The organism is Arthrobacter sp. DMZ02-1R (assembly GCF_057747935.1).
On sequence record NZ_CM173230.1, the window covers coordinates 2,089,839 to 2,146,781 of the forward strand.

50 protein-coding genes and 3 pseudogenes (2 of these 53 running past the window's edge) are annotated in these 56,943 nt (G+C 62.6%); 26 read left to right on the forward strand and 27 right to left on the reverse strand.

Annotated elements, in window-relative coordinates; genetic code table 11:
* Positions 1–1,426 carry the 3' portion of a 5-methyltetrahydropteroyltriglutamate--homocysteine S-methyltransferase gene (gene metE, locus AC3ANQ_RS10245; protein ID WP_488304957.1) on the forward strand. It extends 908 nt beyond the left edge of the window, so only the last 1,426 of its 2,334 coding nucleotides appear in the window; its start codon lies off the left edge, out of view; its stop codon occupies positions 1,424–1,426.
* 194 nt (positions 1,427–1,620) lie between these two features.
* Here metE and AC3ANQ_RS10250 read toward each other — a convergent pair whose 3' ends face one another.
* Together AC3ANQ_RS10250 and AC3ANQ_RS10255 are read right to left on the reverse strand one after the other, a co-directional pair.
* Positions 1,621–2,127 carry a DUF2004 domain-containing protein gene (locus AC3ANQ_RS10250; protein ID WP_488304958.1) on the reverse strand — a complete coding sequence of 169 codons (507 nt, stop codon included), beginning with the start codon at positions 2,125–2,127 and terminating at the stop codon, positions 1,621–1,623.
* A gap of 51 nt (positions 2,128–2,178) precedes the next feature.
* A complete protein-coding gene (locus tag AC3ANQ_RS10255) occupies positions 2,179–3,153 on the reverse strand; it encodes a LysR family transcriptional regulator (RefSeq protein WP_488304959.1) in 975 nt (324 codons plus the stop codon).
* Between the two features lie 498 nt (positions 3,154–3,651).
* Between AC3ANQ_RS10255 and nrdH the strand changes: the two genes are divergently transcribed.
* The 4 genes from nrdH to nrdF all read left to right on the forward strand — a co-directional run bounded on the left by nrdH (position 3,652) and on the right by nrdF (position 7,673).
* The gene (gene nrdH / locus AC3ANQ_RS10260; RefSeq protein WP_488304960.1) at positions 3,652–3,894 is read left to right on the forward strand and encodes a glutaredoxin-like protein NrdH; all 243 of its coding nucleotides are present in this window, start codon (positions 3,652–3,654) and stop codon (positions 3,892–3,894) included.
* 56 nt (positions 3,895–3,950) lie between these two features.
* Positions 3,951–4,421 (forward strand): class Ib ribonucleoside-diphosphate reductase assembly flavoprotein NrdI, encoded by a 471-nt coding sequence (nrdI, locus tag AC3ANQ_RS10265; protein WP_284984555.1) that lies wholly within the window; start codon positions 3,951–3,953, stop codon positions 4,419–4,421.
* 11 nt (positions 4,422–4,432) lie between these two features.
* The gene (gene nrdE, locus AC3ANQ_RS10270; RefSeq protein ID WP_488305299.1) at positions 4,433–6,580 is read left to right on the forward strand and encodes a class 1b ribonucleoside-diphosphate reductase subunit alpha; all 2,148 of its coding nucleotides are present in this window, start codon (positions 4,433–4,435) and stop codon (positions 6,578–6,580) included.
* A 118-nt stretch (positions 6,581–6,698) separates the two neighbouring features.
* Complete coding sequence (nrdF, locus tag AC3ANQ_RS10275; RefSeq protein WP_345040995.1) at positions 6,699–7,673, forward strand: class 1b ribonucleoside-diphosphate reductase subunit beta; 975 nt, start codon at positions 6,699–6,701, stop codon at positions 7,671–7,673.
* Positions 7,674–8,654: 981 nt separating this feature from the next.
* On the opposite strand, the gene AC3ANQ_RS10280 is transcribed toward nrdF, so the two are convergent.
* Positions 8,655–9,074, reverse strand: a complete 420-nt coding sequence (locus AC3ANQ_RS10280) for a hypothetical protein (RefSeq protein ID WP_488304961.1) — start codon at positions 9,072–9,074, stop codon at positions 8,655–8,657.
* A gap of 168 nt (positions 9,075–9,242) precedes the next feature.
* Between AC3ANQ_RS10280 and AC3ANQ_RS10285 the strand changes: the two genes are divergently transcribed.
* Positions 9,243–9,926: a hypothetical protein gene (locus AC3ANQ_RS10285; protein ID WP_488304962.1), complete on the forward strand. Its 684-nt coding sequence runs from the start codon at positions 9,243–9,245 to the stop codon at positions 9,924–9,926.
* A gap of 100 nt (positions 9,927–10,026) precedes the next feature.
* Here AC3ANQ_RS10285 and AC3ANQ_RS10290 read toward each other — a convergent pair whose 3' ends face one another.
* Both AC3ANQ_RS10290 and AC3ANQ_RS10295 read right to left on the reverse strand, forming a co-directional pair.
* A complete protein-coding gene (locus AC3ANQ_RS10290) occupies positions 10,027–10,407 on the reverse strand; it encodes a hypothetical protein (RefSeq protein ID WP_488304963.1) in 381 nt (126 codons plus the stop codon).
* Between the two features lie 123 nt (positions 10,408–10,530).
* Positions 10,531–11,724 (reverse strand): IS30 family transposase, encoded by a 1,194-nt coding sequence (locus AC3ANQ_RS10295; protein WP_488304964.1) that lies wholly within the window; start codon positions 11,722–11,724, stop codon positions 10,531–10,533.
* 358 nt (positions 11,725–12,082) lie between these two features.
* Between AC3ANQ_RS10295 and AC3ANQ_RS10300 the strand changes: the two genes are divergently transcribed.
* The 3 genes from AC3ANQ_RS10300 to AC3ANQ_RS10310 all read left to right on the forward strand — a co-directional run bounded on the left by AC3ANQ_RS10300 (position 12,083) and on the right by AC3ANQ_RS10310 (position 16,454).
* A complete protein-coding gene (locus AC3ANQ_RS10300; protein WP_488304965.1) occupies positions 12,083–12,481 on the forward strand; it encodes a hypothetical protein in 399 nt (132 codons plus the stop codon).
* A gap of 926 nt (positions 12,482–13,407) precedes the next feature.
* On the forward strand, positions 13,408–14,697 hold the full coding sequence (locus AC3ANQ_RS10305) for an ATP-binding protein (protein WP_488305300.1): 1,290 nt from the start codon (positions 13,408–13,410) through the stop codon (positions 14,695–14,697).
* A gap of 296 nt (positions 14,698–14,993) precedes the next feature.
* On the forward strand, positions 14,994–16,454 hold the full coding sequence (locus AC3ANQ_RS10310) for an amino acid permease (RefSeq protein WP_488304966.1): 1,461 nt from the start codon (positions 14,994–14,996) through the stop codon (positions 16,452–16,454).
* 345 nt (positions 16,455–16,799) lie between these two features.
* Here the strand turns inward: AC3ANQ_RS10310 and AC3ANQ_RS10315 are convergent, their stop codons facing one another.
* Positions 16,800–18,998 carry a glycoside hydrolase family 5 protein gene (locus tag AC3ANQ_RS10315; protein WP_488304967.1) on the reverse strand — a complete coding sequence of 733 codons (2,199 nt, stop codon included), beginning with the start codon at positions 18,996–18,998 and terminating at the stop codon, positions 16,800–16,802.
* A gap of 339 nt (positions 18,999–19,337) precedes the next feature.
* Positions 19,338–19,964 carry an SGNH/GDSL hydrolase family protein gene (locus AC3ANQ_RS10320; RefSeq protein WP_488304968.1) on the reverse strand — a complete coding sequence of 209 codons (627 nt, stop codon included), beginning with the start codon at positions 19,962–19,964 and terminating at the stop codon, positions 19,338–19,340.
* A gap of 177 nt (positions 19,965–20,141) precedes the next feature.
* Here AC3ANQ_RS10320 and AC3ANQ_RS10325 point away from each other — a divergent pair, with 177 nt between their 5' ends.
* The 6 genes from AC3ANQ_RS10325 to AC3ANQ_RS10350 all read left to right on the forward strand — a co-directional run bounded on the left by AC3ANQ_RS10325 (position 20,142) and on the right by AC3ANQ_RS10350 (position 28,920).
* A complete protein-coding gene (locus AC3ANQ_RS10325; protein ID WP_488304969.1) occupies positions 20,142–21,215 on the forward strand; it encodes a LacI family DNA-binding transcriptional regulator in 1,074 nt (357 codons plus the stop codon).
* Positions 21,216–21,328: 113 nt separating this feature from the next.
* On the forward strand, positions 21,329–22,858 hold the full coding sequence (locus AC3ANQ_RS10330; RefSeq protein ID WP_488304970.1) for an ABC transporter substrate-binding protein: 1,530 nt from the start codon (positions 21,329–21,331) through the stop codon (positions 22,856–22,858).
* On the forward strand, positions 22,855–23,853 hold the full coding sequence (locus AC3ANQ_RS10335; protein WP_488304971.1) for a carbohydrate ABC transporter permease: 999 nt from the start codon (positions 22,855–22,857) through the stop codon (positions 23,851–23,853). Before AC3ANQ_RS10330 ends, AC3ANQ_RS10335 begins: the two co-directional genes overlap by 4 nt.
* Positions 23,854–24,137: 284 nt before the next feature.
* On the forward strand, positions 24,138–24,737 hold the full coding sequence (locus AC3ANQ_RS10340; protein ID WP_488304972.1) for a carbohydrate ABC transporter permease: 600 nt from the start codon (positions 24,138–24,140) through the stop codon (positions 24,735–24,737).
* Between the two features lie 31 nt (positions 24,738–24,768).
* Positions 24,769–25,605, forward strand: coding sequence for an NAD-dependent epimerase/dehydratase family protein (locus AC3ANQ_RS10345; protein ID WP_488304973.1), 837 nt, complete (start codon positions 24,769–24,771; stop codon positions 25,603–25,605).
* Between the two features lie 102 nt (positions 25,606–25,707).
* The gene (locus tag AC3ANQ_RS10350) at positions 25,708–28,920 is read left to right on the forward strand and encodes a glycoside hydrolase family 2 TIM barrel-domain containing protein (protein WP_488304974.1); all 3,213 of its coding nucleotides are present in this window, start codon (positions 25,708–25,710) and stop codon (positions 28,918–28,920) included.
* Positions 28,921–29,578: 658 nt separating this feature from the next.
* Here AC3ANQ_RS10350 and AC3ANQ_RS10355 read toward each other — a convergent pair.
* From AC3ANQ_RS10355 to AC3ANQ_RS10365, 3 genes and pseudogenes are all read right to left on the reverse strand, one after another.
* A pseudogene (locus AC3ANQ_RS10355) lies at positions 29,579–29,829 on the reverse strand (transposase); the annotation flags it as partial.
* Positions 29,830–29,930: 101 nt separating this feature from the next.
* Entirely contained in the window at positions 29,931–30,884 is a 954-nt protein-coding gene (locus tag AC3ANQ_RS10360) for a hypothetical protein (RefSeq protein ID WP_488304975.1), read from the reverse strand.
* Positions 30,881–31,588: a cytochrome b N-terminal domain-containing protein gene (locus AC3ANQ_RS10365; RefSeq protein WP_488304976.1), complete on the reverse strand. Its 708-nt coding sequence runs from the start codon at positions 31,586–31,588 to the stop codon at positions 30,881–30,883. The genes AC3ANQ_RS10360 and AC3ANQ_RS10365 overlap by 4 nt, the downstream gene beginning before the upstream one ends.
* A 327-nt stretch (positions 31,589–31,915) precedes the next feature.
* On the opposite strand from AC3ANQ_RS10365, the gene AC3ANQ_RS10370 reads away from it, so the two are divergent.
* Complete coding sequence (locus tag AC3ANQ_RS10370; RefSeq protein ID WP_488304977.1) at positions 31,916–32,359, forward strand: pyridoxamine 5'-phosphate oxidase family protein; 444 nt, start codon at positions 31,916–31,918, stop codon at positions 32,357–32,359.
* 12 nt (positions 32,360–32,371) lie between these two features.
* Here AC3ANQ_RS10370 and AC3ANQ_RS10375 read toward each other — a convergent pair whose 3' ends face one another.
* The 5 genes from AC3ANQ_RS10375 to AC3ANQ_RS10395 all read right to left on the reverse strand — a co-directional run bounded on the left by AC3ANQ_RS10375 (position 32,372) and on the right by AC3ANQ_RS10395 (position 38,029).
* Complete coding sequence (locus AC3ANQ_RS10375; protein ID WP_488304978.1) at positions 32,372–33,250, reverse strand: universal stress protein; 879 nt, start codon at positions 33,248–33,250, stop codon at positions 32,372–32,374.
* 46 nt (positions 33,251–33,296) lie between these two features.
* Positions 33,297–33,740, reverse strand: a complete 444-nt coding sequence (locus tag AC3ANQ_RS10380; RefSeq protein ID WP_488304979.1) for a pyridoxamine 5'-phosphate oxidase family protein — start codon at positions 33,738–33,740, stop codon at positions 33,297–33,299.
* Between the two features lie 387 nt (positions 33,741–34,127).
* Positions 34,128–34,286 (reverse strand): SHOCT domain-containing protein, encoded by a 159-nt coding sequence (locus AC3ANQ_RS10385; RefSeq protein ID WP_488304980.1) that lies wholly within the window; start codon positions 34,284–34,286, stop codon positions 34,128–34,130.
* Positions 34,225–36,735: a phosphoketolase family protein gene (locus AC3ANQ_RS10390; protein ID WP_488304981.1), complete on the reverse strand. Its 2,511-nt coding sequence runs from the start codon at positions 36,733–36,735 to the stop codon at positions 34,225–34,227. The genes AC3ANQ_RS10385 and AC3ANQ_RS10390 overlap by 62 nt, the downstream gene beginning before the upstream one ends.
* Before the next feature lie 112 nt (positions 36,736–36,847).
* Positions 36,848–38,029 (reverse strand): acetate/propionate family kinase, encoded by a 1,182-nt coding sequence (locus tag AC3ANQ_RS10395; RefSeq protein WP_488304982.1) that lies wholly within the window; start codon positions 38,027–38,029, stop codon positions 36,848–36,850.
* A gap of 176 nt (positions 38,030–38,205) precedes the next feature.
* Between AC3ANQ_RS10395 and AC3ANQ_RS10400 the strand changes: the two genes are divergently transcribed.
* Positions 38,206–39,153 (forward strand): universal stress protein, encoded by a 948-nt coding sequence (locus tag AC3ANQ_RS10400; protein WP_488304983.1) that lies wholly within the window; start codon positions 38,206–38,208, stop codon positions 39,151–39,153.
* Between the two features lie 24 nt (positions 39,154–39,177).
* On the opposite strand, the gene AC3ANQ_RS10405 is transcribed toward AC3ANQ_RS10400, so the two are convergent.
* From AC3ANQ_RS10405 to AC3ANQ_RS10430, 6 genes are all read right to left on the reverse strand, one after another.
* Complete coding sequence (locus AC3ANQ_RS10405) at positions 39,178–39,639, reverse strand: universal stress protein (protein WP_488304984.1); 462 nt, start codon at positions 39,637–39,639, stop codon at positions 39,178–39,180.
* 33 nt (positions 39,640–39,672) lie between these two features.
* On the reverse strand, positions 39,673–41,616 hold the full coding sequence (locus tag AC3ANQ_RS10410) for a heavy metal translocating P-type ATPase (protein WP_488304985.1): 1,944 nt from the start codon (positions 41,614–41,616) through the stop codon (positions 39,673–39,675).
* Positions 41,617–41,641: 25 nt separating this feature from the next.
* The gene (locus AC3ANQ_RS10415) at positions 41,642–42,283 is read right to left on the reverse strand and encodes an NADPH-dependent F420 reductase (protein WP_488304986.1); all 642 of its coding nucleotides are present in this window, start codon (positions 42,281–42,283) and stop codon (positions 41,642–41,644) included.
* Between the two features lie 22 nt (positions 42,284–42,305).
* Positions 42,306–42,470: a hypothetical protein gene (locus AC3ANQ_RS10420; protein ID WP_488304987.1), complete on the reverse strand. Its 165-nt coding sequence runs from the start codon at positions 42,468–42,470 to the stop codon at positions 42,306–42,308.
* The gene (locus AC3ANQ_RS10425) at positions 42,445–42,909 is read right to left on the reverse strand and encodes a pyridoxamine 5'-phosphate oxidase family protein (protein WP_488304988.1); all 465 of its coding nucleotides are present in this window, start codon (positions 42,907–42,909) and stop codon (positions 42,445–42,447) included. The genes AC3ANQ_RS10420 and AC3ANQ_RS10425 overlap by 26 nt, the downstream gene beginning before the upstream one ends.
* A 63-nt stretch (positions 42,910–42,972) precedes the next feature.
* Positions 42,973–43,443, reverse strand: coding sequence for a pyridoxamine 5'-phosphate oxidase family protein (locus AC3ANQ_RS10430; protein ID WP_488304989.1), 471 nt, complete (start codon positions 43,441–43,443; stop codon positions 42,973–42,975).
* A gap of 167 nt (positions 43,444–43,610) precedes the next feature.
* Here AC3ANQ_RS10430 and AC3ANQ_RS10435 point away from each other — a divergent pair, with 167 nt between their 5' ends.
* Positions 43,611–45,329, forward strand: coding sequence for a sensor histidine kinase (locus AC3ANQ_RS10435; RefSeq protein ID WP_488304990.1), 1,719 nt, complete (start codon positions 43,611–43,613; stop codon positions 45,327–45,329).
* Between the two features lie 20 nt (positions 45,330–45,349).
* Here AC3ANQ_RS10435 and AC3ANQ_RS10440 read toward each other — a convergent pair whose 3' ends face one another.
* Positions 45,350–46,048 carry a response regulator gene (locus AC3ANQ_RS10440; RefSeq protein ID WP_488304991.1) on the reverse strand — a complete coding sequence of 233 codons (699 nt, stop codon included), beginning with the start codon at positions 46,046–46,048 and terminating at the stop codon, positions 45,350–45,352.
* 194 nt (positions 46,049–46,242) lie between these two features.
* On the opposite strand from AC3ANQ_RS10440, the gene AC3ANQ_RS10445 reads away from it, so the two are divergent.
* The 7 genes and pseudogenes from AC3ANQ_RS10445 (at position 46,243) to AC3ANQ_RS10475 (ending at position 50,665) form a co-directional block, all read left to right on the forward strand.
* Positions 46,243–46,746: a universal stress protein gene (locus AC3ANQ_RS10445; RefSeq protein ID WP_488304992.1), complete on the forward strand. Its 504-nt coding sequence runs from the start codon at positions 46,243–46,245 to the stop codon at positions 46,744–46,746.
* 270 nt (positions 46,747–47,016) lie between these two features.
* Complete coding sequence (locus AC3ANQ_RS10450; RefSeq protein WP_488304993.1) at positions 47,017–47,694, forward strand: MBL fold metallo-hydrolase; 678 nt, start codon at positions 47,017–47,019, stop codon at positions 47,692–47,694.
* On the forward strand, positions 47,691–48,095 hold the full coding sequence (locus AC3ANQ_RS10455) for an MBL fold metallo-hydrolase RNA specificity domain-containing protein (RefSeq protein WP_488304994.1): 405 nt from the start codon (positions 47,691–47,693) through the stop codon (positions 48,093–48,095). The genes AC3ANQ_RS10450 and AC3ANQ_RS10455 overlap by 4 nt, the downstream gene beginning before the upstream one ends.
* Before the next feature lie 37 nt (positions 48,096–48,132).
* The gene (locus tag AC3ANQ_RS10460; protein ID WP_488304995.1) at positions 48,133–48,456 is read left to right on the forward strand and encodes a DUF3040 domain-containing protein; all 324 of its coding nucleotides are present in this window, start codon (positions 48,133–48,135) and stop codon (positions 48,454–48,456) included.
* Positions 48,457–48,461: 5 nt separating this feature from the next.
* A pseudogene (locus AC3ANQ_RS10465) lies at positions 48,462–49,143 on the forward strand (ATP-binding cassette domain-containing protein).
* Positions 49,140–50,129, forward strand: coding sequence for a universal stress protein (locus AC3ANQ_RS10470; protein WP_488304996.1), 990 nt, complete (start codon positions 49,140–49,142; stop codon positions 50,127–50,129). The pseudogene AC3ANQ_RS10465 and the gene AC3ANQ_RS10470 overlap by 4 nt, the downstream one beginning before the upstream one ends.
* A 156-nt stretch (positions 50,130–50,285) precedes the next feature.
* Positions 50,286–50,665 (forward strand): annotated as a pseudogene (locus AC3ANQ_RS10475) (SulP family inorganic anion transporter).
* Positions 50,666–50,771: 106 nt separating this feature from the next.
* Here the strand turns inward: AC3ANQ_RS10475 and AC3ANQ_RS10480 are convergent.
* The 4 genes from AC3ANQ_RS10480 to AC3ANQ_RS10495 form a co-directional block, all read right to left on the reverse strand.
* Positions 50,772–51,215, reverse strand: a complete 444-nt coding sequence (locus tag AC3ANQ_RS10480; protein ID WP_488304997.1) for a universal stress protein — start codon at positions 51,213–51,215, stop codon at positions 50,772–50,774.
* 181 nt (positions 51,216–51,396) lie between these two features.
* The gene (locus AC3ANQ_RS10485; protein WP_488304998.1) at positions 51,397–51,819 is read right to left on the reverse strand and encodes an Hsp20/alpha crystallin family protein; all 423 of its coding nucleotides are present in this window, start codon (positions 51,817–51,819) and stop codon (positions 51,397–51,399) included.
* A 243-nt stretch (positions 51,820–52,062) separates the two neighbouring features.
* The gene (locus AC3ANQ_RS10490; protein ID WP_488304999.1) at positions 52,063–52,512 is read right to left on the reverse strand and encodes a pyridoxamine 5'-phosphate oxidase family protein; all 450 of its coding nucleotides are present in this window, start codon (positions 52,510–52,512) and stop codon (positions 52,063–52,065) included.
* A 90-nt stretch (positions 52,513–52,602) separates the two neighbouring features.
* A complete protein-coding gene (locus tag AC3ANQ_RS10495) occupies positions 52,603–52,815 on the reverse strand; it encodes a hypothetical protein (protein ID WP_488305000.1) in 213 nt (70 codons plus the stop codon).
* 388 nt (positions 52,816–53,203) lie between these two features.
* Here AC3ANQ_RS10495 and AC3ANQ_RS10500 point away from each other — a divergent pair.
* Positions 53,204–54,642, forward strand: a protein-coding gene (locus AC3ANQ_RS10500) for an IS3 family transposase (protein ID WP_488301593.1) whose coding sequence is annotated in 2 segments (ribosomal slippage) — positions 53,204–53,585 and positions 53,585–54,642 — 1,440 coding nt in all. Because the reading frame shifts where the segments join, the coding sequence is not laid out codon by codon here.
* A gap of 951 nt (positions 54,643–55,593) precedes the next feature.
* Here the strand turns inward: AC3ANQ_RS10500 and AC3ANQ_RS10505 are convergent.
* Positions 55,594–56,943: the 3' portion of an HNH endonuclease signature motif containing protein gene (locus AC3ANQ_RS10505; protein WP_488305001.1), read on the reverse strand. Its footprint extends 318 nt past the window's final position; 1,350 of the gene's 1,668 nt are visible here — the last part of the coding sequence; its start codon lies beyond the right edge, outside the window; its stop codon occupies positions 55,594–55,596.

The window sequence follows — 56,943 nt, forward strand, 5'->3', positions numbered from 1 at the left end:
TGCCGGCGTCGTCGACGGCCACAACATCTGGCGCAACGACCTCGCCGTCTCGGCCGCAAAGCTGGACGAACTGAAGTCCGCAGCCGGCAAGCTTGCCGTCAGCACCTCCACCTCCACCCAGCACGTTCCGCACGACACCGCCGAGGAGACCCAGCTCTCCGAGCAGCTGCGCAGCTGGCTTGCGTTCGCTGACCAGAAGGCCGTCGAGGTCAAGACCCTTGCGGACTACCTGGCCAACCCGGCTTCCGCGAAGGCAGCCATCGACGAAGCTTCCGCCGTGATCGCCTCCCGCGCCACCGCCGAAGGCGTCCAGCGCGCCGACGTCCGTGCCCGCACCGCAGCCCTCACCGAGGCCGACTTCAACCGCTCCGAGTACTCGGTCCGCGAAGCCGCCCAGGAAGCAGCGCTGCACCTGCCGCCGCTGCCCACCACCACCATCGGATCGTTCCCGCAGACCTCGGAAATCCGCTCGGCCCGCGCCCGCAACAACAAGGGCGAGCTGAGCAACGAGCAGTACGAGCAGCTGATGAAGGACGAGATCAAGCGCGTCGTTGACCTGCAGGAAGAGCTCGGCTACGACGTCCTGGTGCACGGCGAGCCCGAGCGCAACGACATGGTCCAGTACTTCGCAGAGAACCTCGAAGGCTTCGACGTGACGGTCCACGGCTGGGTCCAGTCCTACGGCTCCCGCTGCACCCGTCCGTCCATCCTTTGGGGCGATGTCACGCGCGCGGCTCCCATCACGGTTGCCTGGGCCGAATACGCCCAGTCCCTCACCAGCAAGCCGATGAAGGGCATGCTCACCGGTCCGGTCACCATCCTGGCCTGGTCCTTCGTCCGCGACGACCAGCCGCTGGGCGAGACCGCCAACCAAGTAGGCCTGGCACTGCGTGACGAAATCGCCGACCTCGAAGCTGCCGGTATCAAGGTCATCCAGGTGGACGAGCCCGCCCTGCGCGAACTCCTGCCGTTGCGCAAGGCCGACCACGTCGCCTACCTGAAGTGGTCGGTTGATTCCTTCCGCCTGGCCACCGCCGGTGCAGCCGATGCAACCCAGATCCACACCCACCTCTGCTACTCGGAGTTCGGCGTGATCATCGACGCGATCGACGGCCTTGACGCCGACGTCACCTCCATCGAGGCAGCCCGCTCCCGCATGGAGGTTGTCCACGACCTCGAGGCACACCACTTCGGCCGTGGCGTTGGTCCGGGCGTCTACGACATCCACTCGCCGCGCGTCCCGGGTGAGGCCGAGGTCACCGAGCTCCTGGCAACCGCCGTCAAGCACGTTCCGTCCCGCCAGCTCTGGGTCAACCCGGACTGCGGCCTGAAGACCCGTGGCTACGCCGAGACCGAGGAGTCCCTGCGCAACCTGGTCAAGGCCACCAAGACGGTCCGCGCCGGACTGCTGGAAGCAGCCAAGTAACGCCCAAGTAGGACAAACGACTGCGGCCGGTCACCTCGAAAGGTGACCGGCCGCCGTCGTCCCCACCGGCCCCCTCGCCTCACAAGTTCGGCCAGGGAACCTCCCCGCTACCTCCCCGAACTCGCACGCTCGCTTGGGGCCCCGGTAGCGTGGGCCCAGCCGGCGTGGGCCCAGCGTTGGTTGGAACTGACTTGTCAGGACTCCCAGAGGATTTCGTCGTCCACCACGCCGTCCTCATCCGCCGCGACCACCAGGAGCTCGTCGGTGAAGTGCGAGCCCAGGGTGAAATCGAGGACGAAGTAGCGCTCCGGCTGGCCCGGGTAGATCGCCACATGGCCAAGCTTGAGGGCCTTGAGGAAGACGTCTTTGGTGAGCTGCGCCTTGTCTCGGACGCCAAACACCGCCTCCAGCTGATCTTCCTTGAGCTGCGTGGAGTGGAAGTGGAGGAACTGCTGGGAGTTGGTGCCGTCCTGGTCCAGCTCCTCGGCAATCATGTCCCGGACCTGGTCCACCAACTCGGGGAGGTAGCCCAGGCGGTAGTCCACCTTGTGGAGTGCCCTCTCGTCGAAGTGGTCATGTGCCGTGACGTTCAGGTCCAGTTCGAGGGGATTTCCGGCGAGCTCGTGCGAAGCCACGTAACAGTGCTCCCGCCCGTGGTTGAGCTCGATTTCCCCAAAATGTTTGCTCGCTACCTTGCTCATGTCTTCAAGATAGTCCCAAACAAGCGGCGTGTTCCAGCATCTTGGAAGATTTCAGGCGCGTGGTTTGGGCGTTGACTTTTGGGTCACTTTGGGCGTGGTCGCGGTGGCGCCGGCCCGGACTGCCGCAGCGCTCCCGCGAAGCGTGTCCGCCAGCAGTTCCGTGAAGAGCTGCACTTGCGCGGTGCGCTTTTCGTTGATGAGCAGGGCGAACACGTTGCGGGCCAGCCGGATGTCCGGGACGTCCAGAACCACGACGCCGGGAGGCCGGTGCCGCAGGGCCAGTTCCGGTACCAGCGCGGCGCCGAGCCCCGAGGCAGCCATCTCGAGGCTGGCGTGGAAGTCGTCGCTGTAGGCGACGACGCGCGGGTGCAGATTGCAGCTGGCAAACAACCGTTCGATCACGACGGCGTCGCTGGTGCCCGGGTGGTGGATGATCCATGGCATGTCGGAGAGTTGCGATGCCTGCATTTCGGCGTCTTCCCGGATACCCCAGGACGCGGGGAGCACTACCCGGAAATCGTCGTCGCCGATCCACTGCCGTTCCAACGTGTGTGGCCACGCGAGCCCGGACTGCCCCACCTGGTACACAAGCGCCAGATCCAGTTCGCCGCCGCTGCGCAGGCCTTGGATGGTCTGGGCAGGTTCGGCCACCCATACGCGCAGTTCAATCCCCAATTTGTTCCAGCGCGGGTTCCGCAGGATGTCCGGCAGTACGTAGGTGGCCAGGCTCGGGAAGATGCCAAGCCGCAGCTCCTGCGCGGGGTCCGTGCTCCGCGATGCGGCTGCCAACAAGGTTTCGACGTCGGTGAGCACCTTGGACGCATGCCGCACCATGGTGAGGGCGGCTTCGGTGGGAACCACACTGCGTGCGGAACGGTGGAAGAGTTCGACGCCGGTATCCCGTTCCAGGGCTGCCATCTGTTGGGATACGGCCGACGCGGTATAGCCGAGCCGCGTGGCGGCCGCCGCGAAGGAGCCAAACCGGGTGACCTCAAGCAGCGTCCGCAGGTGGAGAAGGTTGACCATCAGTGATCCTTAGGCTCGATGCCGGTCGAAAGACCGTGGAAGCCAGCATAACTGTGTGAATTCCGTCTCCGCGCCTGATGTTGCTGTGCCTGCCCGGCCCGTTGGAGTGTGATGGGCGACTCGCGAAACGGGGTGTGCCAGGATGCCGCGACACGCCGGGATCCACGCGACACGCTGACGATTAAATGTGGCTAAGTAGTCCACAGGGTGTGGATTACGTCTCCGGATTTGGCGGATTCACGGACATTTTTACCCCCTTTGCCTGTGGACTACCGGTGCGTAAAATGACATACTTGTAATACATCATCTTGGGGTTCCGCTGAGGCGCTTGCACTACATGTAGTATCGATTTACGGATTGAGCGGGAAACCAGCACAAGACATGAATAGAGCGTTTGGCTGCCTTGGCGGCCAGCGGGCCAGCATCTGAGTCGGAACCAGTTCCGGTCGGGGCCTGCCAATACGAAGAGCAAAGACTTCAACAAAGGGGACAGGGATCATGACTGTTACGGTTTACACGAAGCCGGCCTGTGTTCAGTGCAACGCAACGTACCGTGCACTCGACAAGAAGGGCATCGCCTACCAGAGCGTTGACATCTCCCAGGATGCCGAGGCCCTAGAGCGCCTGAAGGCCCTTGGATACATGCAGGCTCCCGTCGTGGTGACCGAGCAGGACCACTGGTCAGGATTCCGTCCGGACAAGATCGAAGAGCTGGCAATGGCTGCCGCTTCCGTGGCCTAGTCTTTCAGGACTCAGCCACAACAACAAAGTATTCCAATGTAGTCGAGGTGACTCCCATGGCAGCGCTGGCAACAGCACCTGCTCAAGCAACGGCTGAGGCTGTCAGTACGCGGAGTCACCTCATCTACTTTTCCTCCACATCTGAGAACACCAAGCGCTTCGTCCAGAAGCTCGGCGTCGACGCGGCACGCATCCCGCTCCATGCCAAGGACGCGCCGCTGCTCGCACTTGAACCCTTCGTCCTTGTGCTGCCCACCTATGGCGGTACGAATGGCGAAGGATCGGTGCCCAAGCAAGTCATCAGGTTTCTGAACAACCCGCAGAACAGGGAACTGATCCGCGGCGTCATCGGAGCAGGAAACACCAACTTCGCGGAAAACTACTGCATGGCGGGAGACATCATCGCCACCAAATGCCGGGTTCCGCTTCTTTATCGATTCGAACTCATGGGGACTCCGGAAGATGTTGACCGGGTCAATCAAGGATTGGAAAAGTTTTGGACACGACTGTCGCAGATACAGAAGTAACCAAGGGCGCCATGGACACCGCCAAGGTCAAGAAGCCATTGCCGGAGGCCTACAAGGGCCTTGGTTACCATGAGCTCAACGCCATGTTGAACCTCTACGGTCCGAACGGGGAAATCCAGTTCGAGGCCGACCGCGAGGCCGCGCACCAGTACTTCCTGCAGCACGTGAACAACAACACCGTTTTCTTCCACGACCTGGAAGAGAAGCTGGACTACCTGGTCAAGAACCAGTACTACGAGCGCGAGACGCTCGATCAGTACACGATGAACTTCATCCGTGACCTGTTCAACCGCGCCTACAAGAAGAAGTTCCGCTTCGAGACTTTCCTTGGCGCCTTCAAGTTCTACACCTCCTACACGCTGAAGACGTTCGACGGCAAGCGTTTCCTGGAGCGCTACGAGGACCGCGTCTGCATGGTTGCCTTGCACCTTGCCCGCGGCAACGAAGAACTTGCCAGCCGCCTTGTCGATGAAATCATCGACGGCCGTTTCCAGCCCGCCACGCCTACGTTCCTCAACGCCGGCAAGGCCCAGCGCGGCGAGCTGGTCTCCTGCTTCCTGCTGCGCATCGAGGACAACATGGAGTCGATCGCCCGCGGCATCAACTCCGCGCTGCAACTGTCCAAGCGCGGCGGCGGCGTGGCCCTCTCGCTGACCAACATCCGTGAGCACGGCGCTCCGATCAAGCAGATCGAGAACCAGTCCTCGGGCGTCATCCCGGTCATGAAGCTCCTCGAAGACAGCTTCTCCTACGCCAACCAGCTCGGTGCCCGCCAGGGTGCGGGTGCCGTGTACCTGCACGCCCACCACCCGGACATCTACCGCTTCCTGGACACCAAGCGTGAAAACGCCGACGAGAAGATCCGGATCAAGACGCTGTCCCTCGGCGTCGTGGTCCCGGACATCACGTTCGAGCTGGCCAAGAAGAACGAGGACATGTACCTCTTCTCCCCGTACGACGTCGAACGCGTCTATGGCGTGCCGTTCTCCGACATCTCGGTCACCGAGAAGTACTACGAGATGGTGGACGATTCCAGGATCAAGAAGACCAAGATCAGCGCCCGCGAGTTCTTCCAGACCCTCGCGGAGATCCAGTTCGAGTCCGGCTACCCGTACATCATGTTCGAAGACACCGTGAACCGGGCCAACCCGATTGCCGGCAAGATCACCATGAGCAACCTGTGCTCGGAGATCCTGCAGGTTTCCACGCCGTCCATCTACGCCGAAGACCTCAGCTACGAGACGGTCGGCAAGGACATCTCCTGCAACCTTGGTTCGATGAACATCGCCAAGACCATGGATTCCCCGGACTTCGGCCTTTCGATCGAGACGTCCATCCGCGCCCTCAGTGCGGTGTCGGACATGTCCTACATCAACTCGGTGCCGTCCATTGCGCAGGGCAACGCCCAGAGCCACGCAATCGGCCTTGGCCAGATGAACCTGCACGGCTACCTTGCCCGCGAGCACGTCCACTACGGTTCCGAAGAGGGCCTGGACTTCACCAACATCTACTTCTACACGGTGCTGTTCCACGCACTGCGTGCCTCGAACAGGCTTGCCATCGAGACCGGCCAGTCATTCGGCGGCTTCGAAAACTCCACCTACGCCAGCGGCGAGTTCTTCAACAAGTACACCGAGCAGGAGTGGGCTCCTGAGACTGAGCGCGTCCGCGAGCTCTTCGCCGGCATCCACGTCCCCACCCAGGATGACTGGCGTGAGCTGAAGGCCTCGGTCATGGAGCACGGCATCTACAACCAGAACCTGCAGGCCGTACCGCCCACGGGTTCCATCAGCTACATCAACAACTCGACATCGTCGATCCACCCGGTGGCCGCCAAGATCGAAATCCGCAAGGAAGGCAAGATCGGCCGCGTCTACTACCCGGCTCCGTACCTCGACAACGACAACCTGGAGTACTACCAGGACGCGTACGAGATCGGTTACGAGAAAATCATCGACACCTACGCCGTTGCCACGCAGCACGTGGATCAGGGCCTCTCCCTGACCCTGTTCTTCAAGGACACCGCCACCACGCGTGACATCAACAAGGCGCAGATCTACGCATGGCGCAAGGGCATCAAGACGCTCTACTACATCCGCCTCCGCCAGCTCGCGCTGGAAGGGACCGAGGTTGAGGGCTGCGTTTCCTGCATGCTGTAACCGATAACGGTTGTCTATTTGCGGCAGCCGCCGCGCCTCAAAACTGAAGAGTACGACGCCGGGTGAGCGCCCGGCGTCGTACGCTTACCTTAGAGAACACATACGTTAAGGGGACGAAATGACCGAGAAGGTCAAGCTGCTTAGCCACGTCGAAGCAATCAACTGGAACCGCATCCAGGATGACAAGGACGTGGAGGTCTGGAACCGCCTGGTCAACAACTTCTGGCTGCCGGAGAAGGTGCCGCTGTCCAACGACGTCCAGTCCTGGCACACTCTGACCCCGGATGAGCAGCAGCTCACCATGCGCGTATTCACGGGCCTGACCCTGCTGGACACCATCCAGGGCACCGTAGGCGCCGTGTCCCTGATTCCGGATGCCATCACCCCGCACGAAGAGGCTGTGTACACCAACATCGCCTTCATGGAGTCGGTGCACGCGAAGTCCTACTCGTCGATTTTCTCGACCCTCTGCTCCACCAAGGAGATCGACGACGCCTTCCGCTGGTCCCTCGAGAACGAGAACCTGCAGAAGAAGGCCCAGATCGTCATGGATTACTATCGGGGCGACGATCCCCTCAAGCGCAAGGTGGCTTCCACGCTGCTGGAATCGTTCCTGTTCTACTCCGGGTTCTACCTTCCGATGTACTGGTCCTCCCGTGCCAAGCTCACGAACACGGCAGACCTCATCCGCCTGATCATCCGCGACGAAGCCGTGCACGGTTACTACATCGGCTATAAGTTCCAGAAGGGCCTGGAAAAGGTCTCCGAGGAACGGCGCCAGGAAATCAAGGACTACACCTTCGAACTGCTCTTCGAGCTGTACGAAAACGAAGTCCAGTACACGCACGACCTCTACGACGGCGTCGGCCTGGCTGAGGACGTCAAGAAGTTCCTGCACTACAACGCCAACAAGGCCCTCATGAACCTCGGCTACGAGGCCATGTTCCCGGCTTCCGTCACCGACGTGAACCCGGCCATCCTGTCGGCGCTGTCGCCTAATGCTGATGAGAACCACGACTTCTTCTCGGGGTCTGGGTCGTCTTATGTGATTGGGAAGGCTGTAAATACTGAGGATGAGGACTGGGAGTTCTAGGGCGGCGGCGGTGTGAGACCCCGGCCTAACTGAGCAATTTCGCAGTATCTGCTGAGCAGAAACAGCCCCTTATCTGAGCATTGCTCAGTTTGTAGCGAAATTTGCTCGTTTGCGTTCGCTTGGCCCTCCACGTTCTTGGGGCGCCCGGTGCCCCTGTATCTATCTTGTTGATATAGGGGCACCGGACCCAACAACGTCGCAGGGAGCCGGAGGACCGATCGTCCGAGGACGAGACGGGTCATGCAGGTTGTTCGTCCTTCTTCGACCTTGCTCACGGCTTCAACGACGACGTCATCTCCGTCCCGGTACACGAAGAAGCCGAGGTGATTCACACAGTCCCCGTCGCCGGCGAAATACGTCGCTGCCGCCGGCGAATCCGAGGAATTTCCACGGCACGCTCACGCCTTCTTCTGCTTCTGCAGCGGAAAGCTCGACCGCCTCGACCTCGGGTCGACGAGCAATCATCGGCGAGCTGAAAGGCTTAAGCGCATCGATCTCGGGGTCCGATAGGGCGAGGCGGCCCCGCTGAGCTGATATTCGCGCTGGACGATGGCTGCGATGGAGGGCTTTGGGCAGTGCACGCGAGCAGCAGAGCCACGGCACACCCAGCCAGCACGGCGGTTCCGGCGCATTTCGCAATCGCCCGAATCATGACCATGCCCCCAGACTACTCCCGGCCGGACTCACGGACATGCCACGTTTTCACAAGTCACCCACGCCGCGAAGGCACAGTGCCCCGGCCCGATCTTTGTTTCGACCGGTCACGGAGACGCCAAAGAGCCTCATCCGAACTCAGCCGGAGACAGCTCATAATCGACCCAAGGGAATGACAGGTCATCGGGGTGGGCGGCGCTGAGGAACTCGGCCCGGTTCAGCGTCCTGGCGAGGTTTTCCGGAAGTGGTTCTGAAACCGTTGGAGCCGCGCTCAGCACGACAATTGGTGGATCTCCGGAGATCGGGTTGGCTGGGGTCTGTTCCGGGTCAGGGTGTTGGTTTGGCCGTCGCGATCGTCTCACCGCCGGCGGCGTCGATTACTCTTCTGGTCCCGAGCGGGGCCTTCAGCGTGAGGGTGATGTCATGGTTTTTGGCTATCTGACAGGTGCTCGAGGAATCCGGTTCTCGGTGCACGGCGATGGTGATGGTGACGGAGTCTGCCTGTTCCTTGGCTTCTGCGGACTTGAACGTGTCGCATGCACCGTAACCGGCAGTGACGGTGATCGAGTTCGATGTCGGGTCGGTCCGATAGGTGAACGGCAGCGCGATGTAGTCGGCCGGACTGTTCGGGGGGACGGTGCCGGTTGGGGTTGGCGGCTGGGTGGGCGTGCACCCACCGGCCAGAAGCCCTATGAGGAGCAGCACCCCTGCGCGTGACGCTTGCCGGATCATGCGGTGTTCAACCATCCTGGATAACCCCAGTGCAGCCCCAAGGCGGCTGCCCGGGCGGCGATGCCTCGAACATATCGTATTGCCATGCGCCAAGACTCCCTGACGTCAACTACGTGGTCAAGAACCTGCGATCCATGCCGAGGCGGTATTGCCAACCCCTCATCGGCGTCGCACAATCGGCAAGTGAGATTCGATGGAGTGCTTCCCGAGGATGCACCAGATCCGCGTCTCGAGCAGGCCAGGCGTTTGGAACTGATGCCGATCCAGATCATGGGACTGGTACCACAGCCTACGCTGGAAGATCCGGATTTGGTCGGCATCCAGTACGGGCAGGATTCCCGCGGATACAACGAGATGTCGGCGAGCCTCACCTACACGCTGTGGCGCAACCCCGCTGACCGATCCGACCCGATAAACCTGGCCGAGCTCGACGAGCAGACGAGAAGGTCGATCGAAGGCGTTCCGCCTTGGCCGCGGCCGGCCTGGCTGGTTGAAGGGGTTCAACGCATGCGGTACCCCCAGCTCTGGGAGGCCGTGCGGACCACGTGGCACCGCGACACTTCCGAACGCTCGTCCCCGGCCCGGGTGCTGACCGAACACATGAACCACATCCTCATCAATCGCTACCGGCGTGAATGGCCGGGAGGCATTGCCTGGGACCGTCACGCCGGGGACCTCACAAGTCGTCCAGCCAACCATGCGGTGGCCGTTTGGATTGACGGCGTCGAAGTGCAGGGTGTGGAGATCGACACGGACCCACTCGTGCACGGGGTTGGGGCGTCCCTCAGAGGGGGCGGTGTTGTGACAGCGGTCCTCCCACGCGACGAGCTCGGCTACATACGCATTGAATTCGCGAAACGCCCGTAGGCCCGCTGGCCAGCACCTTCCGGCCCTGTGTCTCAGCTCGCCCGGACGGTCTGTAGCTCATGGACCGACGAAGATTCCAACGCGTGCCGGGACCCAGGGTCTACGGGGCGGGGACTTTCTTGAGTCGAAGGATGCCGATGGTCCAGAGGCTGACTGCCGCGTACAGCGCGGCCCAGACGATTTTCACCGGATCGAACAGGGGCCCGTCGATGAAGACCATCGTCAGCACGATTGACGCCGCGGAGACCACAATGGCGGCGATCAGTGGCGATCGGGCTGTTCTTTTTAGTGTGGCGAGGTTCCAGATCCCGATCACCAGGCCCGCGATGGATACCACTCCGAAGCCCAAGGTAACGGCGAAGACGTAGGCGATCCAATCTGCCGGGGGTTCTGCCCCTGAACCCGCCATGTCCCGTAAGTGTCCGATACCCGTCGCGGCGTTCGCGACGGTGACCCAGCAGGCGAGCAATCCCGTGCACAACTCGAAAAGCCTTAGCAAACGCTGCGACTTGGCCAATCGAACCGGACGATGTCCCGGCACGACGCCTTGGCTTCACGGAGCCGAGGGCGCACCCGATTCGCTCCCCGTGAGGGATCGGCGAATTCAGGCGGTCGTTGCAACGGCGGGTTTTTCTGGTTCAAATAGTAGCCGTTCCATGGCCTGGGCGGGGGTGATGCCGCCCAGGGTCTTGCGGGGCCTGGCGTTTAGTTCGGCGGCGACTTCGAGCAGCCGCTCGGGTGAGTGCGCGGACAGGTCGGTGCCCTTGGGGAAGTACTGGCGCAAGAGCCCATTGGTGTTCTCGTTGGTTCCGCGCTGCCAGGGTGAGTGCGGGTCGCAGAAGTAGATGTCCATCCTGGTCGCCACGGTGATCTGGCGGTGCTGGGCCAGCTCGGTGCCCTGATCCCAGGTCAGCGACTTACGCAGGTGCTGCGGCAGGGTCTTGATCGCCGCCAGCAGGCCGTCACGGACAGCGATGGCGCCGTGGTCATCGGGCAGGTGGACCAGCATCGTAAACCGGGTCTGGCGCTCCACCAAGGTGGCGATGGCCGAGCGGCAGTTCGACCCCAGCACCAAATCCCCTTCCCAATGCCCGGGCACGGCGCGGTCGGCGACCTCGGCGGGTCGTTCGCTGATCAAAATCATGTCCGGGATCTTCCCCGCCCGCTTGCCGGTGGAGCGTCTTGGCCGCCTCACGGCGCGGCCCGTGCGCAAGTGTCGGTGCAGGTCAGCGCGCAGGTGACCGCGGCCCTGCACATACAACGCCTGGTAGATCGTCTCGGGACACACCCGCATCTCCGACCGGTCCGGGAACGTCATGGCGAGGTCGTCACTGATCTGCTCAGGGCTCCACTTCACGCACAACCTGGCCTGTACCAAGGATGCCAGTTCCGGGTCATCGAACTTGCTGGCCTTGGGCCGGCGTCCGCGCAGCTCGGCTCGTTTCTGCGCCGCATACGGCGCATACTTCCCCCGTCCCCGCGCGCCCGTCCCGGGGCCGTTACGGCGCAGCTCACGACTGACTGTCGAGGCCGACCGCTTGAGCTGTCCCGCGATCGCCCGCACACTGGTCCCGGACATGTGCAGATCCGCGATCTGCAGCCGGTCCTCCAGGCACAGGTATCGGCCCGAAGGTTCGGGTTTCTTCCGCGGGATCCGCCCGCCGGTCGCCTGGCGCCAACGCCGCCCAGTTCGTCGATCCACTCCTACAGCCTCGCACGCCGCGATCAGCGTCGAGCCCTGGGCCATCAGCACCCAGAACCGGGCCTCCTTATCGATCCGTTCCTTCTTCGACAACATGCACAACACCTCACAACAAAAGGGGTGTTGCAACGACCGATTGAACTCGCCATCGGCTTACGGACAAGTGGCCCTCGGCCAGTTTCGGCTACCGGACGGGCATACTTTGGGGATGCAGCTGCCGTTTGCGGATCCAATCTGGTTTATCAAGGCACCCTTCGAACGAGTCGTCACCGAAACGACTGAATGGCTTAATGGGTTGGGGGCAGAAGCTTCACACGTCTCCGCGAACAGCTCCCGTCCATGCTTCTCCGCCTCGAACCCTGGCCCATGCCCTCGTGGAAGCAGCTCGTAGTGTCGACCACCGCCGATGAATGGACCGCCATCTTCAGTCAGGGCAGCGACATAAGCACGCCGAATGTTATCGGCGCGCGATTCGACTGCCTCAACATCCGCACATCCCACCAACCCCATAACCCATGCTCGGAAGATCGTCAGCTACGGCAGCACTGCGCTCTGGATCCAGTCGGGAACGCGGCATGTTCCTACCATCCAGGCCAGCTATCAGTCCCGCTGGCTTTGGACGCTCTTCGGCGATCCGCAACCCTTCGAGAACCTCGATAACTACACGGCAAAGAAGATCCCCGACCGGTTCACGCTTGAGTCTTTGAACGAGTACTGCGGCGCTCTAGGCATCGAGCGTGACAACTCAGGTTTCTGCGGCTCCGACGGGCTGCTCATCGAAGAGGACACGAGTAGTTGGACTCGCAAGCCGGGCGAGGTTGGTAGCACCGAATGGTTGGGCGACACCGTCTAAGACGGTGCGCGCTGGAGGATCGGATTGTGGGAGACCATTCACGGCCCCGAGCTCCGCAAATGTCCCGATGTGTACGCTATCCCCATGAGCAAGGTGACGGCAGAGGGCAGTTTGTGGCGACGAGTCCTGCAGGCGTTGAGGAACTTATTTCAGACGGTGGGCCATTGGCGCCTGGATTGGGCTTCGGTCGACGGAAAAATTGACGAAATTGTTGGATAAATCACTTTTGTGCCGCGGAGACCGCTAGCCCCGAGGACCGCCCGGTGTCACACCGCTTTTCCGGACCCACGTCAACCCTTCCGGAAGCTAAGCTCGATATGAACACCAGCCTTGAACTCGGTCCGTCCACTCCGAAGCCAGTGCAAACAGGCGCCCCGTCACGGGTGCCGGTCCCGTAACCGACCGTCGTTGCACACCACAAGCCAGCTGCGCGGGACGTGTTGTTGACCCCGGCCGGAGACCCGTTCCGCCGGAACTCGCCGATTTCTTGCCAGTGCGAGTTCTCAGCATCCTGGGCAGGTCAGTGGTGACTGAGCCTGGACAGGACGTTGGATGGAGTCAGCGGAATCACCGGGCGCCGCTTCCGAAACGTTGGCTTTCCTGGCCTTTATACGTCACTTCTCATCGCTTTTTCTTATGTGGCTTCCCCCCCATACTGGACAGGACTTACGACGGCGTAAGGTCTGTTCAGAGCTCTCGTCGTGCAGTCACTTCGAAAGGAATGCACGATCATGAGCAACCTGATTTCCCGCCAGGACACAGATCTTCAGGACCGGCAAGCGGCATCCGAGCTGGCACCCACCGTCACCGCTCCGGCTGCAGCCGCGGGCAGGACCGCTTCTACTGCACCTGCCCTGAAACCGTCTGAGATGACGGCGACGGTAGCGACCAGGGAGATGACCCTGACAACGAGCGGCAGGCCCACCATGCAGCCCTGGAGCATCCGCGGCTTTCACCCGGATGATCTGGACCAGCTCATCAACGTCTGGCAGGATTCCAGGACACGGGGTGCGCACCCGGTCTACAGCCTCGCGGAGATCATCGACGCGTGCTCCAGCGGGGTGGCTGTCGTGGCCGTGAGGGAGGGGAGAGTTGTCGGGGCAGCGGCCTGCAGAATCCAGGATGCCCGCGCGTGGATGGTCATGCTCGCGCAAGACCGGGAGTGGCGCGAACAAGGACTTGGCAGCGCCCTCCTGGCGGGGATGGAAGACAGGCTCACCAGCCAAGGAATACGGCGGATTTCGGCGCTCCTCCCGGCCTCCGAAACCAGAGTCCGGGCCTTCAGGAACAGCGAATACAGGGTGGAGGAGGACCTCCACTACTTCGAGAGGACCATCCCGCTTCAATCTCGGGAGGTGGGACCGCTGAGCTTGTTGGGGGGCCGCCTGCTTCCCCGCGGCCTCTGGGATACCCTCGCTGGCATGCAGCGCGAAAAATCCCTTATTGAAAGGCGCCTGATCCTGCCGCTGGCACGTACGGAACTCGCCAAGTCCCTGGGTGTCACCCCGCCACGCTCCGTGGTGCTCTTCGGTCCTCCCGGCACGGGTAAGACTACGTTCGCCAAGGCAGTGGCCTCCCGCCTCGAGTGGCCCTTCGTCGAGGTGTTCCCCTCGCGGCTTGCTGCCGATCCCCAGGGTCTCGCCGGCGCCTTGCGGCAGGTCTTCCTGGACATCGGGCGCCTCGATCACGCCGTCGTGTTCATCGATGAGGTCGAAGAGATTGCCTCCGCCCGCACCGGCGAAGCTTCATCACCGCTCCAGGGAGTCACCAATGAACTCCTAAAGATCATCCCGGCCTTCCGGGAGAAGGAAGGTCGCATTCTGATCTGCGCCACCAACTTCATCCGCGCGCTGGATAAAGCCTTCCTCCGCCACGGCCGCTTCGATTACGTCATCCCGATCGGGCCGCCGGATCTGGAGGCCCGGACGGCCATCTGGGACCGTTACATCCCGGCCGCGGTCTCCCCGCAGATCGACCTGGATGCCCTGGCCCGGGCCAGCGAACGGTTCTCCCCCGCCGACATCGAATTCGCAGCCCGGAAAGCCTCACAACAAGCCCTCGAACACGCCGTGCAGACCACCGCCCTGCCCATACCCGAGGACCAGGCACTCACAACGCGGGCCTACCTTCAGGCAATCCAAGAGACCCGTGCCACCGTCACGGAAGCAGTGGTCAAGGACTTCCTGGAAGACATCGAGCGAATAGCCCGGGTATAGCTGCCCTTGGCTGATCCGGTCATCAATGCGCACTTGGCCGCCCCGCTTATCCAGCGCTCCGGGTACGCAACGACTACGTGGGCTGGAAACGGCGGGCCCTCGCAGCCGGCCCTCCATGCGTCTTCAGCTCTGAGAACGGCTGGCTCCTCACCCTTGGCCCTCTCATCATTCGTTAAATCCGATGAATATCAGTCTGAATAATTCACTTATCCTAATGAAATTTTCCCCGCATACTCACGGAGTAACCCCCATCACAGGGCGGATTGATGGGCATCACATCTACCTAGGAGCACCTGATGGGCGCAAGAGATTTATCCCAGTCGATCATGCGGCGTAAGCCAATTGAAGACATGGAGGACGAGAATAAACACAGCGGACTGTTCAAGTCCCTGGGGCTCTGGCAGCTGACAGCCATCGGCGTCGGCGGCATCATCGGCGTCGGGATCTTTTCCCTGGCCGGGCTGGTGGCTGCCGGCAGCGAAGGAACACCCGGTGTGGGTCCGGCGGTGCTGTTCTCCTTCCTGATCGCAGGCCTGGCTTCCGCGGCTGCGGCACTTTCCTACGCGGAGTTCGCCGGCATGATCCCCCGCGCCGGATCCGCCTATACCTATGGCTACGTTGCCCTTGGCGAGGTGATCGGATGGTTCATCGGCTGGGACCTCCTGCTGGAGTACGTCGCCATTGTTGCCGTGGTGGCGATCGGCATTTCCGGCTACTTTGATGCGTTCCTTTCCGGAATCGGGATCCACATGCCGGCGTGGATGACCTCGACCGCGGATGAAGGACATGGCGGCATCATCAACCTGCCAGCCATCCTGGTCTGCCTGCTGGTCACCTGGATCCTGTCCCGTGGAACCAAGGCATTTGGCCGCTTCGAGCTGGTCGCGGTGGCCATCAAGGTGGTTCTGATCCTGTTCATCATCGGCCTGGGCATCTTCTACATCAACACGAACAACTACAATCCGTTCATGCCCAGCGGCTTCGGCCCTGTGGTGGCCGGTTCGGCCACCGTGTTCTTCGCCGTGTTCGGCTACGACGCCATGAGCACCGCGGCCGAGGAGGCCAAGGACGGCAAGAAGCACATGCCCAAGGCAATCGTGCTCTCGCTTGTCATCGCGATGCTCCTCTACGTCGCCGCGACCCTGGTGCTCACCGGCATGCAGAACTACAAGGACATTGATCCGAAGGCGGGCTTCGCCTCCGCCTTCACCGGCGTGGGACTGCCCGTCATCGCCACGATCATCTCGGTGTTCGCGGTCCTGTCGATCCTCACCGTGATGCTGACCTTCCTGCTCGGGGTCACCCGCGTCTGGTTCTCCATGAGCCGCGACGGTCTGCTCCCGGGCTGGTTCGCCAAAACGGACCGTCACGGCACCCCGCAGCGCGTCACCTGGATCGCAGGCATCGCCTCGGCCTTGCTCGCGGGCGTGTTCCCCATCAAGGCCGTCGCGGACCTGACCAACATCGGCATACTGGCCGCGTTCGTCGTCGTCTGTCTCTCAGTCATCATCTTCCGATACAAGAAACCCGACGCGCCGCGCACCTTCCGGCTGCCATTCATGCCGCTGGTTCCCGCGTTCGGCATGCTTGCATCCGCCTTCCTCATGACCCAGCTGCACTGGGAAACCTGGCTGCGTTTTATCGTGTGGCTGGCCATCGGCCTGGTCATCTACTTCGGCTACGGCCGCAAGCACTCCCTGATGAACCCGAACAGTCCGCGGCACGCAGAGGCTGAGAAGATGCACAGCCCCGTGTAGCCCCCATGCTTCCCGGTCCGGCAGGCTCAACCACCACTGGTCGAGCCTGCCGAAGACTTTGTAACACCGGTTTTCTGTCTCACTCAGGAACGTGCAGGGTCACGAGGGAGCGTCTGCTGGGCAACCGCGAAAACAAGCGAACCGCAACGGCGTCATGGATGAAGTTATGGCTGCGGTCCGTCAACTCATCTCATATTGCGTGGGAGGTCTCAATTGAGTCCCGCACTGGATGCCATTTGCAGACTTCGCGATGGAAAACGCGACCTCACGGCAGCGTTTGGAAATGGATGGCTAGATCATGCAGGCTCTCTAGCGGAAGTGCTTGGTGGTCGCTTCGAAGAGGGGTCAGGCGATGGGGATGCCTGTCGCGGCCGACAGCTGGGCGGTGACGGCGTTCATCTGGATGTCAGTCAGAGCGGCGGAGAACGGCAGGAGAGCCCACACATCGCCGTCGAAGTAAACGTCCCGGTACCAGCGGAAGTAGCCGATGTTCACGTGGTTCTCATACTGGAAAGTGATCTTGCTCGTGGAGGCGACGGCTGTGGCAACCTGGGTTCCGTCCAGCCACGTGGTGAGCGACCCGCCAGCGCCCCATCGGGCAGCATAAATATGCCAGGCGTTGGGGTCTACGCCCATGGCAACGTCCGGCTCCCCGCTGAGCTGCCATGTTCCGGCGGGGCCGCCGGCGAGCAGCATGTACTGGACGAAATGCCAGCTGAGCAGGCGCTGCATGGACGCTGCGGTGTCGGGCTTGCAGACCAGGAAGCTGGTGAACCCGGTCAGTCCGTCGATTGGCGATACCGCGTCCATCCGGGACCCGTTGAAGCGCAGCACCGGTGTGCCGTTCAGGCCGTCCAGGACCAGTAGTGGGTAGTCGGTCGGGGAGGAGCCCAGTTGGCTTCCGTCAGGAGCGTCCTGGTTTTGGGTGATCACGGGTCCCGCGTCGCGTCGGGCGGGGCTCTGATCGGCGAGGGTGACGACTTGGATGGTTGCAGACCCGGCCCAGGTCCTGATGTCGTCCTCGTCGAGGGTGTCATTGCCGCGGAAGGCGAATTCACGTTGAACCCCGTCGGTCGCTCGACGTAGGGTCAGCGCCTGGTTGACGAAGGGGGTGTACAGCCGTTTCGTGGCCAGAACGTTGAGGATTCCGCCCGGGTCGATGCCGCTGAAGGCGTCCAGCCGCGTGGAGTACCCTAATCCGCCGGGGTCAGTCAGGCCGGCGCTGTTGGTGCAGTTGACGACGTAGGTAGCCAGTCCGGCCGCAGTGTAGGTGAAGGTGGCCAGGCCGTTGAAGCCCGCGGGGAGGATGACCGACGCAGGGCTGAAGGTGCCGCCGAAACTGTCGGTGGGCTGCACGGTGATGGGCTGGGTAAGGTAGCCGCGGTAGTCAACGGTGAACGGGTCCGACGCGGCGCCTGCGGCGCCCCGGTCGGGTCCGCTGAGGTAATAGGGCGTGGGCGACGGCGCGCCGCTGTACTTGGTCAGCACCGCCATCTGCACGGTGTCGCGCCCGTCCGGCTGCGGCTCGATGCCCATCGGGTAGCTCTGGTACCAGCCACCGGAAGTGAAGTAGGTCACCGCTATGTTCCGGGACTGGCAGAAGGCGAGAGCCTGGTCGAGCGTCGCGAGCCAGCCCGGGTCGTTGTTTCCGGTGCCCATCTCGCCGATGTGGCCGTGGAACCCGTGCTGGGCGATCCAGTTGGCGAAACCTGTCAGCCGTTGCACGCCGATCTGGGTGGTAAGCGCTCCCGGTGGGCTCTGCAGGACGTCACCGGCGGCGACTTCGTCGGCCCAGATGTAGTGTGAGCCGGAGGAGTCCCGGTCGAAGTAGGTATGCGCGGAGTAGACGAGATTATTGGTCGGGTCAAGGATATTGAGGTTGGCGTTGACGGCGACCCAGGAGGCGGCTGATGACCAGTTGTCCCCTTCGATGTAGAGCGTCGTCGCGGTGTCGATCTGACGGATCGCGTCGGCTGCTGCCTGCGCTGCCTGCGGCCAGACTGCCGCGGACGGCATCCCGGACGGCTCGTTCATGATGTCGTACCCGGCCAGGCCGCCCCTTCCGGCCAGTGCTGTCGCCAGGCGCGTCCACAGATCGGCCAGATGGGCCACGGTGACCGAGCCACCGCCAATTTTCTGTGTGCCGTAGCCGCCGAAGTTGTGGAGGTCCACGATGATCCCGACTGCAATCGAGGCGGCGTGGGAGAGGACGTCGGTGATGAAGCCGAGGTAGGTGGCGTCCAGGGGACCGCCGAGCACCGGCTGGACACGCTCCCAGCGGATTGGCAACCTGATTTGGTTCAGCCCTCTGCTGTGCAGGTAGTCCAGGTCGCCGGGGACCGGGACGTAGTAGTCGACGTTCGGGGCACCGGGCACCGCGTTGCCGGCCTCCAAACCGGAGAGGTTCGCCCCGACGGAAAAACTCCCAGGCGCCGGCGGCGAGGCGATGGCGGTTCCGGATGGGAGTAGGATCCCCGCTGTCACCAGGCCCGCCAGGCCCAGGGCCTGCCTGCGGCCGATAAAAGTTTCGTTTGCTTTATCCATGTTCTGCTAACTCCTTCGATAGTCGAGGATTCGGGCGGAACCTCAGGGTCAGAAGTTGGAATGGACTTAACTCCAGCTCTGCCCGGCCGTCTTCCGCAGGGAAGTCTCCGGCGAAGACCAAGACAAACACTTAAGGCCTTAAGTTGTCAACAGGACAGCGAATTCTTTTCCACTCGAAGGGGAGGATATATGTATCGGCGCCCAGCCCGCAGGTACATTCCCCGTCGGATCAGCTCGCGTAGTAGGGGGCCAGGCGGGAAGCCGTGTTGGCTGATCAGAACCTAGCGCTGATGCGGAGCCGGATGCAGGAGGGTTTGGACCCCTCACCGTCCACCAGATTCAAACTACTGCCTGGCCCACCATGGCCAGCCAGGTAGACGCGATCATGTCGTGTCCGCGCGGGGTTGGATGGATGCCGTCTCGCGCGAGCTCGGCGGGTGGCAGGGTGAGGGCTGCCAGCCTGAACAGTTCGTCGGTTCGGACGAGTGTGGCCTCAAATTCAGCGGCAAGCCGGTGGACCACGTCGACCTTGGGGTCGAGGTCCTCACGCCATGATTCCTGTTCGCCGCATACGGGTATGAGGAACGGTTCCATGAGGACAAGCTTTAGTTCGAGCCCATTCGCTTGAGTGAGAATGTCTCGATATGCCTCCTCGAAGGCTGCAGTGGTTGTCGGATCGTCGGAGTCATAGCGGCGCCATGTGTCGTTGATGCCGATGAGCACGGAGAGCACGGACGGCTGCAATTCGATGGAGTCTTGCCCACATCTATTGCGCAGATCGACGACGCGGTTGCCACTGTTACCCCTGTTGAGGACGCGAGCGACCCCACTTGTCGCGAGCCGGCGAGCCACGCGTGAGACGTAACCGTTCCCGAGCCCCTCCGGGTTGGAGCGGTCACGTCCGGCGTCGGTGATCGAATCACCGACGAAGAGCACGGTGTCGTTGGAAGTGATGCAGATGCTCATGTCGGACCGTTCTGGGTGGCAAGTGCGGAGTCTCCGAACTCCTGGGGTAACAAAACAAGGAAACGCTTAACGCCTTAAGTAGTCAAGGCATTGCAGAGCAGCATGTAATCCTATTGTGCGGGAACTGCCCCGTCTTCTGGTGAGTCGCGTTGTCTGGGTACCGTTAGGATGGGGCTTGTGGACGACAGTGGTTCGTCGCCAAGGGTCCGCCCGAGGGCGACTCGCAAGGAGGGCGGCTCCAACCGCCTTAACATCGCTGACATCGCGGCGCTCGCCAATGTTTCGACCAGTGCGGTCTCCTATGCACTCAACGGTCGAGAAGGCGTGGCGGACGCGACTCGACAGCGGATTCTGGAAATTGCGGCTGCAGCGAATTGGCGCCCGAGCAGCGCCGCTCGTGCACTGATCACCGAACGGGCATCAGCGGTAGGAATCGTCAACCAATACGATCCGGAACATCCCGTCCTATCCGCCGAATTTACGGGTCGGTTTTTGGTCGGCCTTCAGCATTTCCTTCGCCAGCGGGATGTCCTGCTGACCATGCATATGGTCGACGACTATGACGCGGCGTGCCTTGTCTACCGTCGTTGGCTGGGGGAGCGCCGCGTTGATGGCGTGCTTGTTCTGAATCCTCTCCTCGACGATCCGCGGTTGAGGGAGCTTGAAAGAATTGGCTTACCTGCGGTTGTTGTCGGCGATGTACGACGCCGGTCCCCCCTCATCTCGGCGTGGACAGACGATGCGGCCGCCACGGATCTCGCGGTGGACCACCTGGTTGGACTTGGGCACCGCTCGATCGGCCGGATTAGCGGCGATCAGCGCTTTCTACACGTGGATATTCGCAGCCGTGCATTCGAGGGGGCGTTGGCGCGCCACGGGTTGAAGCCTGATGATCGGGTTGGCTTCGGCGCCGCGTCCATTGAAGGCATTGCGGCGTTGGTTCGTGACCCGGAGAGGCCCTTGACGGCGTTGGTGATTGAGGACTGTGAGACTGCGGTCACCACCGTTTCCGGGTTGATGGCGATGGGTGTTGCCATTCCGGAGGAACTTTCAGTGCTCGCCTGGGACGACGACTCGAAATCGACGCTCGTGCGACCCTCTCTCACCGTTCTCCGACGTGACATCGAGGAATACGGGCGACTCGCGGCGGGAGCTCTCATGGCGGCAATCGAAACGGGGGAGCGCCGGGACGTGCGTGGAACGCGGACGGAACTGGTCGTACGCGAGAGCACTGGCCGCGGCGGGCGATAACTGCGAATGACGAAGTCTGGGTGTGACCACCCTTGACAGCTTAAGGCATTAAGTGTTGTTCTTGGCTCAGGTTCGGACGTCTCCGATACTCAATGACGAGAAAGGCCACCATCGTGACCAACAGCGAACCCACCCCCTTGGCAAGTCGTCTGATCTCCCGCCGAAGCGTCTTCGCTGGCGGTGTGGCGGGCGCCGCATTGCTCGCATCCGGCGGCCTGCTCGCTGCGTGCACCTCGCCGGGCGCGCCTGGTACGGCTGGAGTTTCCGGCGCCAAATCTGCGACCATCACGCACTGGGACTGGTTCGTCTCCCAAGAGCCATGGGTCAAGAACGAAGTCCTTCTCTTCCAGAAGGATAATCCGGGCCTGACCGTGAAGCGCACGCTCAACCAGTTCGACCAGTACAGTAATCTGATCTCTCTCGCACAGCGCAGCCACTCACTTCCAGACGTTTACATGCTGCCGTACGTCCCGACCCTCCAGACGCAGGTCGCCGGCGGCTGGCTGAAGCCCCTGAACGAGTATGCGACCGACACCTGGATTAAGAGCTTCCCCAAGTACTCGTTCGTCGAAGGCGTCAACATATTTGAAGGCAAGATCTACACCGCGCCCGTAACAGGGACCGGACCGGCCTACCAGTTGTACATCAACAACAAGGTCTTCAAGGACGCCGGACTCGTTGACCCGGACGGCAAGGTCTTGATTCCGAAGACGTGGAACGATGTCACGAATTATGCGTCGATCATCAACAAGAAGGGTAACGGCAGCGTCTACGGCCTTGGCATGGGCAGCAATGGCGGAGGGATCCTCAACGCTTGGATAAACACGTTCATCCTCGCCGCGGGTTCGCCGGGAGGCTTCAGCGACCCCGACTACCGTACGGGACGATACACCTTCGGCTCAGACAGGAACTACTCCGACCTGCTCGCGCTCTTCAAGGATTGGAACGACAAGGGCTACTTCCACCCCGACTCCCTCTCGGCGACCGACGAGATCGCACGGGTCAACTTTGCCAACGGAAAGTTCGGCATGACTGTCGCCGGCTCGTATGCCATCGGCCCTTGGGTAAACAACAATCACTTCAGCGACTTCTCGGTTACCACGCTTATCGGGCCGGATGAGCGCAAGAAGGGTTACTTCTACTCCACTCCCGGCGGGATGATGCTTGGAGTCGGCGCCGATTCCAAGCACCCGCAGGAGGCCTTTGAATGGTTCTCCTGGTGGTGCGGCATGGAGGCCGGTGCCCGGTTCACGCAGGAGTACAACATCGATCTCTCCATCTACCTCCAGGACAATGATCCATTGAAGATCGGGTCAAAGCAGTTCGCGGACTACGTGGCACTCGATAATCTCGTCCGTCTTGGCCCTTCTCCAACAATCCTTACCCCCGACGCAGCGCAGGTGAAAACCGCCTCCGTCGCACCATCGTTGCAAGGCATCGCGATCGGTGTGCTCACGGGCCAGGTGTCGGACATCGAGGGAGCCTTGAAGACTCTGGGCGACCAGTCTGACGCCGCGCTCGACGCGGGCATCGCCGCCGCGGTCAGCGCCGGAGCAAAGGTCTCGAGGCAGGATTACGTCTTCCGTGACTGGGACATCACCACTGACTACAAGTACTCCATCCCGGAATATCCGAAACTATGATCGACCTATCGACCTCACGGGGGCCGAAGGTCGACCCTGTTTCGCGTCGTTTGCCCGAGGACGCCCGCAAGGGCAGCCTAGGGCTGCGCATGAGGAAGTCGGGTTGGTCATACGCATATATCCTTCCCTTCGCGGTTCTCACCTGCGCCTTGGTCCTGTACCCGATCCTCGCGTCCCTCGTTTACACCTTGTTTCGATGGGATGGAATCGGACAGCTGACCGCTTTCGTCGGGTTCGGAAACTTCGCCAACGTGCTCAAGGACGCGATTTTCTGGCAGTCCGTGTCACACTCCATCATCTACACGGTCGTCCTGGTTCCCGTGCAGCTTCTGCTCGCGCTGATACTGGCGCTGGTGCTCAATGACAGGAAACTCAGGTTCTCAACCTTCTACCGATCGCTGTTCTTCCTTCCTGCGGTGATGTCTCCGGCGATCATCGGCGTGATATTCCAGCTCCTGCTGTCGAACTTCGGCCAAGGAATCGGGCAGCTCTTCGGGTCCAAGATCGGTCTCCTGTCGGATCCTCACACGGCGCTTGGCGTGGTGATCGTGATCGGAATCTGGAACACTCTGGGCTACAACCTCGTTTACTTCCTGGCTTCCCTGCAAACGATCCCGGAGGAACTCTACGAAGCCGCCCGTATTGACGGGGCCTCCAACTTTCAACTCTTCCGCCACATTACAATTCCAGGGCTGAGCAGCATCGGACCCATCATTGTGTTCCTCGCCGTTATCGGCAGCCTGCAGGTGTTCGACCTCGTACAGGTCCTGACTGGCGGGGGGCCATTCTTCGCCACGAGCGTCGTCAACACATACATATATCAGAAGGCCTTCGGCGGCTCCGGCGGAGGGATTCCCGTTACTCCCGACGTCGGCCTTGCATCCGCGGCCGCCCTCTTCTACGGGCTGCTCCTTATGGCCGTTGCGATTGTGCAGGCAGTCGTGCTTTCACGGCTGCGGCGCCGCACTCGCATCGACGCGGGGGTGCCCGCATGAGCTTGGAATTAGTACGAATCCCGCAAACAAGGACGCGGCCCACGACCGGGCGCCGGCCGCGCGGAAGCGCAAGGCGCCTTGCGACGCACGTCATCCTTCTCGTCCTTGGATTTGCGTGGATCTATCCGCTGTTATGGGCTCTGGCAGGCGCAACCCGATCAAATGAGGACTTCCTCAACGGAGGCCTCGGCCTCGCCTTCGGCGACCAGCTATTAGATCACTTCATCGCGGCATGGAATGAAGCAAACTTTTCCCAGTACTTCCTCAACACCATTGTGATCACCGTGGCCACGGTTGTCTTTGTCGTTCTGTTCTCGGCGGCAGCCGGCTATGCGCTTGCCCGCACGACGTTCCCCGGCCGACGGATCATCGTCATCGTCATCGCTGTGACCTTCTTCCTCCCGAGCGGGTACACGATGATCCCCATCTACGATCTGATCACCCAGCTCGGGCTGCTGAACAGCCTGTTCGCCGTGATTGTCGTCCAGGTCGGCGGCGGCATGATCTTCTCGACGTTCCTGTTTATGGGATTCTTCCGCACCGTGCCGGCCGAGCTCGAGGAAGCGGCGAAGATCGACGGCGCAGGATTCAACCAAACGTTCTTCCGCATCGTCTTACCCCTCGCGAAGCCGATGATCGCCACCATAAGCCTCTTCACCTTCATCTCGTCGTGGAACAACTTCCTCCTGCCCCTGGTCTTCACACTCGGGCAGCCGGAACTTCGCACGATCCCCGTTGGCCTTTACGCGTTCATCGGCCAGTCCTCGACCGACTGGACGGGCCTGGCAGCTGCCAGCGTCATGTCGCTAATCCCGATCGTGATCGTCTTCGTGGTGGCGCAGAAATATATCATCTCGGCGATCGCCGGTGCGGTGAAGGGGTAGGGCGGGACTAAGCAAGAGACGAAGGAAATCAATGAAGATCGCTATTACGGGCGGCCGCGGGCACCTCGGCGAGGCGGTAGCCGCCCTCGTCCTCGCTTCCGGGCATGAGGCAGTTGTCATCGACCGTATCCCTGCGCCCGACAACATCCGGCCAGGCCGCAGCGACCTGTGCGTGGATGCGACGCATTTCGCAGAGCTCTCAGCTGCACTTGCGTGCTGCGATGCGCTGGTCCATCTCGCCGCGCATCCGAATCCGGACCACGAACCACCGTGGGTGGTGCACAACGAGAACGTGGTCGCAAGCTACAACGCCTTGCTTGCGGCCGCCGAGACCGGGATCACGCGCGTTGCGATGGCCTCCAGCATCAACTACTACGGCATGCTGTACTCCAGCCGCCTCAGACTCGACTACCTTCCTGTCGACGAGGAACATCCGAGCTACAACGACGATCCATACAGCCTGTCGAAGGTAGCCATGGAAGAGCAGGCCCGGTCGGTTGCCCGACGTTACCCGGCCATGAGTATCGCGGCGCTGCGCTTTCATTGGATCGTTGATGAACGCCCCGTCGCATCTCCTCGGGAACCGGAACTGTCGGCCACTCAGCTTTGGGGATACGTGAGGATTGACGCGGCGGCCCGGGCGTGCCTCGCCGCGGTCACCGCAGATTTTGCCGGCTTCGAACCGTTCCTTATCGTCGCCGAAGACACCTTCGTGGAGACCCTGTCAGGCCGGCTGGTCGAGCAATTCTTCCCGGGTGTCCCACTCAGGAAAAGACTCGAGGGCAACGCCGCGCTCTTCGACACTTCGAAGGCGGCAGAGCGGCTCGGCTGGCGTCACAACCCCGCCCCGGTGCTCGCTGAGATCTGATGACTTCCCACGCTCACCGCCCATCTTTCAGCCTGAACCACGTACAGGAGACACTTTCGTGCAGCCGTGTGCCGAGTATCCAAACCTCTCAAGGAGGAGATCGTGAACGAAGATTCATTGGAGACCGGACAGCCGTGGCCGGCCGTACCGGCGCCAGATCGTCCAGCGCGAACTGTCCAGCGCAAGCCGCACAGCCTGCCCAGCCCTACCTTCCGGCCCGCCGAAAACAGCTCCGAACAGAGGAAACGCTTGTCAGTGGAGTCTCTGACCGACGGAACGGACACCCCGGAAGAACGTCGGCCAAAACCGACGGCAGGCCGTGCCCTGGAGCTGGCGCCCGATCAGGTGGCTGCGCTCAGTTCCGTGGCACCGCCTCACGGGACCCTGCCGGCCCGGGCCTACCTTGCGAGCGACGCACCACGCTTGTCACTCAACGGCGTGTGGAAGTTCCGGCTCCACCCGGGCGTCCGTTCGGCTCCGCAGGACGGCTGGCAGCGCGGCGGGGACCGTCTCGGATTCGGCGAACTTCCCGTCCCGTCGAGCTGGCCCATGCACGGCCACGGCACGCCGTGGTACACCAACGTCCAGTACCCCTTTGCGGTCGAACCGCCTCACGTGCCCGACGCCAATCCCGTAGGTGATCTGTTCCTGGAGTTTGCCGCCGGTCCGGAATATTTTCCGTCGTCCCTGCTGCGCTTTGACGGCATCGAGTCGGCCGGCACGGTGTGGCTGAACGGAACGCTGCTCGGTACCACGCGGGGCAGCCGGCTGGCCCATGAATTCGACGTCTCCGGTGTGCTGGTGACGGGCAGTAATATCCTCGCCGTGCAGGTCGCCCAGTTCTCGGCCGCCAGCTATCTGGAAGACCAGGACATGTGGTGGCTGCCGGGCATCTTCAGAGACGTCACGCTGCAGGCCCGTCCGGCGGCGGGGATCGATGACGTATTCGTCCACGCTGACTTTGACCACCGCAGCGGCGAAGGCATCCTGCGTGTTGAGGCGAGCAAAGCCGGCGAGGCTGTTGCCGCCGTCGTGCGCATCTCTGGACTGGGGCTGGAACTTCCGGCGGGAATCGAGCACCGGATCGCGGCTGTCCAGCCGTGGTCGGCAGAGCTGCCGCGGCTTTACGACGCCAGCGTCAGCACTACTGCCGAGACAGTCTCCTTGCAGCTGGGATTCCGCACGGTCAGCATTGAGGACGCCCAGTTCAAGGTCAACGGGCAGCGGATCCTGCTCCGCGGGGTCAACCGCCATGAACACGATCCCAGGCTCGGCCGGGTGGTGCCGCGCGACCGACTGGAGAGCGAACTGCGGCTTATGAAGCAGCACAACATCAACGCCATCCGCACCTCGCACTATCCGCCGCATCCGGACTTCCTGGCGCTGGCGGACCAGCTGGGTTTCTACGTTGTTCTGGAGTGCGACCTCGAAACGCACGGCTTCGTAAGCGCCGGCTGGGAGCAGAATCCCAGCGCCGATCAGCGGTGGAGGCCCGCTCTCCTGGACCGCATGTCCCGGACCGTTGAACGCGACAAGAACCACGCCTCGGTCATCATGTGGTCGCTGGGCAACGAGTCCGGCACGGGCGGGAACCTGGCAGCGATGTCGCGCTGGACCAAACTCCGCGATCCGTCACGGCCCATCCATTACGAGGGCGACTGGAGTTCGGCGTACGTGGACGTGTACTCGCGGATGTATGCGAGCCACGAAGAGACGGCGTTGATTGGCCGGGGTGTGGAGCCTCCCCTGGACGACGCCGACTTGGACGCCCGGCGACGCGCCATGCCGTTCGTGCTGTGCGAATACGTCCACGCCATGGGCAACGGACCGGGCGGCATGACCGAATACCAGGAGCTCTTTGACCGCTACCCGCGGCTGATGGGCGGATTCGTGTGGGAGTGGCTGGAGCACGGCATCGCCCGCACAGGTAAGGACGGGCGGGAGCATTTCATCTACGGCGGCGATTTCGGCGAGGAAGTCCACGACGGCAACTTCGTCACGGACGGCCTCGTGGATGCCGACCGGAATCCGCGGCCGGGACTCCTGGACTTCAAGAAGGTAATCGAACCGCTATCGATGGCGGTGGCCCGCGACTGGTCCGGATTTTCACTCACTAACAGCTTCGATTTCGCGGACACTTCGGGACTCGGGTTCCGGTATGTCTTGGAGGCCGACGGCGTCACGCTCGACGGCGGGTACGTTGACGTAGCGCCGCTGGCGCCGCGCGAAGCTACCTTTGTGCGGCTGCCCACAGGATTGCTGGAACGTGCGGGGAAAAATGCGGCCGTACTGACAGTGAGTGCGGTACTCAAAGAAGACACCGACTGGGCAGGGGCCGGCCACGAACTTGCCTGGGGCCAGGCTGCAGTCAATGTGTACGTGTCTCCGCAGCCCGCGGCTACTGCCAGGGTTCGGGTGGAGGAGAACACCCTCCAGTTGGGGCCGGCCACTTTCCACCGCGCCACGGGCACGCTTGTCCGCCTGGGCGGCTTGCCCATCGGGGGCCTGAGGCTGATGCTGTGGCGTGCCGCCACGGACAACGACCTCGGCGGCGAATGGGGCAGCCCGGACCCCCGGTCAATGGCCGGGCAATGGCTGGACGCAGGACTCAACCGGATGTACCCGCGGCTGATCGGGATCTCTGCGGTTCCCGTCCCGGGCGGAGGGGAGGAGCTCGTGGTACGCACCCGGGTGGCCGCTGCCGGCAAACAGTTTGGAGTCTTCGCCGACTACACATGGTCCAGCGACGGCAGCAGCGTCAGCCTGCACACCGCGCTAAGGCCCGACGGCGCGTGGACCGAAGCCGGCAGGCCCGTGCCGTGGGCACGGGCGGGGCTGGAATTGATCGTTGGCTCTGCCGCCCGGTCCGTGGAATGGTTCGGCCAGGGTCCGCACCACAGTTATCCGGACACTGGGCAGGGGACCAAACAGGGCTGGCACGCACTGCCGCTGGCCGAAATGGACGTGGACTACGTCCACCCCCAGGAGTCGGGCGCCCGTTCCGGTGTGTATTCTGCAGCTTTGGAGCTCGACGCCGGCCGGCTCACCATTAGCGGCGAGCCCTATGCGCTCACCGTCCGCCCGTATAGCCACCAGGTACTCGATGCCGCCAAGCACCAGCCCGAGCTGCAGCCGGACGGCCGCAGCTACGTGTACCTGGACCACGCACGGCACGGCGTCGGCACGGCGGCCTGCGGACCGGGAGTACTCGATGCCTACCGGCTGTGGCCGCGGGAAACGGATTTCTCCTTTGTGCTGCGTGCAGGTACCGGCGCCCCTCCGCATGTGGTTCAGTCCACACAGCCACGCGTCTGAATGATGCGGCCCGAGCGTGACCGGGAGGGGTCCAGAACCCGCGGGTATGCGCGGGTTTTGGGTCTGCTCTTGGTTTGTGGGGGTGGGCCGGTGCTCTAAGCCCCCTCTTTTAAGTTGGGGGCACAACCGTGTCGGAGTGTCGCTGGAATCAGCGCAGGGAGGCGCCGGGATCCTGGTCTTGGGTAGTGAAGATCAACGTTTTCACTGTTGTCTCCGGTCTGTCCTGGTCCACGAAAAAGTAGTAGTGGTGGAGGCCGCCTGCGATTCCTTCGCATTCATGGAAGCCCCTGGCTACTGATGTTTAGCGGCAACGATAGCCAACTGGTTGATCACAAGCTCATGATGGCATGAACGCGGCGAATCGTAAGTACGACCCGGGCCAATCAACCGCGCCAAGGGAAACAGGAACCTGCTCGCCGTGCGGAAGCGGTGCTCGGCTGTCTGCCTTTCCAGTATGCCGTTTCCGCTGTGCCAAGGAGTTTTGGGCATCAATTTGCCTTTTGCAGGGTTTGCTCGGTCAGCCATTGGCGGTACTTCGTCGCGAGGGTGTCGTTGCGGAGGAGGCCCCGTTCCAAGAGCGAAATTTGCAACCGAGTGTGGTGTGTACTTGGCGCAGATCGGAGTTGTTTGGGGCTGCTTGTGGGTTGGTGGTCTGGCGGTAGATTTCCCTGGCAGCGTGTCGTTTGAGGCAGCGCATGATTCCCGTTTGCTCTTGCCCTCCGCGGTACGTTTCGCCACGTAGTCCTTGGTCCGTTGACACGAGGCCATCCGGACCAGGACGACCTGATACAAGGCATGGTTGGCATTGCGGTCACCGCCTCTGCTGAGCCGGTGACGGGTTGTCTTGCCCGAGGAGGCCGGTATGGGTGCGACCCCGACGAGGGCAGCGAACTGGGCTTCATTTGCAAGGAGGTCAAATTTTTGAATGACCGAAAGGCCCTTGTGTTCCGGTGCGGTTCGTGTGTGCTTATGGCATGTTTCAGGCGGGGCCAAAAGTCGCATCGGGGAGACTAGCGGTGCTTGTAGTAGTCCCTCCAGATCAGCCGGTGCACGGGGATGCGGCGCGGCAGTGACCTGAGTCCGGGGATTAAGGGCACCAAAGTCAGGAGGAGTGTCAGGATCACCATCGTGAATACGACGAGGACATCGGCGTTCGGCGATGATTTGAACGGTTCCACTTGATAGAGGGCGGAGAAGAGCCAAAGCCATGACTGGCCGGGGTAGTTGCCGGTTTCATTCATCATTCCCCATTGGTCGCCCGTCAGATGCTGGGAGTCGGCGAGGTCGGGGAAGTAGGTGCCGTCACCGAGGAACAAAATGCTGGCTTTGTAGTCGGTGTTGTAGAACGAACCTCTTGCGCCCAACACCGGATCAAGGGTGCCCTGCTGCGCCATCGCCAGAAGGGCTCCGGTGAGGACCGGTACCGGGCCGTACTCACCAGGCGGTACCTTCGCCGGGTCGTTGTCCGGGGCTTTGCTGAGTGCGTCCGTGTAGGCGGCAGTCCAGGCAACTCGTTGAGAGTCGCTTGCCTTGGTCCAATCGTCGATAGCCGCCGGGGGCGTCGGAAGGGTTTGGAGCGGACCGATGACAAAGTCGTTGGCTGTGTCGATCGGGAGCCTCACGCCGGAAAAACTCTGTAGGTCAATCGGGCCGAGTTTTTGCGTGGCATCCTGCGTCGAATTGTAGGGCGGCCCGTATCCCGCGGTGTGGCTGGTACCACCGAGTTCCGTGGTGGCCGTTGCGATGAAGTCCGCTGGCTGCGCCACGGCCCAGGACTTAAGGGTCACGCTCGGCTCGTCCGGCGAGCTGAAAACCGCGGAGAGTCCCAGGACAAGCAGGCCAACAACCACTAATCCAACAACAAGTTCCTTGAACAGATCGTATTCGCGGGTGGTGCCGGGCCATGGCCTGCTGGCGATGTCGTTCCGTGCCCGCCACGAGGTTGACACTGGAGCCCTTGTCATTTCAGGTCCTCGCCCTCGGTGGACGGCGCTGGCGCCGTGGACTGCAGTTGAGCGTCGGATGCTGCGGCTTCCAGAGGCGGAACCACGCCGTGCATCCGCACGAGAACAACATGAACGGCGACGACGACGGCGACCGCGACGGGAAGTAGCGTGATGTGCCACATGAGTATCTGGCCCAGATCGGCGACGTTGAACCATGCACCTATGCCGACAGCGTTGAGGGCGTCTTTGGCCTGGAAGGCAATCCATTGCGAGTCGAAGTTTGTTTGAAGCAGGTAGCCGGTGAAGGCCGTGACGATCGAGACGACGAAAGCCAGCATCCCGGTGATCCAGGTCAGCACACGTCCGCCGCGCCAGGCGGCCATCCAAAACTTCCCCCAAAGGTGGATCACCATGAACATGAAGAACAGTTCAACACTCCAAAGATGGGTGCTGTTGATGAACCGCCCAAAGGCCGAGGTATGGAACCACGTGGGTCCGTTCAATGCGAGTATGGCGCCGGAACCGAGGATGTAGACGAGGGCGGCAACGGCGCCCATGCCGAAGACGTAAATCCACGACGATACGTAGCTCGGCTGTCCTTCGGGAAGCAGCTTGTCCGGCGGGAGCCGGCGCAAGGCCCACCCCCGTGCCTTTCCTGTCCATGTGGAAAAGCGGGGTTGGCCGCTGTCGGCAGTCGAAAGCGCGCCGTGCTCGGCGGTCATTTCCGGCTCCTTCGGCCAGGGAACGGAAGAACCAAAGCGAGAATGAACAACACGACCATAGTGGCAATGACCGCCAGATTGCCGAGTTGTATGAGGAAGTCACCCCACTGGAAATAGATTCCGGGATCCGGCATTCCAGCATCCGCCTGTTTTATTCCGAGCATCACGGCCTCTTTACATGAAAGGCGAACCTTGGGTGGGAACTTCCGTAGATACGACGCTACAAGCTTTCTGGCCAATGGACACGGGTCCAATGGCCCTATTGGATGACGCCGGCCGCATGCATGCTGGAAAAGCTTGGATAGGCGACCACTGAAAGGATGCACCATGGCACCGGATACCGTGGACCCCGTAGAAGTCCTGAACGAGGAAGAATGCTGGAGTATTCTATTGGGTGCAACGTTGGGGCGGCTGGCATTGAGCATCGCCAACGAACCTGAGATCTATCCCATCAATTTTGTTGCCCACGACGGAAAGATTCTCCTCCGTACAAATCCCGGGGAGAAGCTATTCGCGCTCACGATAAACAGCAACGTTGCGTTGGAGACCGATGGGGTAGGCAGCCAGTCCGTGTGGAGCGTCGTGGTGAAAGGCAAGGCGCGGCAACTGGAGTCCGGCGCCGAGATTGAGGCGGCAGAGAGGATTCCACGCCAACAACTGACTTCCATCAAGAAGCGGGTTTTTGTCGAGATCGTCCCAACATCCATCACGGGGAGGCGGATTCACCGGGGGCCCGAAGACGACGAGCTGACCCCTAGCGACTTGTACTGAACAACATCTGCTTCACAAGAGGTCCGGGCTTGGCCGGCGCACCAATAGGACCGGACAGGCGGCGTGATGAAGGACAGCGTGGGCGGTTGAACCGATAGTGCCCCGAACGAGTCCGTGTCCTTTGGTCCCGACGACGATGATGGACGCATCTTGAGCCTCCGCCAAAAGAGACCCAGGGATGGAAGTTCCAATCGGCGATCTCTTTTGGACGTCGAGGTCCGGAATTGTTTCGTGGGCGATCCGCGTCGCGGAGTCGAGAAGCGCCTGGACCCGGGGTTCTACATGGTCTTGGGTCGAAGTCGCCGCGTCAGGGATAGGGCGTGGAATCCAGTGCTTCTTCTGGACGTGCACCACTCGAAGGGACGTCCCGGACAAGGCCGCCAGGTCACATGAATGCCGAATCGGGAGTTCCCAATCGTCGAAGTCGACGCCGACTACAACTGGCCCGCCGAGGTGTTCGCCGCCACGGATGACCGCGACCGGGCAATCGGCTGTTGCCGCGAGTTCCAGGCTAACGGAGCCGATCATCAGCCCCATGAAGCCCCCTACGCCCCTGGTTCCGACGACCAGCAATGCGGCCCCGGAAGAGAGACCCCTAAGGTGTTCGGCCGGCCACCCATAGAACAGTGTCGTTTTAACAGTCAGTCCTGGATCTTCATCGTGGACTCGTTCGACGCCCTCTGTCAGGATGTCCTCGGCCGCGCGCCGTAGCCCGCTGCCTTCGGTGCCCGGTACGGGACCGAGGTCGTGCGTCATTGCCGGCCACAGGGTGCTGTGAACCAGGTGCAGTCTGCAGTTGCGCTGAACCGCTTGACGCGCAGCCCAATGGACAGCCGGAACAGCTTCGGCAGATCCGTCGTACCCGACGATGATTTCTTCCGCGGTGTCCATGGTCTCCTTGCCCGTGAGGTGCTTGAACGTGGAATGGCTTCGGAGCCTATTCCAGATGCACGTGGCGTCCAGTGACCCTGTGTGCCTGGATCCGGATAAAGAGGTTCCGTGCTCCGCCGGCCCACGGCTCCGCCATGACCTTTCCCCACAGGCGGGTCAACAGATCCTGGTCCTCAACTCGGGAGGACGGACCGCTGACCAGCACGGACCAGCCTTCGCTTCGGTCGGCGCGTGAGCTGTCGATTTGGAAGGACGACTCAAGGGAAGGAACTGCCTCCGCGATGGATCCATCCCCAGCTGTGCGGAAGTAGATGGACTGGCCGTCGACCAGATAATTCACGGGCAGGATCATGACCCTGCCTTGTTCAACGAAGCCGAAGCGTCCGGTGGTGTTTGAGCGTAGGAGGTCCCAGCATTGTTCTTGGCTGAGTTCTGTCGAGACGTGCACTCCGCCGTCAACGCGGCCTGCGTCCATGCTGGGGAGGGACATGTTCACTCCTGTTGTTTAGATTTGGTCCGTGGATCAGGATTCGAGCCGCGGAGCCTGGTGGGCCAAGCGGCTCCCTGAAGCCTATTGAGTGGCCAGCAACCGCTGTAGGGCCGAAAGGCCCGGGCAGTGTGACTAAATGCCCTGTGGGACGGGTCGGAAACGAGCGACACTGGACGCAGGCAAGCAATCCAGGATACATCCGCGAGCACTTCGAAGACCTCCCGGAAATCCGGGACTGGGCCTGGACACCGCCCCGTCCCTAACGCCTGCGCAAGAGCCCGGCGCCGCTGGCAGGCCGCTCATCGGGCGGCAGCCAGAACCCTGAACTTGCCGGAAGTCACGCCGCTGACGATTTCCAGCAGGACCTGGCCCCTGCGGAAGGCCTGTTCACGGTCGGCGCTTCAGAGCGGCGCGGCGCGCGTTGAACTCCGTTTCGTCGATCTCGCCCCGGGCAAAGCGCTCATTGAGGATACGCTCGGAATCATCATTCGGTGGCCCATAGAATCCCCGCCCGCCCGCGTGGTTGCCGCGCACCAGGAGGATCACCAGCGTGACAATGCCACCCCAGAAGAGCAACATCATCAGCCCCATGGCGATCCAGCCGCCGATGCCAATGCTTCCTCCCCGTCCATACATCATGACAACTTCCCTTCGGCCGCCCATGTGCATCCAGTTGTCTGCGGCAGTAGTCGACGAGTTCATCTGCGCCTCTGACTTGCCGGTGGACGCGACGCAGCGCTTCGAGGGCCAGGTGGTAGCGGCTCATCTTGTTCAGGACCACCATGTCGAAGGGAGTCGTGGTGGTGCCTTGTTCGTTGTAGCCGCGGACGTGGAACCGTTCCGGGCGGGGCCTTCCATGCAGGAGTTGGTGCAGTGCCCGGGCGTAGCCATGCCACGCCATGATGACTTCTCCGTCTGCTGTGAACAGTTCTTCGAACTTCTTATCGGACAGTCCGTGGGGGTGGGCGTCTCGGGGCGGAAGGACCATGGCATCCATGACATTGATAACACGGACCACGAGTTCGGGCAGATGCTTTTGCAGCAGCCAGGCCGCGGCCAGCGTCTCTTGGGTGGGGATGTCACCGGCGCAGGCCATGACGACGTCGGGTACGGTCCGGGCGCCCGTACGTTCTTCGTTGCTGGCCCAGGACCAGATGGACGCCCCTGCCGCGGCGTGGTGCCTTGCCTCTTCGAGGGTCAGATACTGCGGGTGCGGCTGTTTGTCCACGACCACCAGGTTCACGTAGTCCTTGCTGAGCAGGATGTGTTCGGCGGTGACGAGGAGGGTGTTGGCGTCCGGTGGGAGGTAGACGCGAGTGACGGTTCCTGACAGGGACAACACACTGTCGATCAGTCCGGGTCCCTGGTGGCTGAATCCGTTGTGGTCGTTGCGCCAGCAGGTGGAGGTCAGAAGGATGTTCAGGCTCGGCACGGGGGTGCGCCATTCAAGTTCCCTCGCGTGTTGGAGCCATTTGGCGTGTTGGATGGTCATCGACGCGCTCACCATCGCGAAGGCCTCATAGCTGGCGAAGAGTCCATGGCGGCCCGTGAGGAGGTATCCCTCCAGCCAGCCCTGGCACAGGTGTTCGGAGAGGACTTCCATGACCCTGCCGGCCGGCGATACATGGTCTTCGGCCAGGGTATGATCGCCGGCCCTCGCCGGTTCCAGTAGGCAGCGGTCAGTGGCCTCGAAGACAGCCCCGAGCCGGTTGCTATTGGTTTCGTCCGGGCAGAAGAGCCGGAACCGGGGATCCGCGGCCGTGGCGATGTAGATGTCCCGGAGCAGTTCCCCCAGCGGCCTAGTGGTTTCGTGGACGATCGACCCCCGCGGAGCCGTCGGTACCGCATACTGTTCCAGGTCAGGGATCTCAAGGGCAGCGCCGGTCCCGCCCCGGCTCGCGGGGGCTGCGCCCATGCGAAGACTGCCCTCCGGGGCAAGTGCGGCCAGTTCGGGGACGAGCCGGCCCGCGCTGTCGAAGAGGGTTTCGGGCCGGTAGGAGCGCATCCACTCCTCCAGCTGGTCCAGGTGCTCGGGACTCTCGCGAACGCTTGCCAAGGGCACTTGGTGGGAACGGAAGGTTCCTTCGACGGGGAGCCCATCGACGGTGCCCGGGCCGGTCCACCCTTTGGGTGTCCGCAAGATGATGGCGGGCCACCGCGCCGGGCCGTGCACGCCATGGCTGCGCGCCTGGGATTGCAATTCGCGGATGCGCCCATAAGACTCGTCCATCGCGCTGGCCAGGGTGCGGTGGACAAACAAGGGGTCGTCACCGGAGACGGTCAGCGGATCCCAGCCATGGGCCCTGAGGAGCGCTTCAACGTCCTCATCGGATCTGCGGCCCAGGACGGTTGGGCCGGAGATCTTATGCCCGTTCAGATGGAGGATCGGCAGCACGGCGCCGTCCCGGGCCGGATTGAGGAAGGATGGCGCTTTCCATGATGCTTCCAACGGACCGGTCTCGGCTTCGCCGTCACCGATGACGCAGGCGACAACCAGCCCCGGGTTGTCCATGGCCGCGCCTGCGGCGTGCATCAAGGAGTACCCAAGCTCGCCTCCTTCGTGGATGGACCCAGGAGTGGCAGGACCGACGTGGCTCGAGATCCCGCCGGGTGTGGAAAACTGCCGGACAAGACGCCGGAGCCCGGGGAGGTCCGTCCCCACTTTCGGGTAGATCTCCGAGTAGGTGCCCTCCAGATAGACATTGGCGACGACAGCGGGACCGCCGTGGCCCGGACCCGCGACGAACAGGACTTCCGCTGAGGTTCGCCTGATCAAGCGGTTCAAGTGGGCATAGATCAACGACAACCCAGGGCTGGTTCCCCAGTGGCCCAGGAGCCGTGGCTTGATGTGGCGCGGGAGCAGCGGCTCTCTCAGGAGAGGGTTTTCCTGAAGGTAGATCTGGGCCACGGTGAGGTAGTTGGCCGCGGACCAATACCGGTGCAGCAGCTCAAAGTCCTCGCCCGTGGCTTGGGGGACATCGGTTGTGGGTTCCATGGGGTAGCCTCTTCCGGGTTCGACGGCGCGCCGAATGCACGCGTTGCTGGTGCCTGGGCTGTTTGGTCTTCACAGTGCTGGTCTTCACGGTGCCAGAGACCCGGCGGTGCGGTTAGGGCCATAGGGCCCTAGGCTCCGGATTCGCTGGATCATTCGAAAATACGACGGCGGCTGTCGCCTCCGCGATGGCGCGTTCCTCGTCGCTCGGGACCACCAGGACCGGAAAAGCCGATGCGTCGGTGCTGATGATGCGGACGCCGGTTTCGCCGGAGCGGTTCCTGACTTCGTCGATGAAGAGGCCGAGGGGTCCGAGCAGCGAGATGACCTGGGATCTGAACTCACCGGAATGTTCGCCGATGCCGCCGGTGAAGACCAAGGCTCCGGCCCCGCCGACCACCATGTTGTAGGCCGCGATGTACTTGGCCAGCCGGTAAGTGGCCATGTCCGAGGCGAGGATCGCACGGGGGTCCCCGTGTCGCACAGCGTCCTGGACTGTGCGCATGTCGGCTGATCCGGCCAGGCCCAGAAGGCCTGCCTGATGGTTGAGGAGCTCATCGATCTTGTCCGGTCCAAGGCCGCGGCGCTGCAACAGCGTGACAACGGACGGATCAAGGTCACCGGAGCGGGTGCCCATGACCAGCCCCTCCAGAGGGGTCATGCCCATGGACGTGTCGGCGCTGCGGCCGTTCCTGACGGCGGTCACAGAGGCGCCATTGCCAAGATGCGCCACCACCGCATTCAAGGAGCCCACAGGGACTTCAAGGAACGCCGCCGTGTCGCGGCAAGCGATCTCGACCGAGATCCCGTGAAAGCCGTAGCGCCGAATCCCGTATCCCGTATATAGCTCCTCCGGAATGGCGTAGCGGGAGGCGTATCCGGGCATGGTGTGGTGGAAGGCTGTGTCGAAGACGGCTACCTGCGGCGTGCGCGGCCAACGGGCGGCCGCGGCACGCATGCATGCCACGCTGGCTGCGTTGTGGAGGGGTGCCAACTCGCCAAGTTCCTCGACGGTCCCCATGACGTCCGCGGTGACGCGGACCGGAAAACTGAAGCGATCTCCGCCGTGGACCACCCTGAGCCCGATTGCGTCAGGGCGTTCCCCGCCCGTAATGTCCCGGACGGCCGCATCAATCTCGTCGAACACGTTGCCAAGGAAGACGGGGTCCAGCGCGCCCCTTTGCGGGCCGTCGATGGCCTGTTCCAGCAGGATCCCGGGCTTAGCTTCAGATGTTCCGATTCGACGCAGCTGGTACTTCAAGGATGAGGAACCTGGATTCAATACAAGGATCAGCACACTGACGTCCTTTCACGAAGACCGCTCGGCACCGGGCCATGGGACGCAATACCCCTTGAGGACCATAACCCGGGAATTGCGTTCGCGGGGAGGGTCCTTCGGCCCTTGCAGGCCATCCGCGGAGCCGACCAAACTGGAATGAGATTTCCCGGGGTTTCAGGAAGGCACGTCCGCTCGTGAAGAAACAGATTCTTGTTGGGGTCGATGGGTCCGCGGTCGGCAGTGCTGCCGCGGACTGGGCTGCTGAACGGGCCAGTGACCTTGGTCTTCAGCTCAACCTGGTCCATGCCGTGCCTGAGCCGTGGGCGTTCCCGGAGAAAGCTCTCCACGAGGCCGCGACCGCGCAGGCCAAGGACCTGCTGAAAGGTGAGGCGGCCCGGGTCGCCGCACTCATTCCCTCCTTGGACGTGGTCACGACGCTGAGTTCCGGAGAGCCAGCGGAGACCATGCGCAGGCTTTCCGCCGACGCGGAAATGGTTGTCGTGGGTACCGACAGGCGCCCGGACAACCACGGCGAAGGATTTGGTTCGGTCAGCTTCCAGGTGGCGATCATCAGCCACTGCGCCGTTGCGGTTGTGCCTGCTTCCTCATCGAGTCAATCATCCGGTGTGGTGGTAGGTGTCGATGGCTCCCAGGACTCTGAACTCGCCGTCGAGTGTGCCGCCAGCGAGGCACAGCGAATGGGACAGGCGCTCGTGATCGTCCATGCCGGTGGCGGCCCTGAACCTGCTCCCTCTCCGTCCGGGAGACCGGTGCATGGGGCCGGGCCCGAACGGCCTGGATTCGATGGGCACGCGCTTTTGTCCGCATCGGCCCAGGGTCTGGCCGAGAAGCACCCGGATCTGGCGGTACGCGAGATCCTGGACCTTGAGCGCGCCCCGGCCGAAGCCCTCCTTGACACCAGCACTCATGCACGGCTGCTGGTCATGGGCTGCAAGGGAAGGGGCGGGGCCCGCGTGCTCGTCGGCTCGGTGGCTCAGCGCGTGCTGCTCAACGTCCAGTGCCCGACGCTGATAACGCGTCCCTCCTTGCCGGCGGACGCCCAGCGTGGGCCCGCGCCTGGAAGAGCAGGACGTCTCCGGACCAGACAGGGTGTCAATCAGAACGGTACACCTGCTCTGTAGGCGCCAGGGCGGAAGCAACCGGCATCACTTGTTCTCATCGTGCTGGCCTACCAGCAAGACGGGGCATTGCGAGTGAGCAGCGCATGCCCGGCTCACCGAACCTATGGCTTGGCCCAGGAACCCGCCCTCGCCGTGGCGGCCAACAACGAGGAGCTGGGCATTCCGGGATTCCTCGACAAGGACTTTGGCCGGGGCCCCGAACTTGACTGTGATGCTCAGGTTCTGTGGTCTATCCGCGTCAAAGGCCCGGTCCAGCGCTTGTTCTACCAGTTGCCTCGCGGATTCTTCCAATTCGCTCGTGAATTTGCTGACCCCTTGCTCCATGCGAGAAGAGAAAAAGAGGTCCGGCATGCCGACACACGTGATGGCTTCCAGCGGAATGTCCAGCCGTTCAGTCATCCGCCCTGCCCATTGCAGTGCTGCTGATGAGTATTCGGAGCCGTCTACGCCAACAATGATCCGATTAGACGATGGTTCTGTATTCATTGTTCCACCCTGTCTGGATCGCGGGTCGGCGGGCTAGGGTCGAAGGTCACGGTCCCGTTTTCGGCCTGCGGATGGAGGTGTGGCAGGTGGCAGCGACCGCTCAGGATTCACCGCTGAAGGGTCTCGTCCGGAGTGCCCGCTTGAAGAGTCTCGGCCTTTTCCCAAAGCCCGGAGCGCGTTCAGGATCGTGGCGAGATCCACTAGCTCCTGGAGGAGGGCGCCAGCCACGGCAGGAACGAAGCCGTAGGCCGCCGTGGCCATCAGCCCCACGCTGAGGAGAATGCCGGTCCAGATGCTGGTGCGCGCGATTCGGATGGTGTGCCTGCCGATGTCCACGGCAGTGGCCACCTTGGATAAGTCATCGAGCATGATCACGACGTCGGCCGACTCGCTGGCCGCGGTTGCTCCCTTGGCGCCCATCGCTATCCCGACGTCGGCTGCGGCGAGGACGGGTGCATCGTTGACCCCGTCGCCGACCATCATCACTGGGCGTTCCTTCAGCCCAGCGATGGCGGCAACTTTGTCGGCGGGCAGACAATTTGCCAGGATCTGGGTTATCCCTGCCTCGTCCGCAATATGTACGGCGGTCGAATGGGTGTCGCCGGTCAAGAGCATGGTCTCCCGTACGCCGAGGAGCCGCAGCTGGTCCAATGTGGCCACCGCGTTCTCCCGCAAGGGGTCGCTCATGATCAGCGTTCCGGCGAAACGCCCGTCCACACCGACGTAGATCGCAAGTTGTCCGCTGGCCAGGACTGCCTTTTCGAAGCCGGTCGTGGCCGAGCCAACAAAGGCAGCTTTGCCCACCATCACAGTCTGATCGCCGCAGACAGCCGTGACGCCTTGGGTCGCGTGCTCATTGGCGCTGCTGACGGGAAGCAGAAGCAGACCGCGGGATCGCGCGGCCTCAATCACAGCCGATGCCAGCACATGGGAGGAAGACTGTTCAGCGGACGCCGCGAGTTGGAGTATCTGACCGGCGGATATGCCTTGGGCGGCGGCGGGGGAGGTCAGTATGTCGCGCAGGGTCGGGCGGCCTTGCGTGAGTGTGCCGGTTTTGTCGAAGACCGCCGTCTTGACACGGGCGAGTTGTTCGAGCGTACCGGCGTTTTTGATGATGATCCCCGAACGGGCTGCCCTGCTGGTGCCAGCAAGGAATGCCACAGGTGCGGCGATCAACAGGGGACACGGTGTCGCAACGACCAGCACCTGGGCAAATCGTCCTGGATCCTGACTGGCGTACCAAGCGATTCCGGCCAGCAGGAATGCAAACACGGTGAAGGGCACGGCGTAACGGTCCGCAAGTCTGACGGTGGGTGCGCGGCTCGCCGCAGCCTCTTGGACCAGGGCCACGATCCGGCTGTACTGGGAGTCTGCGGCAATGGCGCTGGCAACGATGCGAACGGCTTCTTCGCCGTTGACGGAACCACTCAGGACGGTGTCGCCTTTGCGGTGTTCAACAGGCAGGCTTTCACCTGTTAGGGAGGATTCGTCGAAAGTCCCGGCTGCGGAGATCAAGAGTCCGTCTACGGGGACGATTTCGGAGGGTTTGACCAAGAGTGCGTCGCCTGTTCGAATCATCCCCACCGGTACCTCTTCCGCAGGCTTGCCCGGGGTCTCACGGTGAGCGGTCCGGGGTGCCCGCTCAAGAAGGGCTTTCAGCTCGCGAGTAGCCCGGCCGTGGGCAAATTCCTCCAGGGCGTCTCCTCCCGTAAGCATAAGCACGATGATGAGGGAGGCAATGTATTCTGCGACCGCGACAGTGCTGACGATGGCCGTTACGGCCAGCAGGTCGATGCCCCACCGTCCGCGAAAGAGATCCCGGAGCATGGACACGGCGCGGTACACGGCCACGGCCAACGCATAGATAGTCGCTGTTGCCTGTGCCGCGGCCGGCTGTCCGAGGCTCAGCAGTACCCCAACGCACGCTCCGGCGAGGAGTGCGGACGCTACGAGCGGAAGACGAAGGATCGTGACCATGGGAGCTGCCGCTCTTGGGTGCCTCCTAGGGAAGGAGCTTCAGGGAGGTATCCCAGTTGAAGTGAAGGTGTTGGGGGTTGACCTGCAGCCCCATGACGACAAGCATGAACGCCTCCAGTTCGCGGGAACGGCGGAGCGGACCGACGTCGATGGGCCGCAGCCCTGACGCGGCGACGACGGCGCTGACCTGTACTTTGGCGTCTTCGGAATCGCCGGCGATGAATACGTCCAGCGGTTCGGATCCGACGGCACCTTTTTCCAACGGGCCGGCGAAGCAGGTGTTGAAAGCCTTGACCAGTTGGGCGTCCTCCGGGAGGAGGGCAGCCGCTTCCTCTGCGGCGGAGGTGCCGTAGGGAACTGTCAACTGATCGAAGTTTGAGGGGTCGACGGTGTTACTGATGTGGACTACGACTTTTCCGGAAAGCTGGGCAGAGTAGGAACTGATGACTTCCTGGGCGGAACCATGGGGCAAGGCCAGGATAACGATGCTGCCAACGGGAGCGTCCCCGTAGCTTGCGGCGGTGGCGCCTGCTCCCAAGAATTCCACAAAGGCCTGGGTCTGGGCGGTGTTGCGGCCGATGATCTGCAAGGACTTGCGGGCCTGGATCATGCGGACGCCGATCGCGCGGGCCATGTGCCCGCTTCCGATGATGGTGATTTCTGACATTTCAGCGGTTCCTTCTGTTTGCCTAGTGGTGGGATTCCCGGCTGAAGATGACCTTCAGCGCGTGTGTTTCAGCTGCCCTTGAGGAGGTGTCGTAGGCATCGATGATCGGTGCCAGCGTGGAGTGCCGGGTCGCGAATTTCCCGGCGACGCCGGCAGCAAGGTCAGTGGAACAGCTCGGATCGGGCATCCCACAAGGGCGTGTTCCAAATATCGGGCCGGGTGGCCGTGAAACGGCGACCCGTGACAGCATTCAGGCTCAGGCGAACGTAATGGGTCTTGCCACCCGGCTGCCATGGATCCAGGTGGAGGGCATCGGCGGCGGCCTTTTCCTGCCGGTCGACGATGAGGTGGGCCGGGCCACGGACCACGACGCTCCAGGCCTTCCCGGAGCCAGCATCGAATCCATCGATTTCCAGCGCGCAGGCGTCACGCATCGAGCCCCAGAATTTCGTGCCCACGCCCGTCCGGAAGACGACGGAGCCGTGGTCCACGACGTAGTTCACGGGGAAGATGTCCGGATGGTTCTCGACAATCACGGCCAGCCTGCCCACGGTTGTTTGGCCAAGCAGTTCAAAGCATTCGTCAGGGCTTAGTCGTTCGATCGCGTCCGTTGATTGAGAGTTCATGCCCCTGACGCTACCGGCGGCTGTCCGCCGTCGTTAGGGGCTTTAGACCTGCCGCGGCCCCCATCATTCGAGGCCGGCGCGGGTGGCGTCGTCCAGGGGACTCCACCACGTCAGGGGAGGGGTGACGGTGAAGCGGCGCCCGGTGACCGATGTCGGGACGACACGGACGAAATTGTCTTTGCGGCCCGCTTGCCACGGGAACAGAAGCAGCCCGACTGTATCGAGGACCTCCTGGGTGAGCTTGATGGCGACAGCCTGCCCTTTCACGACCACGCTCCACGCCGCCCCGGTATCCGGGTTGACGCCGTCGGCCTCCAGCGCCACCGGGGTTTCACCTAGGGCCGAGTGCAGCTTGGTTCCTTCCCCGGTCCTGAAGACGAGGGTTCCGTGATCGACCTTGTAGTTGATCGGAAAGATGTCAGGGTGGTCTTCCACCCAGACGGCCAGGCGTCCCACCGAGACGCCGCGCAAAAGCTCCCAGCACTGAGGGGGTTCCAGGATCTCCGTCTCTGGTGATGATGGTTTGCTCGTCATGCTGCGAGGCTACGCCCGGGCGTAAGCGGCAAACAGGGCATAAAGACCCTCGCCTCACACACGTCTGGGCGAACACGGGACTCGGGAGTAGTCTGGCATCGGATACGCCACCTGCCACGACACGGGTTACCTGCCCTGTGTGGGCGGCACCGCTCGAAAGGCAGTAGATGAACGGCTCCATTCCAGAACCCGAGCGCGCTGATCGCCTTCATGTCACCGGGACCCGCATCGAAGACCTGCTCAGGGACTTTCTGGACAGGGCCGGAGAACTCTTGGATGCCCAAGAACAGATGCGGGGACTCCTCGAAGCGGTTGTCGCGGTCGCCGAAGACTTGAGCCTCGAAGCGGTATTGGACAGGGTGGTGACTTCGGCCTGCCGGCTGCTGCACGCCCGCTACGGCGCGTTGGGTGTCATCGGTGAAAACAAGTCTCTGAGTCATTTCGTCACGGTCGGCATCGACGAGGACCTTGCAAGCCGCATCGGCCCGCTGCCGACCGGACACGGTGTCCTCGGCCTGCTGATCAGCGAACCTGCGCCGCTTCGCCTTCATGATTTGCGCAAGCACCCGAAGTCCTACGGATTCCCTGAAAACCACCCGCCCATGAAGTCTTTCCTCGGTGTCCCGGTGCGGGTCCGTGACGTAGTCTTTGGCAATTTGTACTTGACGGAAAAAGAGGAAGGCGGCGATTTCACTCCGGAAGACGAGGACCTCGCCGTCGCGCTGGCCGCCGCCGCCGGGGTGGCCATCGAGAACGCCCGCCTTTATGAGGACGCCCGCCACCGCGCGTCCTGGCTTGAAGCATGCATGGATGTGACCGGCCGGATGCTCGGCGACGACCGGATAGCGGAGTCGGAAAATGTCGGACTTGACCTGATTGCGGACAGGGCACTGGAAGAATCGGGATCACAGCTGGCCCTGATCCTGGTTCCCGATGGTGGCGTGGATTCGTACGGCGTCGCAGGCGCTGCGGGGGCGCAGAGCGCAAACTTCTCGGGGAACATCCTGCCGATGGATTCCGCCAGCATCAGGGCAGTGGCCGCGACCGGGAGGCCGGCCTGCATGGATGAAGCCGGCGACATACTCGGGCCGGTTGACGGTTTGTCCAAGGGAAAACTCCTGGCGATCGATCTCAGCGCCCAGGGGGCCCACCACGGACTCCTGCTTCTGGTTCGAGCCCCCGGAACGGGACCATTCGCAAAGACGGATGTGGAGATGGGGGCCGTCTTTGGCTCCCACGTTGCGTTGGCTCTGGAGCTTGACCGGATCCACCGGCTCCGTGAACAACTGGTGGTATTCACGGACCGGGACCGCATCGCCCGGGACCTTCACGATGTCGTGATCCAGCGCCTTTTCGCTGCGGGACTGAGCATCCAGAGTCTGCGGCGGTTTACGACGGGTGAACCTGCCTTGACCCGGATCGATGCGGTCACGGCGGAACTGGATGAGACCATCAGGGACCTTCGAAACACGATCTATTCTTTGCGGGCCAGTTCCGGGGAGCAGGAGCTGCTGAGCAGCCGGATACTGCAGGCTGTCCGCACTGCCACCAGGTCCCTGCCGTTCGCCCCGCACCTGACGCTCACCGGGGCGGTCGATTCAGTGCTCGACGACGGGGCCGCCGCCAGCGCGCTGGCGGTCATCTCCGAGGGTCTCAGCAACGCGGTCCGCCACTCCGAAGCCCAAGCCATCCGCGTTTCAGTGTCGGTGGGAGATGGCAGGCTTTCCCTGATGATTAAGGATGACGGGAAAGGCTTCAGCAATCCGGTTCGCGGGAATGGTCTGGCGAACATGGAACAACGGGCCCTGGAGCTGGGCGGTTCCTTTGAGGTGACCAGCGCCGCGACGAAAGGGACCACCCTGCTGTGGTCGGTTCCTGTCCGCTGAGGTTCCTGTCCGCCGATCCGTCAGCGGACCGGTCCCGTTTTTGTCCCCGCTCCGTGGGCAATATAGACGGCCGCCTGGGTGCGACGTTCGAATCCCAACTTCGCCAACATCGAGGAGACGTAATTCTTCACGGTCTTTTCGGCGAGCTGCATTAGTTCCCCGATCTGCCGGTTGGTCAGGCCCTCTCCGACCAGATCCAGGACCCGCCGCTCTTGGGGTGTCAGGGACGCAACCCGGGGGTCAACGTGCTGAGGCTGGGTGAGCCCCTGGATGATTTTCGCCTTCACTGCGTCATCGAACAACGATTCACCGCGAGCGGCCCGGCGGAGTGCACCTATTAGGTCGGTTCCGCCGATTTCCTTGAGGACGTACCCGGCTGCGCCAGCAAGGACCGCTCCGCGGAGCGCCTGTTCATCGTCGTAACTGGTCAGAATCAAGCAATTCAGGGTGGGATCCACGGAGCGCACTTCCCGGCACACTTCAATGCCCGTCCCGTCGGGCAACCGGGCGTCCAGCACCGACACGTCCGGGCGCAAAGCGGGAATGCGCCGGGCCGCTTCCTCCGCGGAACCGGACATGCCCACCACCACAAAGCCTTCGCTTTCCAGCAGTTCCTGCAGTCCCCGGCGGACAAGCTCATGGTCGTCAAGGACATAGACACGGATTGGTTCTTCACCGGAGGAACCGGTGCCGTGTAGCGGTGGTGTGGGGCGTTCCATGATCCTCCTGTCCGGCAGCCTGTGGCCTGGGTCGCACGGGCCCGTCATGGTTGCCCGGCTATGTCATTGTTCACTGCCCGCCAACGGCAAACAAGGGCCAAAGTACCCGGCTGATGCCATGACTTTCGGCCCTATTTGGCGGCACCATTTCTGCCCATTCTTAGAGAAACAGCAGGATCCGGAAAGGAAAGGCCATGGCCAAGGGTACCCGGCAGGAAAAGATCATCGTCGGTGTTGACGGCTCCGATGCCTCCATCGAGGCCCTGCGCCAAGCCCACCGTCTCGCATCGGCGCTGGGAGCAAAGGTCGAGGCCTGGGCCTGCTGGGACTTCCCGGCGGGACACGAGGCCTACGAAATGATGGGGAGGGATGGATTCAGTCACCAAGTATCCGAAATCCTTCATGAAGCCGTGACGAAGGCGTTCGGCCCGGAACCGCCGAAGAACGTCAGGACCAGGCTCGTCCTCGGCGCCGCCCGGCAGTCGCTCATCGACGCCAGCAGGTTCGCCTCATTGTTGGTCGTCGGACGGCGCGGACACGGCGGCTTCAGCGGCCTGCTGCTTGGTTCGGTCAGCGCGGCCTGCGTAGCCCACGCGCATTGCCCCGTTCTCGTTGTCCACGAGCCTGACGCAAACGAGCATTCCGAGTCCCATCCCGGTACTGCCGGGGCGGTCATCCAGAAAGAATCAACCCACTAAGGAGCACGATCTAGATGAAGAAGTGGACCCGATGGCAGGACTGGACGGTTATCGCCGCAGGTGCCTATGCCGCGCGTCCATGACGGGCTGCCTGGAGCGCCTGGATTCCAGGTGCAGGCGCCCTGGTGGTCACGGCTTTGGCCATCAAGCCCAGCACTGAGGAATACCGGCACCACCACGCTATGCGAGCGCCGTAGCCGTGCAACCCGCGGACCGGGCATCCAGCCACCGCCGGTTGCCCGGAATCCGTCCAACTTCCAGGAGACCAGCATGAATGGCAATCAGCCTGACCGCCTACGGTTCTTGGGCGCGACGGACACTGCCACAGGATCCCGCTATCTCCTTGAATCGCGGGACACACGGATCCTGGTAGATTGCGGTCTCTTCCAAGGCTACAAACGCATCCGGGACCGCAACGGGATCCCGTTTCCTGTCGCCCCCGGTTCGATCGACGCGGTGCCCCTCACGCACGCGCATCTGGACCATACAGGGTACGTTCCCGCTCTTGTCCGGGACGGCTTCACCGGGCCGGCCTTCGCGACCCAAGGGAGAACCGAACTCTGCAAGCTGCTGTTACCGGACAGCGGCCACCTCCGGGCGGAGGAAGCCCGTTACGCCGACCACCGGGGCTCCTCGGTGCATGTTCCGGCTCTTCCCGTCTACACGGCGACCGATGCGGTCAGGTCGCTGAACGTCTTCGAGCCCCGGGACTTTGATGCCCCGCTTGATCTCGGAGATGGCATCGGGGCCCCCTTCCTTCCGGCCGGACACATCCTTGGTGCAGCCCAGATCCACGTCAATGTCGATGGACGCTCCATACACTTCACGGAAGACCTGGGCCGTGCCGACGATCCTCTCATGTTCCCGCCCCTGGAACTGGAAGCCGCTGACATCCTTGTCGCTGAATCCACAAACGGTAACCGGACCCACCCGGATCAGGACCCATGATCATTATTTCCGCTAGCGGCATGATCACCGGAGGAAGGATCCTTCACCACCTCGAGGCCTATGGTCCGTATCCGAAAAACGCCCTGATCCTCAGCGGCTACCAAGCCGGAGGAACACGCGGCGCCGACCTGGCCGCAGGAGCGAAGGAAGTCAGAATCTACGGGCAGGATGTCGCGTTACGGGCCGACGTCATACAAATTGAAGGATTCTCCGCACACGTCGACGGCGACGAAATCATTCGCTGGATGCACACAGCTGCCGAGACACCACAAATGACTTACATCACCCTCGGCGAACCCGACGCCTCCGATGCCCTGCGTCGCCGTATCAAGCGGGAACTGGGCTGGAATGCCCGGGTCCCTGAATACCTCGAAGCAGTCCGGCTCGACAACCCGCACTAAAAAAAGCAATTAGCACCCACGCCGGCTTAGGAGGCCGATGATGGCTCTCTCCGAACACGAAAAGAAAACACTGGAACAGATCGCCCGGGAACTGGAGCGCGATGACCCCAAGTTCGCGTCCAAGATGGGATCGATGCCCGGGCCGGCCACGGGGAGGTACCTGGCTTCCGGAATCTTCGCCGCGCTTGTTGGATTCCTTGTGCTGCTGACCGGTCTCGCGGCCCGCGCCCCGGCTTTGGGAATCATCGGATTCACCATCATGGGCACCGGGGCGTATCTGGCAACGAAGCGCCTCGGTTCCCTGCGGATCCGGCGGCATCCGAGTTCTTCCGCGTCCATGGGGCCCGCGGAGATGGGGTAGCAGCGATGAAGGAGATCATTGAAACCGGGGGCCTCAAGAAGCGGTTCGGTCGTGTGAAAGCGCTGGACGGGCTCGATTTGGGTGTCACGCCTGGTGAGATTCATGGATTCCTTGGTCCCAACGGGGGCAGGAAAATCCACGACCATCCGCATCCTCCTGGGGTTGGTCCGCCCTCAGAAAGTAGCTCTGATCGCCGCCCTAGCCACACCGGCCGAGTTGTATGTCCTCGACGAGCCCACCAGCGGCCTGGACCCAATCAAGGAAACGGTCTTCAACCAGGAAATCCGGCGTGTCGTCGAAACCGGAGCAACAGTGCTGTTCTCAAGCCACATCCTGTCCGAAGTGGAGCGGCTCTGCGACCGTGTCACCATCATCCGTGCCGGCAGAACGGTCGAAACGGGCAGCCTGGACCAACTCCGGCACCTGACCCGCGGCGAAGTCGTCTGCACCGCAACAGACTTCTCCTGGAACCAGCTGGCCTACATCGACGGCATCCACGACCTGGCCGTAGTCGGAGGACACGTCAGGTTTACGGCCGAGAGCCGGCATCTGATCTCCGTTCTTCCTGTTCTGGCCTCCATGAACGTCAGGGGCCTGACGATCGCGCCTCCGTCCCTTGAGGAGCTCTTCCTCCGCCATTATGGGGACGAACTTGCGGCCGACGGCGTGCAGATGGCCCCGAAGTGAGCCTCCAGGTTTGTGTGCCCGCGGGACTTCCGGCCCTGACAGTCGACGGCAACGGGACGGAAACTGAACATGCACAGGCCGCGAACTGGCCGAAGACATTCTCAAGGAAGAGCGGACATGCCATAAAAGAACCAATAGTCGTCGGCATCAACGACTCCGGGGCCAATGAGGCTGCCGTGACCTGGGCAATGCACCGGGCCGCGGCACTGAAACTGCCCGTGCAGCTCGTGCACGCCGTGGACGACCGCTGGATGGCCGAATCCTTTGCCTACAACGAGATGGCCAACAAGGCCGCGACAGAGCTTCTGATCAAAGCCAAAGCCCACGCAGCCGGTGTCGAACCGACCGTTGATGTTCGAACCGTATTGATCTCGGGCAGTGCCGGGTACGCCCTCCGCAAAAGATCCAAGAAAGCATCCCTGGTGGTCATCGGCGCCGGGACCCATGTCAGGCCCGGAGGCCGGCTCACCGACCGGGCATTGCAGATCGCTTCCGTAGCGCTCTGCCCCGTGGCTGTCGTCGGAGAAGAGACAGCGAACAACCGCCACGGAGTTATCGTTGGGGTTGATGGTTCGGCGGAATCAACACAAGCGGTAGCCTTCGCCGCCGCCGAGGCAGACCGCGAAGGACAGGAACTGACCGTGCTGCGCGCCTACCCGATACCCGGCACGTGGGTTCAAAATGGGTTGCCCGAGGGCAGCCTCGTCGAGCAATTCATGGAAGAAGAACGGATGGTCCTCGCCGAAACAGTTGCCGGCCTGGCGGAAAAGTACCCCGACCTCGTGGTCCACAAAGTCCTGGCCACCGATCCACCGGCCCAAGCCCTCACCGAAGCCGCATCCAAGGCGAAGCTGCTGGTCCTCGGCAGCCGCGGCGGAGGCGGAATCAAGCGGCTCCTGCTGGGCTCAACCGCCCACGCAGTCCTTGCCCAGTTGGCCTGCCCCACCATCATCACCCGCATACGCCGGGTCAAGAACACCAAATAGAGGGAGGGGTTCCTTCCTGGGGAGGGTCGGTGCGCGATGACTGGTGGCGCAAAAGAGCCCCGATTCATCGCCGGACACCGTCCCTTCGATCGCAGGTCCCTGCTCGCGGACTTGGGTGCCGGCGCCTCGTCGTGTGTGCTGTTGGTCCCGGCCGGGATGGCTTACTCGCTTGCGGCCGGGCTGCCGGCGGTTGCCGGCTTGTACGCTTCCATCACTGCGCTTCTGATCTGCGGCGCACTGGGCCCGTCCAAGGTCCTCATTCTGGGTCCCGACTCCTCCTTGGCGCCCCTTATTGCTGCCGCCGTGTTACCGCTGGCCGCCGAGGAACCACGGCGCGCCGTTTCCCTGGCAGGACTGTTGGCTTTGCTGGTGGGGTAATACTGATCATCGGATTCGTGCCGCGGATGGGGTTTCTGAGCAATTTGCTCTCGAAGCCGATCTGCTCCGGATACCTCGCCGGGATAGCGCTGGTCATCGCCGTGAGCCAGTTTCCAGGCCTGCTGGCATTTCAGCACTCAAGTGCGGCTACTTACTAAGCCCCTGGGCGACAGCCTCGGCCACTTGGCGCGTGTTCCCGTACATTGACTCATAGACCACAAGGGCGCGCATCATGAATCTCCTCTCTCCTGCCGTCGGTGTCGTTCAACTCTTTTCCGGAGCATGGACCACGAGGACCGGGCAGTGGGCGTGGGCAACGCAGGCTGAACTCACCGATCCGAGCAACAGGCCGCCAAAACCTCCGTGGCCACGCCTGCCGAGGACGATCATGTCCGCTTCCCGGCTAGCTTCAATAAGGGATTCCCGTGCGTGACCGCGGACAACGCGGGCGACGACGTTGTCCGGCAATTCCGGACCGAACACCTTCTCCAAGGATTCCTTGAGGACCTGGCCGGCGCCTTCCTCGAAGTCATCGATGCCCATGGCCACGTAGCCGCCATAGACCTGCGGGAACTCCCAATAAGCAACAGCCTCGATTTGCGCCCCCAATGGCGTGGCAAGGTTCTGGGCCTGCCTCAGTGCCTCGATGGAGGCTTCCGATCCATCAACACCAACAACGATCCTTGCTCTGGATCCTTCCCCGCCCATGACTTTCCTCCCGCGATAAAGGTGTTCCGTACTCCGCTAGCGTGACCGGTGGCTGTCCCGGACTGTAGGGCCGAAAGTCACAGTCCGCCCCGTGGCCGGCCGTCGTCGACAACCGGAAGCCCGTTCAAAGGACCTGCACCCCGACGAGGCACGGTCCGGCCGATCGGCCGGACCGTGCGTCTTACTCTCGTGTTATCGGGATCCTGTGAGCGGACGAGGGCTGGACCTTTTCCGGAATCGGAGCCCGCACCTCGAGCACGCCGTCCTTGTATGAAGCGGAGACGTCGTCCCGTTGGACGGTGTCAGGCAGAGGCAGCCTGCGTACAAAGGAGCCGTAACGGAATTCCGATCGGTAGCTGCCCTTGTCCTTATGCTCCTTCTTCTCCTGCCGCTCGGCTCGTATTTCGAGGAACCCTTCGCCAAGGGTGATTTCAACATCTTTCTCCGGATCGATCCCCGGCAGTTCAGCGCGAACGACCAAGGTGGTGCCTTCAACCAATTGTTCGACCCGAATCCCGGATGCCGCCACATCACTTTCGAAGAGCCGTTCGATCATCTCGATGGGTGAGCGACGGGTATCGAACCACCTGATTAAGTCCGTCATGCCTGCCTCCTTGTCTTGGATTCGGTCAGGCCTGAATCGGCCTGACCCTTCCAGAATCCGAATCGCAAGGAGTACATCCCAGAGGCTTTGGTCCTCCGCGTCCGGGCTTTCTGGTTTGTCTCGTTGGGCGGAGGAGCGGGGGTATTCCCTCGACACGGAACATCTCGTCGGCGCGGCCCGCGCAGGCCACCGGAAATAGGCCGCGGCTCAGTGGGGGGCCAAGGCCGCTGGACTGATCAGGAGTCAGGAATTGCGTGGGGGCCACCATCGGGATGGTGGGCTGATCACGAACTTGCGGCCGCTCATTTCCGCTGGCGTGATCCGGACCAGATGATCTTTGGCGCCAGGCTCCCACGGCGAGAGTTCCGTTGCGGCAGGCTCCTGAAGCTCGTCATCTTGCGTGACAATTTCGGCAGGACCCTTGACAATGACGCTCCATGCGATTGTGCCGTAGGTGTTGAAACCATCGGCTTCCAATGCAATCATTTGCCCGGCCATGACTGCATCCAGTTTGGTACCGGGTCCTGTCCGGAAGATCACTGTCCCCTCGTCAGGCACGTAGTTGACTGGGAAGATCTCGGGGGCGTCGCCACTGACGACCGCAACCCTTCCGACGGAGGAGGAACGAAGGTACTTCCAGCACTCATGAACGCTGAGTACTTCGGTGTCCGGTCTCGACTCTGAATTCTCCATAAAGGTGAGCCTACCGAGATGGTCCACACAGAAGTAGAGGAATAAGTCTTAGGTCTCTCACCCGGCGGCAATTTCCTCTGATCCGCAGTTTCAGGCCTTCAGCACGGCAGTCCCGGTAATCCGCTCGGACGCCAAGTCCTGCAGGGCCCGATCTGCTTCAGCCAATGGATACACCGTTGTGGTGGGAGCCAGCGGGATCTCCGCGGCCAGCGACCAGAACTCTTCGCCGTCCGCCCGGGTATAGGCGGTAACACTACGGAACTGCCGCTCATAGAAGAGATCGGCGGCGTAGCGCCACTTCACGGGCCGACTCCGAACGGGTCATCACGTAGACCTGCGCGCCTTGGTGGCGCGCCATCTGCGCTGTGAGATGGGCAGATCCTCCGAAACCGTAGATGCCCAGCCGGCCGCCCGGTGGAACGGCGGCGCGTTTGAGCGCCCGGTACCCGATGATGCCGAAGCACAATAGAGAGGCCGCCTGCTCATCCGAAAACTGAGGCTATGGCATACGCGAAATCCTCAGACACCGTGAGATGTTCGGCATAGCCGCCGTCCCTGTCCCATCCGGTGAAGGCAGGGGAGAGGCAAAGATCCTCGTCGCCACGGCCCTACCTGTCAGGCTGGAACGGTACCAGGGGCTCGTAGCAAGTCCGTTTGATCGCGTGGGGCGAGAACCAGGAATCTAGTAATCATGTCCAGTCCAGCTTTGAGTGCAGTACGCCAAGATAGTGCTGTGAGTAGTAGCAGTGGTAGTTCCGGGCCGCGGGCTGGTGGACCACGGCCTCGTCGGTCGTTCACCCCCGTCCAGAAGCTCGAGTTTTTGACCGCGTACGAGAAGGCGTGTGAGAACAGTGAGGGCGGTGCTTTCCTGCGACGGGAGGGTCTGTATTCCTCGCAGATGACCGAGTGGCGCCGGCTGCGTGACGCCGGGGTCCTGGCCGGGAAGAAGGCCGGGGAAACGATCGGGAAACTCTCGGCGGACCAGGCCGAGAACGCGCGTTTGCGCCGCCAGCTAGAGGTGAGTGAGAGCCGGTTGCAGAAGACCGAGGCAGCCCTGGAACTGATGGGAAAACTACAGGCGTTCTTAGAGAGCGCCTCAGGGGATATGCCGGACGGGCCCCGGTCCAAGAAACGCTGATGGCCACGTACCGGTCGATGCTTGAACTGAAGATCCCCACGCGCCGTGCAGCATCATTGACCGGCGTTTCCAGGACGACCGCGAACCGGAAACCGGCCCCGCCGCGGGACCAGCTGCCGGTCGTGCCGCAGAACAAACTCAGCACCGCCGAAAGGGCCGGGATCCTCGCGGCGCTGAACTCGCCGGAGTTCGTGGATCTGGCGCCCATGCAGGTCTATACGAAGCTGTTGGATGACGGGATCTATCTGGGGTCGCTGTCGACTTTTTACCGGGTGCTGGAGGAGAACAAGCAGGTCAAGGAACGCCGCCGGCTGGCCAAGCATCCGCCCCGGGCGGTTCCTGAACTGGTCGCCGCGGCCCCGGGCCAGGTGTTCACTTGGGATATCACCAAACTTGCCGGCCCGGTCAAGGGCAAGTATTTCGACTGCTACATGATGGTCGATATCCATTCCAGGTTCATCGTCGGCGCGCACGTCCACGCCACCGAATCCGGAGTCCTGGCGGTGGAAATGATGAAGGGAATCTTTGGGATCCATGGCATCCCCCAGGTTGTGCACGCGGACCGGGGAACGTCCATGACGTCCAAAACGGTGGCCGCGCTGCTCTCGGACCTGGAGGTCACCAGGTCCCACTCCAGGCCCCGGGTGTCCAATGACAATCCCTACAGCGAGGCGCTGTTCAAGACCCTGAAATACGGTCCGGAATTCCCCGAACGCTTCGCCTCAGTCCACGACGCCGGGGCGTTTATCAGCGGCTTCGTGGACTGGTACAACCATCACCACCAGCACTCCGGAATCGGGTTCCACACCCCCGCGAACGTCCACTACGGTCACGCCGCGAGCGTGGCCGCAGAGCGCTCAGCAACGCTCGCTGCAGCCCGAGCGAAACACCCCGAACGCTTCACCACAACCACCGACCCCAAAATCCTCGCGCTCCCAGGACCCGCGTGGATCAACCAGCCCCAGGAAATCACAGAACCATCAGCCGCCTAACTCCCTTTGGTACCGCTCAGCTTGAAAAATTCCGCGGCGGCAATACGCGCAGCTCCCGCAGGTTCCCCCTAGCCAGGCCACTCCGACCCTGTCACCGCGCCGGAACCTCACACACCGTTCGCCCGCGCTGGACTTTGTTCGCGGGGCACCTTATCGATCATCGATCGCGAAAGTTTCGCAGCCCGCCCCCATGTCTGTGCTCTAGAGCCGAAGGTCTTCCTTGCCTGGGATGAGCGCTGGAGCTCGAGGTTCAAGCCAGCTGTCCCAACGGCCGCAATCAGATGAAATTGCCCCCCACCGTCCATGCGCGTGTTTCAAGGCGGCGGTGCGGCTTGATAGATCGCATTGCTTGCTCCATTGCTCCATTGCTGCGTTTGGCCCCAGCTGACCCTGAGGTTCCGGATGCGGGTGCCAGGGGCGGCTGTCCGGTGACGGGAAGATGCTGGAACTTACTCCGGACGGCCGCCCCGTGGGTTTTGAGTGGCGCTGACACGTTGCCTGCCAGCGAACTCTGCCTAGCGTCTAGGCGCCGTGCGGTCAGCTCGTGAAGCCAGTTCTCTATGTTCAGCGATGCCAACTAGCCAGACCCAACAGTCAACCAGCCCGGGCTCCATCAATATGGACGCAGAGTTTTGAATCTTCTATGCCAGATTGGTCTTCGGGTGTGTTCTCTGACAAAGAAGACCCGTCCCTCAAAACCGGGTCTGTTCGTGGCAATTGTCGCCAATTATGCGCCGGTCTCACAGGCTGGCTGCGAGCCGCGACTCGTCCCTCACCAGATTGAGGTCAAGCTGGCCGGTTTGTCTGCTCGTACATGCGTACGAGCCGGCCAGCTTCCTTGTGCCCAGTCGAAGAGCCCTAAGAATCACGTCTGACTGTTGTTCTCGTCCGTTGTGACCTTGTGTGGCTCACTCGCTTCTAAGAATTCCTCCCGTATGAAGGTGTTGTCGATCAGGCGCCTTGGAGCACTCCACCTTCCGTGAGGTGGCTGTTCAGGGGCGCGGGCCAGCCGGGATCGTCCGTGTCGGCCCCCGGCCATGGATGTGCGGCCGTGAATGAGTGCCAGTCCGGGAGGGGATCCGGGGGCAGTTCCGGTTCGGGATGTGCGGGCGGGTCTTGGTCCGGGCGTGGGTCCGTGATCGGTAGGTGGTGTGGCCAGCGGGGTGGTTCCCAGTCCTGGTGTTCGCTGGGGTAGTGCCGTTGTGACGGTGAGGTCCACCCCGGTGGGTGGTCCTTGCTGGCCGCGGTGGGCTTCCATCCGGTCCGGTGTTTGAGTCGGTGGTGTTTGGGACAGGGTTGGCCCAGGTTGGAGATGCCGGTGGTGCCTCCGTGGGCCCAGGCCAGGAGGTGGTCCGCTTCGTTGTCCAGGGAGTGGTTGTTGCAGCCGGGGAAGGGACATTTTCCGTCGCGGAGCCGGAGCCATTGGCGCTGGGCCTTCGTGAGACGGTAGCTGGTGCGTCCGATTTCCAGCGGGGCGCCGTCGCGGGGGTCGGTCAGGACGCGGTGGAAGGAGTCGGCGCCGTCGGTGATCAGGCGGCGGGCCATGGACGGCGGGATCGGCCCGTACCCGTCCAGCATGGCCGGTTCGTCCGTGGCGCCCAGGAGGGACAGGACCGGGACGGTGACCAGGACCTGCGCCCTCGGGGACGGGACACGACCCGCCCCGCCCGCTCCCGTGCCGCCGTCGACCGTGCCGCCGTCGACCGTGCCGCCGTCGGGCATTCCGCCGGTGACCGTCCCGCCGGTGTTGTTGGTGAGGAGCCAGGTGGCGGTGATGTCGGCGCGGAGCTGGGCGAGTGTCCGGGCCTCGTGGGGGCCTTGGAGGGCGCGGGCGGCGGCGGTGGTCCGTTCCCAAATCCCGGCAGCGGTGTCTGCGGGAAGGTGGGCGGAGATCCATGCCATGCCGTCACGATCCGGGGCGTACTCGACCCGCCGGTCCCCGGCTCGTGTGGCGTGGCGTTCTTCGATGCCGACGCAGTGGTGGCGTTCCCGCCAGGCGCGTGCCTTGGCCCGGAACCGGGAAGGGACGAGGTCCCCGGCCGGGCACCCTCGGGCAGGGTTCGGCGCGTCGGGGTCCAGGAAGTGCGCTTCCAGCGCGGCCGCTCCGGCCGGATCCAGGCCGTCGGTTTCTTCGACCATGATCCGGGCGTGCTGCCAGGAGATCGTCCCGGACTGAAGGGCTGCCAGTGTCAGCGGCAGCGCCGTGGTCAGTGCCTGGCATTCGGACAGGAGTGCCCCGGCGGTTCGTTCGCTGACGGTCAGGACACAGGCGACCTCGGCGACCAGGGCAAGCTCCTGGGC

Bases quoted from the DNA above. Each gene is read 5' to 3' on its own strand.
- AC3ANQ_RS10250 (WP_488304958.1), bottom strand. From the start codon at position 2,127: ATGAGCAAGGTAGCGAGCAAACATTTTGGGGAAATCGAGCTCAACCAC.
- AC3ANQ_RS10255 (WP_488304959.1), bottom strand. From the start codon at position 3,153: ATGGTCAACCTTCTCCACCTGCGGACGCTGCTTGAGGTCACCCGGTTT.
- nrdH (WP_488304960.1), top strand. From the start codon at position 3,652: ATGACTGTTACGGTTTACACGAAGCCGGCCTGTGTTCAGTGCAACGCA.
- nrdI (WP_284984555.1), top strand. From the start codon at position 3,951: ATGGCAGCGCTGGCAACAGCACCTGCTCAAGCAACGGCTGAGGCTGTC.
- nrdE (WP_488305299.1), top strand. From the start codon at position 4,433: ATGGACACCGCCAAGGTCAAGAAGCCATTGCCGGAGGCCTACAAGGGC.
- nrdF (WP_345040995.1), top strand. From the start codon at position 6,699: ATGACCGAGAAGGTCAAGCTGCTTAGCCACGTCGAAGCAATCAACTGG.
- AC3ANQ_RS10280 (WP_488304961.1), bottom strand. From the start codon at position 9,074: ATGGTTGAACACCGCATGATCCGGCAAGCGTCACGCGCAGGGGTGCTG.
- AC3ANQ_RS10295 (WP_488304964.1), bottom strand. From the start codon at position 11,724: ATGTTGTCGAAGAAGGAACGGATCGATAAGGAGGCCCGGTTCTGGGTG.
- AC3ANQ_RS10300 (WP_488304965.1), top strand. From the start codon at position 12,083: ATGTTATCGGCGCGCGATTCGACTGCCTCAACATCCGCACATCCCACC.
- AC3ANQ_RS10305 (WP_488305300.1), top strand. From the start codon at position 13,408: ATGCAGCCCTGGAGCATCCGCGGCTTTCACCCGGATGATCTGGACCAG.
- AC3ANQ_RS10310 (WP_488304966.1), top strand. From the start codon at position 14,994: ATGGGCGCAAGAGATTTATCCCAGTCGATCATGCGGCGTAAGCCAATT.
- AC3ANQ_RS10315 (WP_488304967.1), bottom strand. From the start codon at position 18,998: ATGGATAAAGCAAACGAAACTTTTATCGGCCGCAGGCAGGCCCTGGGC.
- AC3ANQ_RS10320 (WP_488304968.1), bottom strand. From the start codon at position 19,964: ATGAGCATCTGCATCACTTCCAACGACACCGTGCTCTTCGTCGGTGAT.
- AC3ANQ_RS10335 (WP_488304971.1), top strand. From the start codon at position 22,855: ATGATCGACCTATCGACCTCACGGGGGCCGAAGGTCGACCCTGTTTCG.
- AC3ANQ_RS10345 (WP_488304973.1), top strand. From the start codon at position 24,769: ATGAAGATCGCTATTACGGGCGGCCGCGGGCACCTCGGCGAGGCGGTA.
- AC3ANQ_RS10360 (WP_488304975.1), bottom strand. From the start codon at position 30,884: ATGACAAGGGCTCCAGTGTCAACCTCGTGGCGGGCACGGAACGACATC.
- AC3ANQ_RS10365 (WP_488304976.1), bottom strand. From the start codon at position 31,588: ATGACCGCCGAGCACGGCGCGCTTTCGACTGCCGACAGCGGCCAACCC.
- AC3ANQ_RS10370 (WP_488304977.1), top strand. From the start codon at position 31,916: ATGGCACCGGATACCGTGGACCCCGTAGAAGTCCTGAACGAGGAAGAA.
- AC3ANQ_RS10375 (WP_488304978.1), bottom strand. From the start codon at position 33,250: ATGGACACCGCGGAAGAAATCATCGTCGGGTACGACGGATCTGCCGAA.
- AC3ANQ_RS10380 (WP_488304979.1), bottom strand. From the start codon at position 33,740: ATGTCCCTCCCCAGCATGGACGCAGGCCGCGTTGACGGCGGAGTGCAC.
- AC3ANQ_RS10390 (WP_488304981.1), bottom strand. From the start codon at position 36,735: ATGGAACCCACAACCGATGTCCCCCAAGCCACGGGCGAGGACTTTGAG.
- AC3ANQ_RS10405 (WP_488304984.1), bottom strand. From the start codon at position 39,639: ATGAATACAGAACCATCGTCTAATCGGATCATTGTTGGCGTAGACGGC.
- AC3ANQ_RS10410 (WP_488304985.1), bottom strand. From the start codon at position 41,616: ATGGTCACGATCCTTCGTCTTCCGCTCGTAGCGTCCGCACTCCTCGCC.
- AC3ANQ_RS10415 (WP_488304986.1), bottom strand. From the start codon at position 42,283: ATGTCAGAAATCACCATCATCGGAAGCGGGCACATGGCCCGCGCGATC.
- AC3ANQ_RS10420 (WP_488304987.1), bottom strand. From the start codon at position 42,470: ATGCCCGATCCGAGCTGTTCCACTGACCTTGCTGCCGGCGTCGCCGGG.
- AC3ANQ_RS10425 (WP_488304988.1), bottom strand. From the start codon at position 42,909: ATGAACTCTCAATCAACGGACGCGATCGAACGACTAAGCCCTGACGAA.
- AC3ANQ_RS10430 (WP_488304989.1), bottom strand. From the start codon at position 43,443: ATGACGAGCAAACCATCATCACCAGAGACGGAGATCCTGGAACCCCCT.
- AC3ANQ_RS10435 (WP_488304990.1), top strand. From the start codon at position 43,611: ATGAACGGCTCCATTCCAGAACCCGAGCGCGCTGATCGCCTTCATGTC.
- AC3ANQ_RS10440 (WP_488304991.1), bottom strand. From the start codon at position 46,048: ATGGAACGCCCCACACCACCGCTACACGGCACCGGTTCCTCCGGTGAA.
- AC3ANQ_RS10445 (WP_488304992.1), top strand. From the start codon at position 46,243: ATGGCCAAGGGTACCCGGCAGGAAAAGATCATCGTCGGTGTTGACGGC.
- AC3ANQ_RS10450 (WP_488304993.1), top strand. From the start codon at position 47,017: ATGAATGGCAATCAGCCTGACCGCCTACGGTTCTTGGGCGCGACGGAC.
- AC3ANQ_RS10455 (WP_488304994.1), top strand. From the start codon at position 47,691: ATGATCATTATTTCCGCTAGCGGCATGATCACCGGAGGAAGGATCCTT.
- AC3ANQ_RS10460 (WP_488304995.1), top strand. From the start codon at position 48,133: ATGATGGCTCTCTCCGAACACGAAAAGAAAACACTGGAACAGATCGCC.
- AC3ANQ_RS10480 (WP_488304997.1), bottom strand. From the start codon at position 51,215: ATGGGCGGGGAAGGATCCAGAGCAAGGATCGTTGTTGGTGTTGATGGA.
- AC3ANQ_RS10485 (WP_488304998.1), bottom strand. From the start codon at position 51,819: ATGACGGACTTAATCAGGTGGTTCGATACCCGTCGCTCACCCATCGAG.
- AC3ANQ_RS10490 (WP_488304999.1), bottom strand. From the start codon at position 52,512: ATGGAGAATTCAGAGTCGAGACCGGACACCGAAGTACTCAGCGTTCAT.